The organism is Streptosporangium subroseum (genome assembly GCF_900188345.1).
GTDB lineage: Bacteria > Actinomycetota > Actinomycetes > Streptosporangiales > Streptosporangiaceae > Streptosporangium > Streptosporangium subroseum.
The window spans coordinates 41,270-98,940 of the sequence record NZ_FZOD01000004.1 but is presented as its reverse complement, the minus strand read 5'-3'; the positions used below and the strand labels follow the sequence as shown (position 1 = coordinate 98,940).

Annotated in this window: 46 protein-coding genes and 1 tRNA gene (1 of these 47 cut by a window edge); 28 read left to right on the top strand and 19 right to left on the bottom strand. The window is 68.5% G+C overall.

Annotated features, from left to right (window positions below; translation table 11 throughout):
* The 4 genes from CHC08_RS05655 to pyk all read left to right on the top strand — a co-directional run.
* Positions 1–1,004, top strand: the 3' portion of a protein-coding gene (locus CHC08_RS05655; protein ID WP_089206081.1) for a glutamate synthase subunit beta. Its footprint begins 475 nt before the window's first position; 1,004 of the gene's 1,479 nt are visible here — the last part of the coding sequence; the start codon falls outside the window, past its left edge; the stop codon is at positions 1,002–1,004.
* A 163-nt stretch (positions 1,005–1,167) separates the two neighbouring features.
* Complete coding sequence (locus CHC08_RS05650) at positions 1,168–2,835, top strand: S8 family peptidase (protein WP_089206080.1); 1,668 nt, start codon at positions 1,168–1,170, stop codon at positions 2,833–2,835.
* Between the two features lie 461 nt (positions 2,836–3,296).
* Positions 3,297–3,701, top strand: a complete 405-nt coding sequence (locus CHC08_RS05645) for a DUF2784 domain-containing protein (RefSeq protein ID WP_089206079.1) — start codon at positions 3,297–3,299, stop codon at positions 3,699–3,701.
* Positions 3,702–3,779: 78 nt separating this feature from the next.
* Positions 3,780–5,210, top strand: a complete 1,431-nt coding sequence (pyk, locus tag CHC08_RS05640; RefSeq protein WP_089206269.1) for a pyruvate kinase — start codon at positions 3,780–3,782, stop codon at positions 5,208–5,210.
* A 688-nt stretch (positions 5,211–5,898) separates the two neighbouring features.
* Here the strand turns inward: pyk and CHC08_RS05635 are convergent.
* The 3 genes from CHC08_RS05635 to CHC08_RS05620 form a co-directional block, all read right to left on the bottom strand.
* Positions 5,899–6,420 carry a GNAT family N-acetyltransferase gene (locus CHC08_RS05635; RefSeq protein ID WP_245878146.1) on the bottom strand — a complete coding sequence of 174 codons (522 nt, stop codon included), beginning with the start codon at positions 6,418–6,420 and terminating at the stop codon, positions 5,899–5,901.
* Positions 6,421–6,787: 367 nt separating this feature from the next.
* Positions 6,788–7,369 carry a helix-turn-helix domain-containing protein gene (locus tag CHC08_RS05625; RefSeq protein ID WP_245878145.1) on the bottom strand — a complete coding sequence of 194 codons (582 nt, stop codon included), beginning with the start codon at positions 7,367–7,369 and terminating at the stop codon, positions 6,788–6,790.
* Positions 7,370–7,677: 308 nt separating this feature from the next.
* A tRNA-Leu gene (locus CHC08_RS05620) sits at positions 7,678–7,760 on the bottom strand.
* A 114-nt stretch (positions 7,761–7,874) separates the two neighbouring features.
* Between CHC08_RS05620 and CHC08_RS05615 the strand changes: the two genes are divergently transcribed.
* The 6 genes from CHC08_RS05615 (at position 7,875) to CHC08_RS05590 (ending at position 13,888) form a co-directional block, all read left to right on the top strand.
* Entirely contained in the window at positions 7,875–8,486 is a 612-nt protein-coding gene (locus CHC08_RS05615; RefSeq protein ID WP_275937158.1) for an ANTAR domain-containing response regulator, read from the top strand.
* 278 nt (positions 8,487–8,764) lie between these two features.
* Positions 8,765–10,021: a branched-chain amino acid ABC transporter substrate-binding protein gene (locus tag CHC08_RS05610; protein ID WP_275937157.1), complete on the top strand. Its 1,257-nt coding sequence runs from the start codon at positions 8,765–8,767 to the stop codon at positions 10,019–10,021.
* 166 nt (positions 10,022–10,187) lie between these two features.
* The gene (locus CHC08_RS05605) at positions 10,188–11,156 is read left to right on the top strand and encodes a branched-chain amino acid ABC transporter permease (protein WP_089206077.1); all 969 of its coding nucleotides are present in this window, start codon (positions 10,188–10,190) and stop codon (positions 11,154–11,156) included.
* Positions 11,153–12,322: a branched-chain amino acid ABC transporter permease gene (locus CHC08_RS05600; protein WP_089206076.1), complete on the top strand. Its 1,170-nt coding sequence runs from the start codon at positions 11,153–11,155 to the stop codon at positions 12,320–12,322. Before CHC08_RS05605 ends, CHC08_RS05600 begins: the two co-directional genes overlap by 4 nt.
* The gene (locus tag CHC08_RS05595) at positions 12,319–13,164 is read left to right on the top strand and encodes an ABC transporter ATP-binding protein (protein WP_420823555.1); all 846 of its coding nucleotides are present in this window, start codon (positions 12,319–12,321) and stop codon (positions 13,162–13,164) included. Before CHC08_RS05600 ends, CHC08_RS05595 begins: the two co-directional genes overlap by 4 nt.
* On the top strand, positions 13,154–13,888 hold the full coding sequence (locus tag CHC08_RS05590) for an ABC transporter ATP-binding protein (RefSeq protein WP_089206075.1): 735 nt from the start codon (positions 13,154–13,156) through the stop codon (positions 13,886–13,888). The genes CHC08_RS05595 and CHC08_RS05590 overlap by 11 nt, the downstream gene beginning before the upstream one ends.
* Before the next feature lie 77 nt (positions 13,889–13,965).
* Here CHC08_RS05590 and CHC08_RS05585 read toward each other — a convergent pair whose 3' ends face one another.
* Positions 13,966–14,529, bottom strand: a complete 564-nt coding sequence (locus tag CHC08_RS05585) for a DUF4352 domain-containing protein (protein ID WP_245878143.1) — start codon at positions 14,527–14,529, stop codon at positions 13,966–13,968.
* 344 nt (positions 14,530–14,873) lie between these two features.
* On the opposite strand from CHC08_RS05585, the gene CHC08_RS05580 reads away from it, so the two are divergent.
* Genes CHC08_RS05580 through CHC08_RS05570 form a run of 3 tightly spaced genes read left to right on the top strand, consistent with a single transcriptional unit; the run spans position 14,874 to position 17,353 of the window.
* Positions 14,874–15,737 carry an ABC transporter substrate-binding protein gene (locus tag CHC08_RS05580; RefSeq protein ID WP_089206074.1) on the top strand — a complete coding sequence of 288 codons (864 nt, stop codon included), beginning with the start codon at positions 14,874–14,876 and terminating at the stop codon, positions 15,735–15,737.
* A 3-nt stretch (positions 15,738–15,740) separates the two neighbouring features.
* Entirely contained in the window at positions 15,741–16,592 is an 852-nt protein-coding gene (locus CHC08_RS05575; protein ID WP_089206073.1) for an amino acid ABC transporter permease, read from the top strand.
* Between the two features lie 5 nt (positions 16,593–16,597).
* Positions 16,598–17,353 carry an amino acid ABC transporter ATP-binding protein gene (locus CHC08_RS05570; RefSeq protein WP_089206263.1) on the top strand — a complete coding sequence of 252 codons (756 nt, stop codon included), beginning with the start codon at positions 16,598–16,600 and terminating at the stop codon, positions 17,351–17,353.
* A gap of 288 nt (positions 17,354–17,641) precedes the next feature.
* Here the strand turns inward: CHC08_RS05570 and CHC08_RS05565 are convergent, their stop codons facing one another.
* Positions 17,642–18,034: a PaaI family thioesterase gene (locus CHC08_RS05565; protein ID WP_089206262.1), complete on the bottom strand. Its 393-nt coding sequence runs from the start codon at positions 18,032–18,034 to the stop codon at positions 17,642–17,644.
* A 98-nt stretch (positions 18,035–18,132) separates the two neighbouring features.
* Here CHC08_RS05565 and polA point away from each other — a divergent pair, with 98 nt between their 5' ends.
* From polA to coaE, 5 genes are all read left to right on the top strand, one after another.
* Positions 18,133–20,853, top strand: coding sequence for a DNA polymerase I (polA, locus tag CHC08_RS05560; protein ID WP_089206072.1), 2,721 nt, complete (start codon positions 18,133–18,135; stop codon positions 20,851–20,853).
* Positions 20,854–20,960: 107 nt separating this feature from the next.
* Positions 20,961–22,079 (top strand): polysaccharide deacetylase family protein, encoded by a 1,119-nt coding sequence (locus CHC08_RS05555; RefSeq protein WP_245878142.1) that lies wholly within the window; start codon positions 20,961–20,963, stop codon positions 22,077–22,079.
* Positions 22,080–22,301: 222 nt separating this feature from the next.
* Positions 22,302–23,822, top strand: a complete 1,521-nt coding sequence (rpsA, locus tag CHC08_RS05550; RefSeq protein WP_089206071.1) for a 30S ribosomal protein S1 — start codon at positions 22,302–22,304, stop codon at positions 23,820–23,822.
* Between the two features lie 235 nt (positions 23,823–24,057).
* Complete coding sequence (locus tag CHC08_RS05545) at positions 24,058–24,510, top strand: GNAT family N-acetyltransferase (RefSeq protein WP_089206070.1); 453 nt, start codon at positions 24,058–24,060, stop codon at positions 24,508–24,510.
* 160 nt (positions 24,511–24,670) lie between these two features.
* Positions 24,671–25,270: a dephospho-CoA kinase gene (gene coaE, locus CHC08_RS05540; RefSeq protein WP_089206260.1), complete on the top strand. Its 600-nt coding sequence runs from the start codon at positions 24,671–24,673 to the stop codon at positions 25,268–25,270.
* A 30-nt stretch (positions 25,271–25,300) separates the two neighbouring features.
* Here the strand turns inward: coaE and CHC08_RS05535 are convergent, their stop codons facing one another.
* Positions 25,301–30,988 carry a WD40 domain-containing protein gene (locus tag CHC08_RS05535; RefSeq protein WP_089206069.1) on the bottom strand — a complete coding sequence of 1,896 codons (5,688 nt, stop codon included), beginning with the start codon at positions 30,986–30,988 and terminating at the stop codon, positions 25,301–25,303.
* Between the two features lie 134 nt (positions 30,989–31,122).
* Here CHC08_RS05535 and CHC08_RS05530 point away from each other — a divergent pair, with 134 nt between their 5' ends.
* Positions 31,123–32,292, top strand: a complete 1,170-nt coding sequence (locus tag CHC08_RS05530) for an ArsB/NhaD family transporter (RefSeq protein WP_245878141.1) — start codon at positions 31,123–31,125, stop codon at positions 32,290–32,292.
* Here the strand turns inward: CHC08_RS05530 and CHC08_RS05525 are convergent.
* The 6 genes from CHC08_RS05525 to CHC08_RS05500 form a co-directional block, all read right to left on the bottom strand.
* Positions 32,282–33,103 (bottom strand): inositol monophosphatase family protein, encoded by an 822-nt coding sequence (locus CHC08_RS05525; protein WP_089206068.1) that lies wholly within the window; start codon positions 33,101–33,103, stop codon positions 32,282–32,284. The two genes, CHC08_RS05530 and CHC08_RS05525, sit on opposite strands and share 11 nt — an antisense overlap.
* A gap of 11 nt (positions 33,104–33,114) precedes the next feature.
* On the bottom strand, positions 33,115–33,759 hold the full coding sequence (locus CHC08_RS05520) for a hypothetical protein (RefSeq protein WP_089206067.1): 645 nt from the start codon (positions 33,757–33,759) through the stop codon (positions 33,115–33,117).
* Positions 33,759–34,772, bottom strand: a complete 1,014-nt coding sequence (locus tag CHC08_RS05515) for a hypothetical protein (protein WP_089206066.1) — start codon at positions 34,770–34,772, stop codon at positions 33,759–33,761. The genes CHC08_RS05520 and CHC08_RS05515 overlap by 1 nt, the downstream gene beginning before the upstream one ends.
* 245 nt (positions 34,773–35,017) lie before the next feature.
* Positions 35,018–35,791, bottom strand: a complete 774-nt coding sequence (locus CHC08_RS05510) for a sporulation protein (RefSeq protein WP_089206065.1) — start codon at positions 35,789–35,791, stop codon at positions 35,018–35,020.
* A gap of 28 nt (positions 35,792–35,819) precedes the next feature.
* The gene (locus tag CHC08_RS05505) at positions 35,820–37,070 is read right to left on the bottom strand and encodes an SPFH domain-containing protein (protein WP_089206064.1); all 1,251 of its coding nucleotides are present in this window, start codon (positions 37,068–37,070) and stop codon (positions 35,820–35,822) included.
* A 174-nt stretch (positions 37,071–37,244) separates the two neighbouring features.
* Entirely contained in the window at positions 37,245–38,786 is a 1,542-nt protein-coding gene (locus tag CHC08_RS05500) for an SPFH domain-containing protein (protein WP_245878140.1), read from the bottom strand.
* Between the two features lie 393 nt (positions 38,787–39,179).
* On the opposite strand from CHC08_RS05500, the gene uvrB reads away from it, so the two are divergent.
* Positions 39,180–41,291 carry an excinuclease ABC subunit UvrB gene (uvrB, locus tag CHC08_RS05495; protein WP_089206258.1) on the top strand — a complete coding sequence of 704 codons (2,112 nt, stop codon included), beginning with the start codon at positions 39,180–39,182 and terminating at the stop codon, positions 41,289–41,291.
* A 67-nt stretch (positions 41,292–41,358) separates the two neighbouring features.
* Here uvrB and CHC08_RS05490 read toward each other — a convergent pair whose 3' ends face one another.
* A complete protein-coding gene (locus tag CHC08_RS05490; RefSeq protein ID WP_218825136.1) occupies positions 41,359–42,231 on the bottom strand; it encodes a serine protein kinase RIO in 873 nt (290 codons plus the stop codon).
* A gap of 271 nt (positions 42,232–42,502) precedes the next feature.
* Between CHC08_RS05490 and CHC08_RS05485 the strand changes: the two genes are divergently transcribed.
* Positions 42,503–43,066, top strand: coding sequence for a hypothetical protein (locus CHC08_RS05485; RefSeq protein ID WP_245878139.1), 564 nt, complete (start codon positions 42,503–42,505; stop codon positions 43,064–43,066).
* On the opposite strand, the gene CHC08_RS05480 is transcribed toward CHC08_RS05485, so the two are convergent.
* The 5 genes from CHC08_RS05480 to CHC08_RS05460 all read right to left on the bottom strand — a co-directional run bounded on the left by CHC08_RS05480 (position 43,063) and on the right by CHC08_RS05460 (position 46,810).
* Positions 43,063–43,641 (bottom strand): Uma2 family endonuclease, encoded by a 579-nt coding sequence (locus CHC08_RS05480; protein WP_089206061.1) that lies wholly within the window; start codon positions 43,639–43,641, stop codon positions 43,063–43,065. The genes CHC08_RS05485 and CHC08_RS05480 overlap by 4 nt on opposite strands.
* 303 nt (positions 43,642–43,944) lie before the next feature.
* Positions 43,945–44,517: a hypothetical protein gene (locus CHC08_RS05475; RefSeq protein WP_245878164.1), complete on the bottom strand. Its 573-nt coding sequence runs from the start codon at positions 44,515–44,517 to the stop codon at positions 43,945–43,947.
* A 108-nt stretch (positions 44,518–44,625) separates the two neighbouring features.
* Positions 44,626–45,216: a DUF4126 domain-containing protein gene (locus CHC08_RS05470; protein WP_089206059.1), complete on the bottom strand. Its 591-nt coding sequence runs from the start codon at positions 45,214–45,216 to the stop codon at positions 44,626–44,628.
* 231 nt (positions 45,217–45,447) lie between these two features.
* The gene (locus tag CHC08_RS05465; protein ID WP_089206058.1) at positions 45,448–45,921 is read right to left on the bottom strand and encodes a nuclear transport factor 2 family protein; all 474 of its coding nucleotides are present in this window, start codon (positions 45,919–45,921) and stop codon (positions 45,448–45,450) included.
* Positions 45,922–46,090: 169 nt separating this feature from the next.
* On the bottom strand, positions 46,091–46,810 hold the full coding sequence (locus CHC08_RS05460; RefSeq protein ID WP_143653120.1) for a hemerythrin domain-containing protein: 720 nt from the start codon (positions 46,808–46,810) through the stop codon (positions 46,091–46,093).
* 123 nt (positions 46,811–46,933) lie between these two features.
* On the opposite strand from CHC08_RS05460, the gene CHC08_RS05455 reads away from it, so the two are divergent.
* Positions 46,934–50,428 (top strand): ATP-binding protein, encoded by a 3,495-nt coding sequence (locus tag CHC08_RS05455; protein WP_089206056.1) that lies wholly within the window; start codon positions 46,934–46,936, stop codon positions 50,426–50,428.
* An 88-nt stretch (positions 50,429–50,516) separates the two neighbouring features.
* Here the strand turns inward: CHC08_RS05455 and CHC08_RS05450 are convergent, their stop codons facing one another.
* Positions 50,517–51,314 (bottom strand): acyltransferase, encoded by a 798-nt coding sequence (locus CHC08_RS05450; RefSeq protein WP_089206055.1) that lies wholly within the window; start codon positions 51,312–51,314, stop codon positions 50,517–50,519.
* A gap of 156 nt (positions 51,315–51,470) precedes the next feature.
* Between CHC08_RS05450 and CHC08_RS05445 the strand changes: the two genes are divergently transcribed.
* From CHC08_RS05445 to scpB, 6 genes are all read left to right on the top strand, one after another.
* Positions 51,471–53,141, top strand: a complete 1,671-nt coding sequence (locus CHC08_RS05445; protein WP_089206054.1) for a CTP synthase — start codon at positions 51,471–51,473, stop codon at positions 53,139–53,141.
* On the top strand, positions 53,138–53,806 hold the full coding sequence (locus CHC08_RS05440; RefSeq protein WP_089206053.1) for an NUDIX domain-containing protein: 669 nt from the start codon (positions 53,138–53,140) through the stop codon (positions 53,804–53,806). The genes CHC08_RS05445 and CHC08_RS05440 overlap by 4 nt, the downstream gene beginning before the upstream one ends.
* Before the next feature lie 12 nt (positions 53,807–53,818).
* Positions 53,819–54,745 (top strand): site-specific tyrosine recombinase XerD, encoded by a 927-nt coding sequence (locus tag CHC08_RS05435; protein ID WP_089206052.1) that lies wholly within the window; start codon positions 53,819–53,821, stop codon positions 54,743–54,745.
* A gap of 99 nt (positions 54,746–54,844) precedes the next feature.
* Positions 54,845–55,786, top strand: a complete 942-nt coding sequence (locus tag CHC08_RS05430) for a ParA family protein (protein ID WP_089206256.1) — start codon at positions 54,845–54,847, stop codon at positions 55,784–55,786.
* A 35-nt stretch (positions 55,787–55,821) separates the two neighbouring features.
* Entirely contained in the window at positions 55,822–56,646 is an 825-nt protein-coding gene (locus CHC08_RS05425) for a segregation and condensation protein A (RefSeq protein WP_089206051.1), read from the top strand.
* Positions 56,639–57,196: an SMC-Scp complex subunit ScpB gene (scpB, locus tag CHC08_RS05420; RefSeq protein WP_089206050.1), complete on the top strand. Its 558-nt coding sequence runs from the start codon at positions 56,639–56,641 to the stop codon at positions 57,194–57,196. Before CHC08_RS05425 ends, scpB begins: the two co-directional genes overlap by 8 nt.
* Positions 57,197–57,671: the final 475 nt, after the last annotated feature.

Here is a 57,671-nt window from a genome sequence, read left to right as displayed (position 1 = left end):
CCCAGCAGCTCACCAGAGCCGGACACGACGTGGTGGTGTTCGAACGCGCCGACCGGATCGGCGGCCTGCTCCGCTACGGCATCCCCGAGTTCAAGATGGAGAAGCGGCACATCGACCGGAGACTCGCGCAGATGCGGGCCGAGGGCACCGAGTTCCGCACCGGCGTCAACGTCGGCGTCGACATCACCGCCGCCCGGCTCCGCGAGGAGTACGACGCGATCGTCCTGGCGGGCGGCGCCACCCAGTGGCGCGACCTGTCCGTCACCGGACGCGACCTCGGGGGCATCTACCAGGCGATGGAATACCTCCCCCCGTCCAACAAGGTCCAGGAGGGCGACTACCCCGTCTCCCCGATCAGCGCCGAGGGCAAGCACGTCATCGTGATCGGCGGCGGCGACACCGGAGCCGACTGCATCGGCACCGCGGTCCGCCAGGGCGCCGCGTCGATCACCCAGCTGGAGATCATGCCCCGGCCCCCGGAGACGCGCCCCGGCAGCCAGCCGTGGCCCACGTTCCCCATGCTGTTCAAGATGGAGAGCGCCCACGAGGAACTGGCCGAGGGCGGCGGCGACCGGGTCTACGCGGTCTCCACCACCGAGTTCGTCGGCGACGCCGACGGCAACGTCCGGGCACTGCGCCTGGTCGAGGTGGAAGGCCCGGGAGCGGGATTCAAGCCGATCCCCGGAACCGAACGGGAGATCCCGGCCGAACTGGTCGCCCTGTCCATGGGCTTCGTCGGCCCGGAGAAGAACGGCCTGCTGCAGGAGCTCGCCCAGACCGCCGGAGACGAGTTCTTCGACGCCCGGGGCAACGTCGCCCGCGACAAGGGCTACATGTCCTCCGTGGACGGTGTGTTCGTCGCCGGAGACATCGGCCGCGGCCAGTCCCTGATCGTGTGGGCGATCGCCGAAGGCCGTTCCGCCGCCTCGGCCGCCGACCGCTACCTCACCGGCCAGACCGCCCTCCCGGTCGCGATCCCGCCGACCGCCCGGCCACTGGTCTGACGACATCGCCGGTGTTGCCGGTACGGCATGCACGCCGTACCGGCAACACCGGCATTGCTTTTCCTGCCGTACGGTGATGGGGATACTAACGGCGGACAGATTGCTTGACTGGTTGCATGCCTGAAGGGTGACCTCTTTTGATCAGGCCCGGTACGGAGGATCGATGAATCGCGGGACCAGACGCCTGACGGGCGCGGCGACGATGGCCGCCCTGGCGGCAACCCTCACGGCCGGCACCCTCACAGGCGGAGCCACCGGAGCCACAGCCGCCACCGGGCAGACCCGCGACTACCTCGTCTTCTACGCCGACGGCGCCAAGGACCGGGCGCTCGCCGCGATCAAGAAGGACGGCGGCACCACGCTGTCCACCGAGGGCAAACTGGGATACGTCGTGGCCAGAGGGCCGGGCACCCGCTTCATCGAAAGCCTGGCGGGCAGCGACGCCGTCGCGGGCGTCTCCTCCAACCGCGAGATCGGCTTCGCCGCGTCGGACGCCGCGACCGCCCCCACCAGGGGAAGCGCGTCGGACATCCCGGCGGTCAAACTGTCCGGCGGCGCGGAACCACTGGCCGGACAGCAGTGGGACATGAAAATGATCGGCGCCACCGCCACAGGCTCCTACGCCACCGCACCCGGCAGCAAAAAGGTGCTGGTCGGCATCATCGACACCGGCGTGGACGGCAAACACCCCGACATCGCCCCCAACTTCAACCTCGCGCTGAGCCGAAACTTCGTGACCGACCGCCCCAACGACTCCACCGGCAAAACCCTCGACGGCCCCTGCGAGTTTCCCGGCTGCAAGGACCCGGCCGACTGGGACGACGACGGCCACGGCACCCACGTGGCCAGCACGATCGGCTCACCGGTCAACGGCCTGGGCATCGCCGGCGTCGCCCCCGGAGTGTCCCTCGTGAACCTGCGCGCCGGCCAGGACTCCGGCCTGTTCTTCCTCAAGCCCAGCCTCGACGCGCTCACCTACGCCGCCGACGCCGGCATCGACGTGGTCAACATGAGCTACTACGTCGACCCGTGGCTGTTCAACTGCCCGTCCAACTCCGCCGACTCCAAAGCCGAGCAACTCGAGCAGCGCGGCGTCATCACCGGCATGCAGCGCGCCATCGACTACGCCCGCAAGCGGGGCGTCACCCTGATCAGCGCCCTCGGCAACGGCTCCACCGACCTCGGCAAGCCCAAGTCCGACGCGACCAGCCCCGACTACCCCGCCGACAGCGAGCGCGTCCGCAAGGTCGACAACTCCTGCATCAACGTCCCCGCCGAGTCCAAGGGCGTCATCTCGGTGTCGGCGGTCGGCCCGACCGAGCGCAAGGCCTACTACTCCGACTACGGCAGCGAGCAGGCCGACCTGTCGGCGCCGGGCGGCGACGAGTACGACGGCGGCAAGAAGGCCGATGTCACCAGGACCGTCCTGGCCGCGGCCCCCGAGCACGTACTCCGCAGCCAGGGGATGCTCTCCGCGAGCGGTGAGCCGCTGAGCCCCTCGGTCGTCCGCGACTGCCTGAACGGCGCCTGCGCCTACTACCAATATCTCGCCGGCACCTCCATGGCCTCCCCGCACGCCACCGGCGTCGCCGCCATCCTGATCAGCCGCTTCGGCAAGCCCGGCAAGGGCGGCGTCACCATGCCCCCCGAAGACGTCCAGCGCCTGCTCTACGCCACCGCCGAGAAGAAGTCCTGCCCCTCACCGCGCAAGTACGTCTACCGCATGGAGGGCCAGGAGATCACCCAGGTCTGCGAAGGCTCCAAGGCCGACAACGGCTTCTACGGCCACGGCATCGTCGACGCCGGCGAGGCGGCCAAGGTCGCGCCCTAGAGCCCCGCGGGAAGCGCCGTCGGGCCTGTCCCACCGGAAGCCCGTCGGCTGAATGCTCCGGACCGAGCGGAAACTCATCGGCCGGGCGCTCCGGAGCGCGTTGAGACCGCCTGCCGGGCGCTCCGGGCTGAGCGGGAAACCCATTGGCTGAGGGTTCCGGACTAAGCGGGAAGCTCGTTGGCTGAGCACTCCGGACCGAGCGGAGGCCCGTCGGCCGAGCGCTCCGGGCCGAGCCCGGCAGCCGACAATCCGGCAGCGGGACAACCGCGTCACAGGGGACTTTCACAGGTCACGCCCGAGTTCGGACATGCCAAAATTATCGTTACCCGGCCGCTCCGATCCGGCCCCGCGAAATTCGCCGAACGGGACGACCTGCGAGACCCGCCACAACAGGCTGATCCCGCGAAGGACCACCCCGAAGACGGGCGACAGAGGCCTCGGCCGGGATCTACGGTCGAGGTATGGCCTATCGCCTCATCGGGGAAGCCGCGATGGTGGTGCACTTCCTCATCCTGGTCTTCATGGCCGTCGGCGGGTTCCTCGCCTGGCGGTGGCCGCGACTGATCCGGGCCCACCTGGCCGTCGCGGCATGGGGCCTCATGTCCGTCATGACCGGCGTCGAGTGCCCGCTCACCGTCGTGGAAGACTGGGGCAGGCGCAACGCGGGGGAGCGAGGACTGCCCCCCGGCGGGTTCATCGACCACTACATCGAAGGGGTCGTCTACCCGCAGGAATACACCAACCTGGCACGCCTCGGAGTGCTGATCCTCGTGCTCGTCTCCTGGCTCGGATACCTGTGGAGACGCCGCCGGCACCCCCGCGGGCACACCGAGGCCGACTGTCCACCTCCCGTTCACCAGCGGTAGCGTTATGTAACCCAGTTTTTCGTTGGCGGAATGACTAACGTCACAACCCAGTGGTCTGTACCAATTAGGGTGGGATCCGTGACTCGTCGCGCGAAAATCGTCTGCACTCTCGGCCCCGCCACCTCCTCTCCCGAACGCCTCCGCGAACTCATCGTCGCGGGCATGGACGTGGCCCGTTTCAACCTCAGCCATGGCAGCCATGAGCTGCACAAGGAGGTTTACGACAGGGTGAGGGAGGCTGCCGCCGAGCTCGGTCGTGGCGTAGGCGTGCTCGCCGACCTCCAAGGCCCCAAGATCCGAGTCGGCAGGTTCGAAGAGGGCCCCGTCCGCCTCGGCTTCGGCGACGTCTTCGTCATCACCACCGAAGACGTCCCCGGCAACCGTGACCAGGTGTCCACCACCTACCTCGGACTTCCCAAGGACGTCAACCCCGGCGACAGCATCCTCGTCGACGACGGCCGCGTCCACCTCGAGGTGACCGGGGTCGACGGCCAGCGCGTCACCACCCGCGTGCTCATCGGCGGCATGATCTCCGACAACAAGGGCATCAACCTCCCCGGCGTCAACGTCAGCGCCCCGGTCCTCACCGACAAGGACGAGACCGACCTGCGCTGGGCCCTGCGCACCGGCTGCGACATGATCGCACTTTCCTTCGTCCGCCGCCCCTCCGACGCCGACGTGGTACGCAACATCATGGAGCAGGAGGGCATCCGCCTCCCCCTGATCGCCAAGATCGAGAAGCCGCAGGCCGTGGACCGGCTCCCGGCCATCGTCGAGGCCTTCGACGGCATCATGGTCGCCCGCGGCGACCTCGGCGTCGAGCTGCCCCTCGAAGAGGTGCCCATCGTGCAGAGGCGCGCCATCGAGCTGTGCCGCGAGAAGGCCCGCCCGGTCATCGTCGCCACCCAGATGCTCGAATCAATGATCACCGCCCCGCGCCCCACCCGCGCGGAGGCCTCCGACGTCGCCTACGCCGTCATGGACGGCGCCGACGCGGTCATGCTCTCCGGTGAGACCTCGGTCGGCAACTACCCCGTCGGGGCCGTCGAGACGATGAGCCGCATCGCCACGACCGCGGAGAAGACCTCGCTGCAGGCCACCCACAGCCTGGACCGGCTGCCGGAGACCACCGGCGGCGCCATCGCCCGTGCCGCCGCCGAGGTCGGCGCCATCGTCGGCGCCAAGGCCCTGGTGGCCTTCACCATGTCCGGTGAGACCGCCCGCCGCCTGGCCCGCTACCGCTCGCCGATCCCGCTCCTCGCCTTCACCTCCGCCCCCGAGATCCGCAACCAGCTCGCGCTGATCTGGGGCGTGGAGACCTTCGAGGTGCCTTTCGTCCACCACACCGACGACATGGTCCGCCAGGTCGAGGCCTCGCTGCTGGCCAACGCCCGCTTCGAGAAGGGCGACAAGGTCGTCATCGTCGCCGGCTCCCCTCCCGGAACGGCCGGCTCCACCAACGCGCTGCGCGTCCACACCATCGGCTCGGCGGTCTCGAACCCCGCCTGACCCGGCTCGGCCCCACCTGATCGACCCGCTCGTCTGGATACGGCCACCGCCCTGGCGGTGGCCGACCGGGCGGCACGCATCGCTCCCCGCCCGGTGCTCAGCCCACGTCCCGGCGCCCCCGCTCGCACCCCGGCCGTCCCGGCGTTCCCGCTCGTGGCCCGGCACCCTGCCCGTCTCGGCGTCCCGCTCGCGGCCCGGCACCCTGCCCATCTCGGCGTCCCGCTCGCAGCGCGGCACCCTGCCCCGTCCCGGCGTCCCGCGCGTGCTCCGGCATCCTGGCCGTCCCGGCATGGTGCAGACCTACAGTCGCAACATCGCCTGGGGCTGCCCCATGCTCAGGAGCCCCGCTTCGGGCATTCGCCTCAGCCCGCAGCAGGGGCTTCACCCTGCGGGTTTTTGGTAATCAATAAGCCGGGAAATTCCTGCTGCCGGCATCTGGTAAAGCCGGTGATTAAAACTTAAACCCATGCCGCGCGCGCTCTGCAATATTTACAATAATTTGCGGGTGAACCATCTCCTTGAAGTCCTCGAAGGCCGACGAGAGGCGCCGAACGGGCTTCAGTTGATCTTTTTGTATCCCCGTCTCAACGGGAAGATGCGGTTCTTCCGCCCTTCCCTTGCTTTCCATGAAACAACGAAACTTCAGACACCGTCCGGCTGGGCCGGAGCCGATGACAGGGCCGACCACTTATGCGTGGTCATACTCCCAGGTCTGCAAGGAAATCGGGCGGCCTTTCTCCTCCGAATGAATCGGCGGAGCCTCCGTCAGGCGATACCCGGCCGCACGGGCCACCGCCGCGCTCGCGGCATTTCCGGCCTCGATCTCCAGCAGCAGCCGGGAGACGCCCACGGTGTCATGGGCGAAGCCCGTCATCACCCGCACCGCCCGCGCCGCCAGCCCCCGACCCCGATACGCCGCCCCCATGGCATAACCGATCTCCGCGACATCCAGATCCAGCTCGCTCAGCATCAGCAACACCTCACCCATCGGCTCGCCCCCGTCAACGGTGACGGCGAGCTGAACCCGCTTCCCCGCCGCCCGCCTCTCCTGAGCCCGCTTCAAATAGACCCGCGCGGCCTCCAGATCGAACGGCGAGGCCAACGGCGTCCAGTAGGCCACATCCGGGTCGTCGAACAACCCGACCATCGCCACCAGGTCGTCGTCCTCCCACTCCCGCAGCACCACCCCGTGCCCGCTCAGCCTCACCACCCCCGGAAGAATCGCCGGAGCACCCCCCGAAGCCGCCAAGGCACCCTCCGAAAGAGCCGCCGAGACACCGCTCCGGCCTCCCCGGCCGTTCCCCGTCGCTTCCACGCCGCCACCTTCCGATCAACAGTCTTCCGAGCAACCTACTCGCCCGCCCGCAGTCCACTCACCACCCACCCGCCGCACGAGGGACGGCCGAAGCCGGCCCCGGCAACCCGTCGGCCCGCTCGGGAAAACCCGTTGCCGCCCGCACCGGCGAAAGACCATCCTGAAGGCGTCTCCACGGGGCGGCGCCGGAGTGGGAGAGCCGGGTCTGACTGTAAATCAGGTGTTTCGACTGAGGGGGTTCGAATCTCTCTCGCCCACCACGTCAGTACTTCGGCCCCACGAACTCATCCAACCGCTCAACCGCCTCCCGCTTGGCCACCGAGATGGTGTTGTAGCGCGAATAGCGCCAGTTCACGTTGAGCAGGTCCAGCGCTTCACCGCACAGCTCAAGGATGTCCCTGGACTCGTTTTTGAAGAGATAGCGCGGATACTCGTACCAGTGATCACTACCGTTGAAGTGATGGCGGATCCGGTTCATACCTCTGTAGCCGTCAGAGTGCATCAGGCCCCTGGCAAACAGGCCGGGGTGCTCTGTGACAATCTTCAGCTGCCAATCCTCCAGGGCGATCTTCCGCTCGTGCTTTCGACCAGGGCCATGCTGAGGAAACAGGCATGCCCAGTGTTTGGAGTGGCTTCTGACCTCCGTGCAGCCGTTCTTCTGGCGACGGCCGACGGAAGAGGTCGGCATCACTATTGCCAGGGTGTCCGCCGCTTCCTGCATAAGCCCTGGCCAGTCGTCACAGCAGGCGAGAGTGAGCTGATAGACGCCCTTGCGGCAGAGGAGGATGTGGCCGTCACCCAGGTACAGCCCGAGGAGATAGGCGTAGGCCGTCTCGTCGAGCACGCGACTGTGGCAGCGAGGGCAAGAATGGAAACGTCTGGTGTCATCCTCTTCGTATGCTCGCCGTACGCCGGTTCTCCACTTTTGTACGGCGCCGAGGGATACACCGCATAGATCGGCTACCTGACGATCGATAAGGCCGAGCGCGGACAGTTGCAGGGCGCGGTCGACAGTTTCGCGGGGGTGCATGGAATAAACCATGCCAGCGGCCACCGACAGTTTCAGGTTCGCTACAGAGAGTGGTGCAAGGAATTGATTTGAGGAGTTCAGCGGGGCGACTTGTCCAGGATTGAAGGACTCTGTCGGATGGGTGCCGGAAGCGGGATTCGAACCCGCACGCCCTTTCGAGCAGACGCTTTTGAGGCGTCCGTGTATGCCATTCCACCATTCCGGCTGATATTTCCGGACTTGTCCGGATTTTTACATCGGTGACGAGCATACCTAGAACTGGATCAGCCGTGGACACCGACGTAGTCCTAATCTAGCGGACGTCGGTACTCTCTTGCTCGTGAGTACGCAGCGGCGAGTGGTGATCGCGGAAGACGAGGCACTGATCCGCCTCGACCTGAAGGAGATGCTGGAGGAGGACGGGTATGCCGTCGTCGGGGAGGCCGGGGACGGGGAGACCGCGGTCAAAATGGCGTTGGAGCACCGGCCTGATCTGGTGATCCTGGATGTGAAGATGCCCATCCTGGACGGGATCTCGGCCGCCGAGCAGATCGTGTCGCAGCGGATCGCGCCGTGTCTCATCCTCACGGCCTTCTCGCAGCGGGATCTGGTCGAGCGGGCCAGGGACGCCGGGGCGATGGCGTATCTGGTGAAGCCGTTCACCAAGTCCGATCTTGTGCCCGCGATCGAGATGGCGGTCAGCAGGCATGAGGAGATGGCGGCGCTGGAGCGGGAGGTCGGCACGCTCTCGGAGCGGTTGGAGACGCGCAAGCTGGTCGAGCGGGCCAAGGGGTTGCTCATGGAGCAGCACGGGTGGAGTGAGCCGCAGGCGTTTCGGTGGATTCAGAAGGCGTCGATGGATCGCAGGCTGAGTATGCGCCAGGTGGCTCAGATCGTGGTCACGGAGATGTCGGGTCCCGCGGCCGGGGGTGCGGAGGCTCCGGAGGCCTGATTTCGGGGTGGGTTGTCGCGTCTGGCCGTGCCGTGTGGTGGGAAGTCTTTATCCGGGCCGATGTGTGTGTCCACTGGTCGAGACGTCGGGTGTGCCTTCGCGTACTCGGAGTGATCTACCTGTATTGCATTAGATTGCCAGTGACCATGGCTTTTGTATCTGATAGCCGAAAAGGATCGGTGTTATAACGAAACAGCAACGGTGGGCCGTCCTGTATCGACCCGTGACATCCGCTAGCTGTACTAACCGACACAACCCCCTGGCATACCTCGCCAGGGGTGGGCATCTGTGAACTCGGTCCTGACGAGGGACTGGGCGAAAGGAAGGCAACCTTGCGGCCTAAGTCTGCACGCCTCGGTGGAGTGCTTGCCGTCGGTCTGGCGCTCACCCTCGGTCTCGCTGCCTGCTCAGACGGAGGAGGCACGGACGCCAGCCCGGAAGCCGGTAGCTCCAGCGCCGCCGCCGGTAGCACCATCAAGCTTGGGTTCATGGGTGACCTGACCGGCGCGAACGCCGGCATCGTCATTCCTCCCAGGAACGGTGCGAAGCTCGTTATCGACGAGTACAACAAGACCAATCCGGCCGTGAAGGTCGAGATGGTCGAATATGACAGCCAGGCCGACCCTTCGAAGGCCGTCGCGCTGGCTCAGCAGGCCATCAAGACCGACAAGATCGTCGGTCTGATCGGCCCGGCGTTCTCGGGTGAGTCCGCCCAGGTGGCGCCGGTGATGGAAGAGGCGATGATTCCGAGCATCTCGGCGTCCGCCACGAACGCCGCGCTGTCGGCGAACGGCTGGAAGTACTGGCACCGGGTTCTCCCGAGCGACAGCGTCCAGGGCCCCGGTATCGCCAACTTCATCGCGGACGGCGTCGGTTCGAAGAACGCTTTTGTCATCGACGACAAGTCCGAGTACGGCAAGCCGCTGGCCGATGTCGTCAGGACCACGCTTGAGGGCAAGGGCGTGAAGCTGACGAACGACTCGCTTGACCCGGCCGAGAGCGACTTCTCCTCTGTCGTGAACAAGGTTGTGGCGGCGAAGCCTGACGCGATCTTCTTCGGTGGTTACTACGCCGCGGGCGGTGTCCTGCTCAAGCAGCTCCGTGACAAGGGTGTGAAGGCGAAGTTCCTGTCCGGTGACGGTTCGCTGGACAAGGGCCTCATCGACGGCGCGGGTGCCGCGAACGCCGAGGGCGCTCTCGTGGGTTGCCCGTGCTACATCGCGACCCCGGATGTGACCGACGCCAAGGTGAAGGCTTTCGCCGACGCCTACAAGGCTGCTTACAGCGCCGACCCGGCGATCTACGCGGCCGAGGGTTATGACGCGGCCACCGTCTTCATCGACGCGATCAAGGCGGGCAACACCACCGCTGACAAGATCAACGCCTTCATCGGCACGGTTGACTTCGCGGGTGTCTCGAAGCAGGTCAAGTTCGAGGCCAACGGTGAGGTCGCGGCGAAGGACATTTACATCTATCAGGTCAAGGATGGCGCGATCGGCCTGCTTGGCAAGGCCGCCGAGGCCAAGCTGGGCTGAGCCGGGAGCTTGAAGAAAGAGTTAGGTAGTTGATGCGCGAGGAGCGGGAACGCCGCGATGCGTTCCCGCTCTCCGCGTACTTCCGGTCAGAGTCCACGAGGCTTCGCCGGAAGTGGTGTACTACCGGCACAGTGCAGGCGACCCCCGCTAGAAGTGGTAAACCCTAGTGCTCAATGACTTCGTCAATCAGTTCTGGCCGGCGACGATCGACGGCCTCGCCTTCGGCTCGATCTACGCCCTGATCGCGCTCGGCTACACCATGGTGTACGGCGTGCTGCGGCTCATTAACTTTGCGCACTCCGAAGTGTTCATGATCGGAACTTTCGGTGCGATGTTCGTGCCGTTCGTGCTGGGCATCTCCTCGCCGCTGACCGGCATCGCGTTGGTCGGGATCATCGTGGCGATGATCCTGGCGGGCATGGTGGCCTCGGCGGGTACGGCGATGGCGCTGGAGCGGATCGCCTACCGGCCGCTGCGTAGTCGCGGCGCGTCCCGGCTGGCGGCTCTCATCTCGGCGATCGGCGCCTCGATCTTCCTGCAGGAGCTGTTCGCGCTCCTGATCATTCCGAAGGTCTTCAACCGTCCGCAGCAGGGCCGGATTCCGATGGCTCTGCCCCGGCTGATGGAGCGGACCGAGCTTTTCTCGATCTTCGGTCATTCGGTCCGCGTCGACCAGGTTCTGGTCATCGTGGCGGCCATCGGCATGATGGTCGCGCTTGATGCCCTGGTGAACCGTACGAAGGTCGGCCGAGGGATTCGCGCCACGGCGCAGAACCCCGAGGCCGCGGTTCTGATGGGCGTCGACATCAACAAGATCGTCCGGATGACGTTCCTCATCGGCGGTGGAATGGCCGGTGTGGCGGGCGCCCTCTATCTGATCTCGTACGAGAACACGAACTATTTCATCGGGTTCCTGTTCGGGATCAAGGCGTTCACCGCGGCGGTCCTGGGTGGTATCGGCAACCTGCGTGGAGCCCTGGTCGGCGGTATCACGCTGGGTCTGGTGGAGAACTACGGAGCCATCTTCTTCGGCTCCGACTGGAAGCATGTGATCTCCTTCTCCATCCTTGTTCTCGTCCTGATGTTCCGTCCCACCGGAATCCTCGGTGAATCACTTCAGCAGGCGCGCGCATGAACCAGAATCCCCTGGCACGTTTCCGTACCGGACTTGGCAACTTCGGCGACGTCATGCACGATCGCTGGCTGAGCACCCCGGGTTGGCAGCGGTGGATCGTCTATCTGTTGCTGATCGTGGTGGCTCTGTTGCTGCCGTCGGACAGCATCGGCAGCTTCATGTCGCCCGACACCGACTGGGCGAGCATCCTGTTCTTCCCGATCGGGACCTATGTGGTCCTGGCGATCGGCCTGAACGTGGTGGTCGGTCAGGCGGGTCTGCTCGACCTGGGGTTTGTCGCGTTCTACGCGGTGGGCGGTTACGCGATGGCGTTGATCGGCACCAGGCTCGGCTGGAACTTCTGGGTCATCATGCTGGTCGGCATCACGTTGTGTGCGCTGTCGGGCATCACGCTGGGCGCTCCGACGCTGCGGTTGCGCGGTGACTATCTGGCGATCGTCACGCTGGGCTTCGGTGAGATCATCCGTATCACCGCCCGTAACACCGACGAGATCGGTGGCCCGAACGGCATCCGCGGGATCCCGCACCCGCCGAGCATCAACGATCTCCATATCTTCGGAGTGGATGTCTCCAACCTGCTGGGCGGCATCGAGCCTCTCAAGTACGGCGTGCTGGACCCCAAGCCCTACTACTACCTGCTGGTGGGCTTGGCCGTCATTGTGATCATCCTGGTGAAGCGCTGGGAGAAGAGCCGTGTCGGGCGGGCCTGGGCGGCGATCCGTGAGGACGAGGACGCGGCCGAGGTCATGGGCGTGCCGACGTTCCGGTTCAAGATGCTGGCGTTCGCGATCGGTGCCTCCATCGGTGGTTCGATGGGTGTGCTGTGGGCGGCGAAGTCCATCTCGATCAACCCGAACGACTTCCAGTTCCTGCTGTCGGCGACGATCCTGGCCGCGGTGGTCATGGGCGGCGCGGGCAACCTTCCGGGTGTCATGCTGGGCGCGTTTGTGGTGGCGTGGCTGCCTGAGCGTTTCCGCGGTCTGGAGGAGTACCGCATGTTGATCTTCGGTGCGGTGCTCGTCGCGCTGATGATCTTCCGTCCCGAGGGTCTGCTTCCATCGCGTCAACGCAGGGCGGAGCTGAAAGAGGGATCAGGTGGGATGGGTACGCTCGGCGCAGAGGTGCCCGGGCCCGAGGCGCATGGCGAGGAGGTGGCTTCCAAGTGAGCGCTGATGTGAACGCGGAGGCGGTTCAGGAGCCGGAGCCGGAGCCCGTGCAGGTCCAGGAGCGGAGCGGTCGCGCGATGCTGGAGCTGAAGAGCCTCGTCATGCGCTTCGGCGGTGTCACGGCGCTGCGCGAGGTCGATCTGACCATCAACGAGGGTGAGATCTTCGCTCTCATCGGCCCGAACGGCGCCGGCAAGACAACGGTCTTCAACGTGGTGACCGGTGTCTACCAGCCGACCGAGGGAGAGATCCGCTTCCTGGGTGAGAAGATCAGCGGCGTCAAGCGTTTCAAGATCACGAAGCGTGGCATCGCCCGGACGTTCCAGAACATCCGGCTGTTCCACAACATGACGGCGATCGAGAACGTCATGGTGGGCGCCGACGCGCATCACAGGTCGGGTGTGGTCAGTGTGGCGCTGGGGCTTCCCTGGCACCGTACGGCCGAGCGCGGCGGTCGTGAGCTGGCGATGGAGCTGCTTGACTTCGTCGGTATCGCGCACCGCGCGAACGACCACGCCAAGAACCTGCCCTACGGTGACCAGCGCCGGCTGGAGATCGCCCGTGCGCTGGCGACCCAGCCGAAGCTGCTCCTGCTGGACGAGCCCGCCGCCGGTATGAACCCGGCGGAGAAGATCGCGCTGCAGCAGCTGATCCGGGATATCCGGGACGCCGGCCGTACGATTCTGATCATCGAGCACGACATGAGCCTCATCATGGGCATCAGCGACCGTATCGCGGTGCTGGACTTCGGTCAGAAGATCGCCGACGGCCTGCCGGACGAGGTGCGGAACGACCCTCGGGTCGTCGAGGCGTATTTGGGGGCTCCCGCAGATGCTTCTTGAGGTCAAGGACATCCATGTCCACTACGGCAAGATCGAGGCGCTCAAGGGCATCTCGGTCGAGGTGAACGAGGGCGAGATCGTCACGCTCATCGGAGCGAACGGGGCGGGCAAGACCACGACCCTGAAGACGATCTCGGGTCTGCGTGGCCTGTCGTCGGGGAGCATCTCCTTCGACGGCAAGGACATCAGCAAGCTGCCCGGCCACCGGCGTGTTGTCGCGGGTCTGGGTCAGGCGCCCGAGGGCCGGGGCATCTTCCCCGGTATGACGGTGCACGACAACCTGCTGATGGGCGCCTACACGCGTTCGGGTGACTTCTCCGCCGATCTGGCGGAGGTGTACGAGCTGTTCCCGCGGCTGGCCGAGCGCAGGGTCCAGATGGGCGGGACGATGTCCGGCGGCGAGCAGCAGATGCTCGCCATCGGCCGTGCCCTGATGGCCAAGCCGAAGGTGCTGTTGCTGGACGAGCCGTCGATGGGTCTGGCGCCGCTGCTGGTGCAGCAGATCTTCTCCATCATCGCGGAGATCAACCGCCGTGGCACCACGGTGCTGCTGGTGGAGCAGAACGCCCAGCAGGCGCTGAAGCTGGCCCATCGGGCCTACGTTCTGGAGACCGGGAAGGTGGTCAAGAGCGCGCCCGCCGCGGATCTGCTCAACGACCCCGCCGTGCAGGCCGCCTATCTGGGCGGTGCCGTCGCACCAGAGGTTCCGGAGGGGCAGGCGTAAGCCGTACCACGTGACACCCCGGGCCCGTCGCGCGCAGATGCGGCGGGCCCGTCTGTTTCAGGACGTTCTACGACCTTCTACGGCAGGGGTACCTCGGCGCCGTCGGTGGCGGCGCTCGAGCCCAGCGGCGGGTCGCCGAACAGCCGGATCGCGGTGACCTTCGCCTCCTTGGGAATGTCGAACCAGAGGTCCATCTCGATTCTGACCCCGGCGCCGAGCGGGAGCGTGTCGGGCTGGCGTTTGATGGCCTGGGCGAATTTGTCGACGGCGTAGGTCGCGCCGTCGGCCGCGACGAGTTTCTGCCGCCCCGCCACGAAGCGGGAGTTGGCGCGGCCGGGGTTCTCCACGACGATCCGTACGACCACGTACTGGCCCTTGGCCTGCCATTCGGCGTGGGTGCCGAAGAAGCCGCTCAGGCCGGTCTGCAGGCCGATCACCTGGAAGCGGGTGTCGCCGTCGTTGACGGGCCCGGCGGTGACGGGGCGCTCGCTCGGGCGTACCGGGCGGGGCGGCAGTTCGTAGGTCGGCGTGGGGGTGGCCGTGGGGGAGGCGGATCTCACCGGATCCGTTCCGGTGCAGCCGGTCAGGACGGCGGCGGCGGCCATGGCGGCACCGGTGAACAGGATTAGGGGGTTTCGCACATCGGGCAAAGTAATCGAGGCGGCTTTCGAATTCAATGTGCGGGCGGTGCCCGGATCCGGTGGAGGTGGCGCCGGGGCTCGATGTCCGGGTGGCCGGGCGGGTGTGTGACCTCCCGGAATCCGGTTCCCGGTCGCCGCGCCGGGGCGGGATGGCGGCCATTCGATTCGGTGAATGGACCCCTCCGGTTCCATGATGGGAAGACGTTACTGATAAGGGAATCTCGAACGCGGTTGTTGTCCGAATTGTGTCGTACTGGTGATCTGCATGGTCGTGCAGGTGAGGAAGCATCACCTGCACTGAGGTATTCATACAAGATGCGACATTTCACCGTAAGGAGGCCGTTGTGGGCCTGAGTTTTGTTTCCCGTCGTGCGCTCTCGGTGGGCGCGGTGGCCGTGGCCGGTGTGCTCGGCCTGTCGGCCTGCGGCGGTGGCTCCACCACCAGCGCGAGCCCGAGCGACGGTGCCTCGTCGGGCGCCCCCGCGGCCGCTGCCGGTCCCAAGCTTGTCACTCCCGGCAAGCTGACCACCTGCACGAACCTTCCGTATGAGCCCTTCGAGTTCAAGGAGGGCGACAAGACCGTCGGCTTCGACGTGGACATCGTCGACCTGGCGGCCAAGAAGCTCGGCCTGACGCAGGAGATCGTCGACATCGACTTCGCCATCATCAAGAGCGGCGCGGCGATGGCCGCCGGCAAGTGCGACGTCGCGGCCGCCGGCATGACCATCAACCCCGAGCGTCAGGCGAACATCGACTTCTCGGTTCCCTACTTCGACGCCACCCAGGCACTGCTGGTCAAGAAGGGCGTGACGGCCAAGACGCTGGAGGAGGTCAAGGCCCAGAACCTCAAGCTCGGCGCCCAGGCCTCGACCACGGGCCTTGACGAAGCCAAGAAGGCGGGTCTGGACCCGAAGGCGTTCGCCGACTCTCCCAAGGAGCTGCTCGGCCTGCAGTCCGGCCAGGTCGACGTGATCGTCCAGGACCTGCCCGTCGTCCTGACCTGGCTGAAGAAGCCGGACATCGCCGCCGGCTTCGAGCTGGGTGGCAGCCTGGACACCGGTGAGCAGTACGGCATCGGCCTGAAGAAGGGCGCCGACCCGATCCTGCTCAAGGCCATCAACGACGCGATCACGACGGCCAAGTCGGACGGCACCTACGACGCGATCTTCATGAAGTGGTTCGGCAAGAAGCCCGGCGAGCTCGGCTAACCCATGACAGATCAGTCGACGACGGCTGAGTCGCCAGGTCCTGCCGGGGCGCCCCCCGGCAGGACCAAGCTCAGCCCGCGTAAGAAGCAGCAGATCAGCCGGGCCGTCCAGTACGTCGTGCTGGTGGTCGTGGCCGTCTTCCTCGTCACCCGCATCGAGTGGGGCTCCCTCGCCCAGAACTTCGCCAAGTCTGAAGTCGCGTCACAGATGCTGCCGGATCTGTTCACGGTCGCGCTGCTGAACACGATCATCTATTCGGTGGGCGGTTTCGTTTTCGCCTTCCTGCTCGGCCTGCTGTTCGCGCTGATGCGGTTGTCGTCGGTGCGGCCGTACCGGTGGATCGCGGTCGTCTACATCGAGATCTTCCGGGGGCTGCCCGCCGTACTGATCTTCCTGTTCATCCTCTTCCTGCCGCTGGCCCTGCCCGGCTTCGAGGTGCCCGGCGGCACCTACGGCCAGGGCATCCTGGGACTGACCGTCGTGGGATCCGCCTACATGGCCGAGACGCTCCGGGCGGGCCTGCAGGCGGTGCCCAAGGGGCAGCTGGAGGCGGCCCGTTCGCTGGGCATGTCCTACAGCCGGGGGATGATCTCCATCGTCATCCCGCAGGCCGTCCGGATCGTCATCCCGCCGACGACCAACCAGTTCGTGTCCCTGCTCAAGGACTCCTCGCTGGTGCTGTTCCTCGGTGTCTCCGGCGAGTACGTCGAGCTCACGAAGTTCGGCAACGACACGGCCTCGACCTTCGCCAACGCCACGCCTCTCCTGGTCGTCGGCGTGACATACCTCCTGGTCACCATTCCGCTGGGCTATCTCGCGTCCCGGCTGGAGAAGCGTCAGATGAAGGGACGGTGACTCCGATGACCCATGCGATCGAGATCCGCGACCTTCACAAGTCCTTCGGCAGGCTGGAGGTGCTCAAGGGGATCGACTTCTCGGTCGACCCCGGCCAGGTGGTCTGCGTCATCGGCCCGTCGGGGTCGGGCAAGTCCACGCTGCTGCGTTGCGTGAACCTGCTGGAGCAGCCCACGTCGGGCAAGGTGATCCTGGAGGGTGTCGAGCTGACCGACCGCGACGTCGACATCGACGCCGCCCGTCGCCGGGTCGGCATGGTCTTCCAGCAGTTCAACCTGTTCCCGCACATGACCGCGCTGCAGAACGTGATGATCTCTCAGCGGCGGGTGCTGAAGCGGGGCAGGGCGGAGGCCGAGAAGATCGCCAGGGATAACCTGGAGAAGGTCGGGGTCGCCGACAAGTGCGACTCCTATCCGATCCAGCTCTCCGGCGGCCAGCAGCAGCGCGTGGCCATCGCCAGGGCACTGGCGATGAGCCCGGATCTGATGCTGTTCGACGAGCCCACCTCGGCGCTGGACCCCGAGCTGGTCGGCGACGTGCTCACGGTCATGCGCAAGCTGGCCGAGGAGGGGATGACCATGCTCGTGGTCACCCATGAGATGGCGTTCGCCAGGGACGTGGCCGACCGGGTGGTCTTCATGGACGGCGGGGTGATCGTGGAGGACGGCCCGGCCGCCCAGGTGATCGGGGACCCGCAGCACGAGCGCACGAAGGTCTTCCTGCGCCGCGTGCTCGACCCGACGCACACCGACAACATCTGAGTCGTCTCGTTCCTGTACGGCCCGCGTCTGCGCGGTGCGGGCCGTACAGGTGTCGATGGGCGTGAACAGGACCCCTGGCGGGAGAGGGCGGCCGGGTGGATTCCGGCCCGGGCTCACCCGTGGAGTCCGACGAGCCCGGGGAAGGCCTTTGGCGCCGTACAGAGCTTCCCCGACCCTGTACGTTTTCTACTCGGCCTCCCCGCGGGCGTCGATGTCACCCAGCGTATCCGATCAGTTGCGCCAGAAAGGCAAAAACGTGGTCGGGTTATGATCGAATACGCGATGTGATCAGATGTCGCGGAGCATGCAGGTGAGGCGTGCGGTGCACACCCGGCGGTCCTGCTCGTCGGTGATCTCGATCTCGTAGGTGGTGAGGGTCCGGCCCCCGTGCACCTGGGTGGCCACGCCGGTGACGTACCCGGAGGTGGCCGAGCGGTGGTGGGTGGCGTTGATCTCGACGCCCATGGCGATGCGCCCGGGTCCCGCGTGGGTCGCCGCGCCGATCGAGCCCAGGGTCTCGGCGAGCACGCATGAGGCGCCGCCGTGCAGCAGGCCGTACGGCTGGGTGTTGCCCTCGACCGGCATCCGGCCGACCACCCGCTGGGGGGTCGCCTCGGTGATCTCGATGCCCATCCGCTCGACGAGCGTGTTCGTGTGGGCGGCGCGGATCTGCTCTTCCATGCCTGAGTTGACGTCGCCGGGGTCTGTCATGGTCAAGGGGATGTCTCCTGTCACGCGAGGCCAGGTTTTCTGTCGCACCAGGAGACTAGGCTTTCTGTGTGCCGAAGAAAGAAGCGACCCCCACTCGTCCGTGTCTCCTGTTGCTGGACGGGCATTCCCTGGCGTACAGGGCCTTCTATGCCCTTCCCGAGGAAAACTTCTCCACGACGACGGGCCAGACGACCAACGCGGTTTACGGGTTCACCTCGATGCTGGTCAACGTGCTCCGCGACGAGCAGCCCACACACGTGGCGGTCTGCTTCGACCGGTCGGAGCCGACGTTCCGGCACGAGGAGTACGCCGAGTACAAGGCGAACCGGAGCGCGAGCCCCGACAGCTTCCGCAGCCAGATGAGCCTGATCCACGAGGTGCTCGACGCGGTGCGCGTCCCGCACCTGTCGCTGGCGGGTTACGAGGCCGACGACCTGATCGCCACCCTCGCCACGCAGGCCGCCGAGCAGGACATGAACGTGCTGATCGTCACCGGCGACCGTGACGCGCTGCAGCTCGTCGACGATCGCGTCACGGTGCTGATGACCCGGATCGGGATCAGCAACATGACCAGGTTCACCCCCGAGGCGGTGGTGGAGAAATACGAGCTCACCCCGGCCCAATATCCGGACTTCGCGGCCATTCGCGGCGATTCCAGTGACAACCTCAAGAACATCCCCGGGGTCGGGGAGAAGACCGCCGCCAAGTGGATCCGCGAGTTCGGCTCGCTGGAGGAGCTGGTCAACCGGGTCGACGAGGTCAAGGGCAAGGTCGGCGACAAGCTTCGCGACCATCTCGACCAGGTGCTGATGAACCGCCGCCTGACCCAGCTGATCCGTGACGTGCCGCTGGAGATCGAGGTCTCGGGCCTGACGGTCGGCGCGTCCGACCGCGACGAGATCAACAAGATCCTCGACGCGCTGGAGTTCCGGGGCGAGATCCGCGACCGGCTGTTCAAGACGCTCGGTTCGGCGGAGGTCGCGGCGGGGGAGGGCTTCGAGGTCGAGGTCGCCGCGCTGGGACCCGACGAGGTGGCCGCGTGGCTGAGTGCGCTGCCCGAGGGCCGGGTGGGTCTGGCCTTCAAGGGCGCGTACGGCAGTGGCACGGGCCGGATCGACAGCATCGCGATCGCCGCGCCGGACGACGGCGCCGGGGGCGCGCACGGCATGCGCCGGGCCGCGTTCATCGACCCCACCACGCTGACCGAGTCCGACGAGGGGGCCCTGCGCGCCTGGCTGGGCGACGCGTCGAAGGCCAAGGCCGTGCATGACGCCAAGGGCCCGATGCTGGCGCTGTGGGCGCAGGGCATGGAGCTACGCGGCCTCTCCTGTGACACCGCGCTGGCGGCCTATCTGGCGATGCCGGGGCAGAAGTCGTTCCCGCTGGAGGATCTGGCCAGGGCATATCTCCAGCGTGAGCTGCGCGGAGAGGCGGAGGCCGGAGGCCAGGCGAGCCTCTTCGACGACGACCAGGACGACGACGCGGCCCGCGACCTTGCGCTGAGGGCATTGGCCGTCCGGGAGCTGGCCGACGCCCTGGAAGCCTTCCTGGAGCCGCGTGGGGGCACCTACCTGATGAGCGACGTGGAGTTGCCACTGGTCACCGTGCTGGCGGAGCTGGAGCGGGCCGGGATCGCCGCGGACCGCGATTACTTCGGCGGCCTGGAGTCGGAGTTCCGCGCGGCGGTGAAGCAGGCCGTCGAGGCGGCGCACGCGGCCGTGGGCGAGCAGTTCAGCCTGAACTCGCCCAAGCAGCTCCAGGAGATCCTGTTCGTCAAGCTCGCGCTGCCCAAGACCAAGAAGATCAAGACCGGTTACAGCACCGACGCCGCCCAGCTGGCCTGGCTGGTCACGCAGACCGACCACGAGCTCCCGACGATCATGTTGCGCCACCGTGACCAGGACAAGCTGCGCACCACGGTCGAGGGCCTGATCAAGGAGATCTCCGACGACGGGCGGATCCACACCACGTTCGAGCAGACGATGGCGGCCACCGGGCGGCTCAGCTCGAAGGAGCCCAACCTGCAGAACATCCCGATCCGCACCTCCGAGGGCCGCCGGATCCGGCAGGGCTTTGTCGTCGGTTCCGGTTACGAGACGCTGCTGACCGCCGACTACAGCCAGATCGAGCTGCGCATCATGGCCCACCTGTCCGGCGACGAGGCGCTGATCGCGTCCTTCGAGTCCGGGCACGACTTCCACAAGGCCACCGCGGCCCGGGTCTTCGACATCGCGCCCGAGCAGGTCAACGGGGAGATGCGGGCCAAGATCAAGGCGATGAACTACGGCCTGGCCTACGGACTGTCCGACTTCGGGCTGTCGGCGCAGCTCAGCATCCCGGTGTCGGAGGCCAAGGCGCTCAAGGAGGAATACTTCGAGGAGTTCGGGGGTGTCCGCGACTTCCTCAACGCGATCGTCGCCCAGGCCAGGAACGACGGCTACACCGAGACGATCCTGGGCCGCCGCCGCTACCTGCCCGACCTGAACAGCGACAACCGCCAGCGCCGGGAGATGGCCGAGCGGATGGCGCTCAACGCGCCGATCCAGGGTTCGGCGGCCGACATCATCAAGGTCGCGATGCTCAACGTGCAGAGCGCGCTGAAGGAGGCGACGCTGGGCTCCCGGATGCTGCTCCAGGTCCACGACGAACTCGTGTTCGAGGTGGCCCCGGGGGAGCTGGAGACCCTGCGCGAGCTGGTCACCGACCGGATGAACGCCGCCTACTCCCTGCGTGTCCCGCTGGTGGTCTCCCTGGGCGTCGGCCGCACCTGGGAGGACGCCGGGCACTGACGGCCGGCCGCACCTGAAAGGCGCTGGACATCGACGAATGCCCGGCCTGTCCGAGTCTGTTCTAGGCTGGTGATCCAGCCGGATACCTCGACGGGCACGGGAGTTTTGTGCGGAGCTCACCCCACCTCACGAAGATCGTCGTTCTGGCCAACCTGGCGGTCATGGTCGCGGCGGTGGTGGTGCTCCTGGTGCTCCGCACCGCGACGGTGACGCCGGCCACCCCGCTGTCCGGCAAGGTGACGAGCGCTCCGTCCGGGTCCGCCGCACCTGCGCCCTCGCCGGAGCCCGACCTGCCCTCGGCCGACCTGCCGCCGCCCATTCCCGCCACCGTGGAGTTCGCCCGGCAGGTGAAGGCCAACGAGGCGGGGCTGGTCCCGGTGCTGATGTACCACCGGATCGTGAAAAAGCGGCTGGCCTCCATCGACCGCACACCCTCCCAGGTGCGTCAGGAGCTGGAGAAGCTGGCCAAGAACGACTATGTGCCGATCACCGCGCGGGAGTTCGTCACCGGGAAGATCGACATTCCGGCGGGCAAGCACCCCGTCGTGCTGACCTTCGACGACGGGCACAGCGGCCATTTCGCGCTCGAAGCGGACGGCATGCCGGCGAAGGACACCGCGGTCGGGATCATCTACCAGGTCGCCAGGAAATATCCGGGATTCCGGCCCGTCGCCACCTTCTGGGTGAACCGCCGGCCGTTCGGCCTGGAGGGCCTGGGCGACCAGAAGCGCGCCGTGCGGTGGCTGACCTCGCACGGTTTCGAGGTGGCCAACCACACCTGGACGCATCCCTCCCTGCCCAGCCTGTCGAAAAAGAAGATCGCCGAGCAGATCGTCAAGATGGAACGGCTGCTGAAGAAGCTCGGCAACGGCCCCTCCGAAACGCTGGCGCTGCCCTTCGGGGCGATGCCGCGCAAGAAGTCCACCGTGCAGTCCGGCAAGTGGGACGGGAGCCGGTTCGCGTTCAAGGGCGTCTTCCTGGCCGGCGCGGAGCCGTCGCTCTCGCCCTTCGTCAAGGGGTTCGACTGGCGGGCCATCCAGCGGATCCAGAGCAACGGTAAAAAGGGCGAGTGCCGCAAGTGGTGCTCGCAATACTGGCTGGAGTGGCTGAACAAGCACCCCGGCGATCGCTACACGGCCGACGGCGATCCCGAACACATCTCCATCCCCCAGGGGCTTCGGGGTAATATCAGATCGCAACGGAGGCAGCAGATCAACGCCTATTGAGCGTGTCCGTAACCGGTCTGGTCTGCCTGCGTGTCGTGCCCCTGGATTGACCATACCCGTCTGGTCTCATATGCTGATCGCTGCGCTGTGGGCTCGCGCGTGTCTCGGACGGAGTGGGCTCGCGCTCGATCACGCCGATGCCAATTCCTTCGGCTGAACGATAAGAAGCCCGCCGCGCGTTCGCCACATCGACATCTGTCCGCGTTCGGAGCAACTCCACACATGACGAGCAGCACTGAGGCCACCTCGAGCACCCCGCAGGTAGCGGTCAACGACATCGGCTCTGAGGAAGACTTCCTCGCAGCGATCGACCTGACCATCAAGTACTTCAACGACGGCGACATCGTCGAGGGCACCGTCGTCAAGGTCGATCGAGACGAAGTTTTGCTCGACATCGGCTACAAGACCGAGGGTGTCATCCCCTCGCGCGAGCTCTCGATCAAGCACGATGTCGACCCGGCGGACGTCGTCGAGGTTGGCGAGCACGTCGAGGCCCTCGTTCTCCAGAAGGAGGACAAGGAAGGCCGTCTGATCCTGTCCAAGAAGCGCGCTCAGTACGAGCGGGCCTGGGGCACGATCGAGAAGATCAAGGACGAGGACGGTATCGTCACCGGCACCGTCATCGAGGTGGTCAAGGGTGGACTCATCCTCGACATCGGCCTCCGTGGCTTCCTCCCGGCCTCCCTGGTCGAGATGCGCCGCGTCCGCGACCTTCAGCCGTACGTGGGCCGTGAGCTCGAGGCGAAGATCATAGAGCTGGACAAGAACCGCAACAACGTGGTTCTCTCCCGCCGCGCCTGGCTTGAGCAGACCCAGTCCGAGGTTCGCCAGACGTTCCTCAACACCCTGCAGAAGGGTCAGGTCCGCAAGGGCGTCGTCTCCTCGATCGTCAACTTCGGTGCGTTCGTGGATCTGGGCGGCGTCGACGGTCTGGTTCACGTCTCCGAGCTCTCCTGGAAGCACATCGACCACCCTTCCGAGGTTGTCGAGGTCGGCCAGGAGGTCACCGTCGAGGTTCTCGACGTCGACATGGAGCGCGAGCGTGTCTCCCTGTCGCTCAAGGCGACGCAGGAAGACCCCTGGCAGCAGTTCGCCCGCACCCACCAGATCGGTCAGGTCGTTCCCGGCCGCGTCACCAAGCTGGTGCCGTTCGGTGCGTTCGTCCGCGTCGAGGAGGGAATCGAGGGCCTGGTTCACATCTCCGAGCTCGCCGAGCGCCACGTCGAGATCCCCGAGCAGGTCGTCCAGGTTGGTGACGAGATCTTCGTGAAGATCATCGACATCGACCTTGAGCGTCGCCGGATCTCGCTGTCGCTCAAGCAGGCGAACGAGGGTGCCATCGGAGCCGACGTCGAGTTCGACCCCACGCTGTACGGCATGGCGGCGACCTACGACGACTCGGGCAACTACATCTACCCCGAGGGCTTCGACTCGGAGACCGGTGAGTGGCTCGACGGCTTCGACAAGCAGCGCGAGGAGTGGGAGCGGCAGTACGCCGAGGCTCAGACCCGCTTCGAGGCTCACAAGAAGCAGGTCGAGGAGGCTCGCAAGGCCGAGGCAGAGGCCGGCGAAGCAGCCCCCACGTCCTACTCCGGTGAGACCCCGGCCCCCGGCGCAGGCGCCGGCTCGGGTTCCACCACCAGCTCCAGCAGCAGCAGCTCCTCCGCTCCGGCGGCGGGCGCTCTTGCCTCTGACGAGGCTCTCGCCGCTCTGCGCGAGAAGCTCGCGGGCGGCCAGAGCTGACGCTCTGGTGAAGCGGTAACGGTTTCAAGAAAGGGCCTCGCTCCGGCGGGGCCCTTTTCCGTGCGTATCCACGGCACGATCACCACCGGCGTCCCGACCCACGCCTACGCCGGCCCGGAGGGGGCCGTGGCCCGTGCCCGCGCGCCCGGCGTGTCACTCCGGTGGCCTTGGCGGCGAGGGCGCGGACGTGCCCGCCGGTCGGCACCGTGCGCGGGCCCGTTAGGGTGGCGCCGTGATGGCGATCGAACGGGCGGAGCCCGAGGACGCGGGCGAGATCCTGACCGTGCAGCGTGCCGCCTACGTGAGCGAGGCTCAGCTCTACGGAGATCCGTTCATTCCGCCGCTGGTGGAGTCGGCCGACCAGATCCGCAGGGCCGTCGAGACCGCGACCGTGCTCGTCGCCCGTGACGCCGGGCGGATCGTGGGCGCGATCCGGGGGCGGCTGTCCGGCACGACCTGCATGGTCGGCCGCCTGGTGGTCGCGCCGGACGTCCAGAGGCGGGGCCTCGGCGGCACCCTGCTGGCAGCCCTTCACGACGAGATCGTCTCGGCCCAGGCGTTCGACCTGTTCACCGGCCACCTGTCGGAGGGCAACCTGCGGCTCTACCGCGGCCACGGCTACCGTGAGACCCGCAGGGAGCGGATGAGCGACCACCTGACCCTGGTCCACATGCGCCGGCAGCTGTAGGCGCCCGGCGTGACGTGACGGGGCCGCCGCCGTACGCCGGTTGGTCATCTGGCACGCGCCGGCAGCCGCAAGGCGCCCGGTGTGGCGGACGGCGGGTCGCCGGAGGGGTAATCCGCCTCCGGGGGCTCCGCGCCGCGCCGTACGGCGTATGCTGCGGATCATGTTGAAGGTGGGGCTTACCGGCGGTATCGGATCGGGCAAGAGTGAGGTTTCCCGGCTGCTGGCAGCCCGAGGCGCCGTGGTGATCGACGCCGACAAGATCGCCCGTGAGGTGGTCGAACCGGGCACCGCCGGGCTGGCGCACGTGGTCGGGGTCTTCGGCGCCGGAGTGCTGCACGAGGACGGGTCGCTCAACCGGGAGAGGCTGGGCTCGATCGTCTTCGCCGACTCGGAGAGGCTGGCCTCCCTCAACGCCATCGTGCACCCGCTGGTCGGGGCGAGGGTCGCCGAGCTGCAGGAGCAGACGGACGATGACGCGATCATGGTTTACGATGTGCCGCTGCTGGCGGAGAACAACCTGGCCCCGATGTACGACGTGGTGGTCGTCGTGGACGCCTCCGACGAGGTGCGCCTCGCCCGGCTGGTCGGGCTGCGCGGCATGAACGAGGGGGATGCCAGGGCCCGGTTCGCCGCCCAGGCGACCCGGGAGAACCGCTTGAAGATCGCGGACATCGTGGTGCCGAACGAGGGGTCGCTGAAGGATCTCCAGGTCCAGGTGGACGAGGTCTGGGCCGAGCTGACCGCCCGCGCCACCCCCTGAGCCGGGCGGCGGCAGGATCCCGGGCGGTGGTCAGAATTCCGCGTCCAGGGGGATCTGCCCGATCGCGGGCAGGTAGGCGTCCAGCTCTCCGGGCTCGAACCTCCGCGTGCCGACGACGTACCAGAACTGGCCGGTCACCTCACCCACGAGCTTGTAGCGGCCGTCCGGAGCGATCGCCGCCCATCCCTCGGGCAGGCCGAGGAGAACGACCCGCTGGGTGGGAGCGGCGCCGGAGGGGAGGTTCCACAGGATCACCACGCCGTCGTCGCCCGCGCTGGCCAGCAGGTCCCCGGAGGGGGCGAAGGCCAGTGACCAGATGCGGCGGGTGTGCCCGGCCAGCGCGTGCAGGTGCCGGCCGGTGACGACGTCCCAGATCCGCACGGTCAGGTCGTCGCCCGCGGTGGCCAGCAGCGAGCCGTCCGGGCTGAGGGCGGAGGCCCACAGCCCTCCCGAGTGGCGGGTGAGCGTGTGCAGGAGCCTGACCTGCCAGGGACGGCCGGGCCGTAGCTCCCACACGCGGGCGTCGCCGTCGTTGCTCGCGCTGACCAGCTTGGTGCCGTCGGGGCCGAAGGCCACCGAGTAGATCCGGCCGGCGTGGCCCTCCAGGGTCGCGACGCACTCGCCGGTCTCGACGTCCCAGATCCGCACCAGCCGGTCGTCGCAGCCGGTGGCCACGGAGAGGCCGTCGGGGCTGAACGCGATGGAGCGGACCCGCCCGTGGTGGTCGGCGAACTTGGCGGCCCGGCGGCCCGTCGCCCGGTACCAGACGCAGACGCTGTCGTCGTCGTTGGCGGTGGCGATGTGATCCCCGTCGGGGCTGAACGCCTCCGCCCAGACATGGTCGGTTTCGACGTGCAGCTCGCGTTCGTAGTCGCCGGTGGCGGCATTCCAGAAGTGCACTCCGCCGTCGTTGCTCGCGGTGGCGAGCGTGGGATCCGTCGGGCTGAAGGCGGCGGAGATGAGCCGGTCCGCCTGCCCGGTGAACTCCCGCAGGCGGCGGCCCGTGAGCGGTTCCCAGACCCTGACGACCCCGTCGTTGCCGCTGGTGGCCAGCATGCTTCCGTCAGAGCTGAACCGGACCGAGGTGATCTTGCGGCCATGGCCGCGCAGGACGCGCTGGCACTGTCCTGTCGCCGGGTCCCAGAGCCGGACGGTGCCGTCGTTGCTGCTGGTGGCCAGCTGCTCGCCGTCGGGCCGGAACGCGAACGGCCAGACGGAGCCCCGGTGCCCCGCCAGCTCCACCCGCTCGTGACCCCCGGCGACGTCCTGCAGGTGGACCGTGCCGTCGGAGTCGGCGCTGGCCAGCATCGAGCCGTCCGGGCTGAACCCGACCTGGTAGACGGCCGTCCTGTGGCCGGTGCGCGCGCCGCGTGAGGCGCCCGTGGCGGGGTCCCACAGCAGGATCGCGCCCTCGGTGTCCCCGGTCGCCATCAGCCGCCCGGAGGGGGAGAAGGCCAACGCGTAGACGCTGCCGGTGTGCCCGATCAGCTCGTGCAGGATCCGCCCGTCCTCGGGGTCCCAGATCCGGACCACGCCCTCCCGGTCGCCCGCGGCCAGCACGGTGCCGGTGGGGTCGTAGGCGATCCGGTAGATGGCGCCGCGGTGCCCGATCAGGGTCCGGCGGATCTTGCCGGTCCGCACGTCCCACATCCGGATGATCCCGGCCGCGTCGCCGATGACGAGCGTGTCGCCGCCCGGGTCGAAGGCCGCGGTGTAGATCGGCGTGTCGTGACCGGACAGCTCCCGGTGCGGCAGCCCGGTGGCGGTGTCCCAGACCCGCATGACGCCGTCCGCGCCGCCCGCGGTGATCAGCCGCCCCGAGGGGCTGAACACCACCGGCCACACCCCGTCGGGATGGCCGGTGAGCACGTGGGAGGGGGCCGCGGTGACGGGGTCCCAGAGCCGGACCGTGCCGTCGCTCGCCCCGGTGGCGAGCAGGTCGCCCGAACCGCTGAAGGTGACGGCGTAGACCCGCCCCCGGTGGCCCGGCAGGCTTTTGACCGGCAGGCCGGTGCCGCTGTCGCAGAGCAGCACCCCGCCGTCGTCGCTGCCGATCACCACGGTCTCCCCGTCGGGGCTGTAGGCGACGGGGTCGGGCAGCCTGCTGAACTGGAAGTGGTAGCCGTACGGCACGCCGATCGCGGCCGGGGCCAGCTGGGTCTCCACGGGCTGACCCGGTGCGATCGCGGCCCCGCGCAGTTCGGGGATGCCGGGCACCGTACCGATGACGTCGATCAGCGCCGCCCGCTGCCAGCGGCTGCCCGCCAGCGACGCGTCCCGCAGGTCCGCCCTGGCCAGCCTGGCCCGGGTCAGGTCGGCGCCGCGCAGGTCGGCACCGGTGAGCTTCGCCTCGTCCAGCCGGGCCCCGGTCAGCCGGGCGCCGCGGAGCACGGCGCGTGACAGGTCCGTGCCGACCAGGGTGGCGTCGGTCAGGTCGGCGCCGGTGAGGTCCACCTCTCGCAGGTCACGCGAGGACAGGTCCTCGCCCCGCAGGTTGGCCCCGCGCAGGTCGGCCATCGCCGGGGTGCGCAACCTGGTGGTGATCTTGATGGCGTTGGCCCGGGAGACGTCGTCCGCGCCGGGGGTGGCGAGCACCCTCGCGGCCCAGGCCTGGCAGGCGCGCACGTCGGCCAGGTCGCACAGGAACTCCACCGTGAGCTGTGACAGCGGCCTGAGCGTCAGGGTCACCGGTTCTTCGAGGGTCGCGGCGATGTGCCGGGCGACCAGCCATTCCATGACCGAGGAGTGGATGAACCCGAACAGGCCCTCCTCGGTGCGGACCATGAGGCTGCCGGTCCCCACCGCGTGCGCGGTCTGCTGGCCGGAAAGCTGCCCGTCGGCCAGGCCGGTCAGCGTCTCGGCGACCTCCGCCAGCTCCGCGGGCCGCAGATATGCCTCGCCGCTCTCCCACAGCCGCAGCGCCAGCGTGGTCACCGCCTGCCACAGCTCCTCGGTGCGCAGCCCGGTGGGCGTGCCGCGCACCCCGCTCACCCGGTGCTCCTCGAAGGCGAGCCAGGAGCCCAGGATCTCCTGGTACAGCATCGCCGCGCTGATGGTGTGCCTGGCCTGGGCCACGGTGGCGAGGCGCTGGTCGTCGAGCTCGGCGATGAAGCTGAGCATGCGCGGGTTCCTGGCCAGCCCGAGCAGGTCCTCGATGTCGCTCATCAGCGAGAAGCGGTCCTGCGCCGCGACCTCGTCGCCGTCGTAGCGGTTGACGAGGTAGGCGCGGATCTGCGGGCGGGTGAAGTCCTCGACGCTGAGGACGCGCCGCTGCGGCAGGAGCCCCACCTTCTCGCCGAGCTTGGTGAGCACCTGGGCGCTGGACTTGAAGTGCTGGGTGCGGCTGGCCACGACGATCTTCGCCTTGTCCTCGGCGGCCTGCAGCAGCGTGTCCAGGTGGTCGGCGGCCCGCTCGTAGGTCATCCGGGTCACCAGCTCGTCGAACCCGTCGAACAGCAGCACGATGCGCCCCTGGCGGAGCATGTAGTGGAAGGCCTTCAGGTCGATGACGTCCTCGCCGTGGTTGGCCAGGTGCGCGGCGACCAGGCCGTCCACCGAGTGCGCCTTGTCCAGCGCGCGCAGCTCGATCAGGATGGGCGCCAGGTGGGGCAACTCCACCGGGATCCGCCTGGCCAGCTCGCGCAGGGCGAAGGTCTTGCCGTGCCCGAAGTCGCCCAGCACCAGCAGGAACCGGCCGTGGTCGGTGGCCAGCAGCCGCATCAGCTCGTCGGTGAGCCCGTCCTTGACCGGCTGGTCGGGCCGGTCCAGCTCCCTGAAACGCTGCGTGACGTACAGCTCCTGCGGGTAGCGCCGGTCCGCGCGCAGCCGCGCCGTCTGGTCGGCCACGTATCCCGTCAGGTCGAGCAGTCCCTGGAACTCGGTGAAGCTGCGCAGCCGCAGCCCGCGCCGGGTCATCTCCTCGCGGAGCGCCTGAGCGGGCGGCGGCCCCTGGTAGACCAGTTCGGCGCCGTGCTCCAGCCCCGAGGCGTGCACCTGCCCGGCGAAGACCTCCACGTCGCCTGAGGTCAGCTCGCCGGCGTGCGCGCCGATCCTGAGCTGCCTGATGAAGCCGTCCTCGGGGTAGGTGACCAGCAGCTGCGGGATGTCGCCGGCCACCCTCCTGATCTTGGCCCGTTCGTGCCTGGCCTCGCAGACCTCCGCGATCCGCTCCAGCAGCAGCGCGGCCGGGCTCGCGGCCCGTTCGGGTTCGACGGCGGGGAGGGCCTGCGGGGGCAGGGCGGGCGCGAGCTCTCCCGCGGAGAAGGTCAGCCCCGTCGCGTGCCAGCGGTGCGAGGCCTCCTCGGCGGGGGTGAGATCTCCCCCGTTCCGGTCCCAGCGGCGCAGACCGCCGGAGGTCACCTCGATGAGCTGATGGCGGCCGGGACCGAGCGCGGGCAGGCAGGTGAGGCTCTTCAGGCGCCCCTCGCCCGCCCCGTGCAGCAGAAGGTTGAGCCGGCCGCCCAGCAGGTGTTCGAGCGTGGCGGTGTCGCGCAGGCGGGACGGCGACGGCGGGTGGCCGACCGCGCCGATCCGCAGCCAGCCCGACTCCTCGAACGGCCGTAGCCGCTCGGCGAACCACGCGGCCTGCGCCTCCCCCACGAAGCCGTACAGGTCCTCCTCGCGGTGGCTCATCGCCATGGTGGAGTTCAGGCCGGCGATCACGACCTTGAGCTCCGGTATGGAGAAGAGCGTCCACGGCTGGGCGCTGTCGAACTCCGGGCCGTCGAGCCCCAGGTAGAGCTCCTCGAACAGGCCGGTGAAGTGCCGCCATTTGGGCCAGTAGGGAGGTTGCGGGCGGACGTCGTCGGCCTCGCAGTTGCTGAAGTAGGCCCGGGAGGCCGCCTTCGTGATGTCCCTCGGCCCGGGAACGACGATCAACCGCTGCGGCTCCAGGCCGAGCAGCACCCGCAGCCCGGTCAGGAAGGTCGCGGCCTCGCCGAACTCCCTGCGGCTGCCTGACTCGGTCAGGTCGCCGGTCACCACCATCAGGTCGGGACGGGGCAGGCCGGAGTCCCGCAGCCGGGTCAGATCCGCCCAGATCCTCGGCTGCAGCTCCTCGGCCGTCAGCGGCTCGCCCTCCTCGGCCAGCCCCCTGCCGAACCGGGAGCCCGCGATGTGCAGCAGCGTGATCGACTCGCGCGGGGCGTACGTCGACGGCCCGGCAGGATAGGCGGGCGGCGCCACCGGCGTACGGCGCGTCCGCGAGGACTCGCGCCGGGCGGGCGTGGAGAGCACCTGGCCGGGGATGGTCAGGGGGCCGTTGGGGAACGACGGCCGCTCCAGCGGCTTGGCCCGGCCCGCCAGCGCCTGGGCGATGCGGTTGAGCAGCAGCGCCCGCGCCTGCTCGGGGTCGGCCACCCCCACCAGGTCCACCCAGGTGATCGTGGACAGCAGCCCCTCCAGCGGGCAGTCCTCCAGCCGGATCGTCACCAGCTTGTTGGAGGGGTTCTCCGGGTCGGCGCGGAGCGCGGCCTGCCACTCCATCCGCCCCCAGCGCGACCTGAGGTAGTTTCGCGACAGCACCGCCACCACCAGGGCGGCCTCGCTGACGCCCCGGTCCATGAACTCGATGAACTGCGTTCCCGGCACGAAGTCCCACGCCTGGATCATCGTCCGGTATCCGGCGGCCTCCAGCTCCCACGCGATCCAGGAGGCCCACCGTTCGTCGGCGGGGGAGTAACTGACGAAGATGTCGATCGGCCTGTCGTCCCGAGCCATCGCGTCCCCATCCCTCGCCGCCGTGCCCGAAATTCAGTATCGCCCGCCGCGGCGGGGTTTTGGAGTACTTCGATCAAGGGAGCAGGTGCAATCTCGTCCGGTTTGGTGGATCATGGCGGATTGTGTTGCGGCGATTGAGCGTTCTGGACCGGATCCGGATCGGCCTGCTCGGGCTGGGCCTGTTGTTCGTCGTCACCGGGTTGCTCCCGGTGCGGGAGGCCGGGGACCAGCTGGCGCGGATCGCGCCCATCCTGCTGTTCCTCGGCGCCGTGATCGTTCTGGCGGAGTTGACCAAGGAAGCCCAGGTCTTCGACGTGATCGCGACCCGGATGGCGACGGCCGGGCGGGGAAACTACCTGGCGCTGTTCCTGCTGTGCACGGCCTTCGCGTCGCTGGTCACCATGTTCCTGAACCTGGACACGACGGCGGTGCTGCTGACACCCGTCATGCTCGCGCTGGCGGCCAGGACCGGGATCGCCGCCCTGCCGCTGGCCATGACCACCGTCTGGCTGGCCAACACCGCCAGCCTGCTCCTGCCGATCTCGAACCTGACCAACCTGCTGGCCATGGAGCGGCTGGACATGTCGGTCCAGGAGTTCGCCGGGCGGCTCTGGTTCCCACAGCTCGTCTCCATCATGGTCACGATGGTCTTCCTGTGGGTGTTCTTCTGGCGGCGTGGCCGGCGCGGCGCCGACCGCTACGACCCGCCGGTCCCCGAGCCGGTCGCCGACCCGGTGCTGTTCCGTACGGCGGCCGTGGTGTGCCTGCTGTTCATCGCCGCCATCCTGCTGGAGCTGCCGATCGAGGTGGCCGCCCTGGCCGCCGCGGTGCTGATGATCGCGGCCTTCGCCTGGCGCGACCGCTCCAAACTCACCTTCGCGTTGTTTCCGTGGCAGCTGCTGGTCTTCGTCACCGGCCTGTTCCTGGTGGTTCCCACCCTGAGCCGGTACGGCCTGGCGGACGTGCTGGGCGCCCTGGCCGGGACCGGCGGCGGCGGTGACGGGGCCTACCGGGCATCGGCCATAGGCACCGGACTGGCCAACCTGATCAACAACCTGCCCGCCTACACCGCGGTGGAGAAGGTCATCCCGGTGGGCAACCAGGACCAGCTGCTGGCGCTGCTCATCGGCACCAACGTCGGCTCGGTGATCACCCCGTGGGCCTCGCTCGCCATCCTGCTGTGGTTCGAGTGGTGCCGCCGCAGCGGGGTGCGGGTGCCGATCCCGACGTTCGTTCTGGCCGGGGCCGGGCTGGCCGTGGTCGGCGTGGGCGCGACCGTGGGCGCGCTGCTGCTCACCGCCTGATCCTGTCCCCGACGAGCTCCAGCAGGTCGTCCAGGAGTCCGGGCCGGCTCGCGACGAAGTCGTGCCCGTCCCCCGACAGCGGAGCGTCGAAGGGCGTGCCGTCGAAGGCCGTGACCAGCGCTCCGGCCTCCCGTGCGATCAGCAGGCCGCCCGGCAGATCGACGATCCCGGTCCGGTAGCCGATGATCCCGTCGATGTCCCCCCGGGCGAGCATCACCCAGGCGAGCAGCGGAGCCCAGAGTCTCAGGACCCGGCGGGCGTGCTCGTCCAGCCCGGCCTTCAGCGCCCCCGCCACGGCGTCGCCGCGCCGCACGCCGTACCCCTGGATCCAGGCCAGCACGGGACCGTGAGCGGCGGGGCGGTAGGGCGGAGTGGTCAGCGGGCCTCCAGGCCCGAGGGCGCCCCGGCCCCGTATCGCCGACCAGGTCCTGCCGGTCACCGGCTCGTGCACGACCCCCAGTTCGGGCCGGCCGTCCCTGCACAGGGCCAGGCCCACGGCGTACAGCGGCAGGCCGATCGCGACGTTGTTGGTGCCGTCCAGAGGGTCGATGACCCAGGTCCACTCGGATCCCGGCTCTCCGAGCCTTCCCGACTCCTCGGCGATCACCGCGTGGCCGGGAAAGGCGGTCAGCACCCGTTCGAGCAGCAGCTTCTCCGCGGCCAGGTCCAGGTTGGTGACCACGTCACCGTGATCGCCCTTGGAGTTGATCTCGACGATCCCGCCGGTCCCCGCGGAGAGCAGCAGCCCGGCCGCCTCCGCGGCGTCGACGGCGATCCGGCGGGCGTGTTCCAGGTCCGTTTCACTGGTCATACGAGGTCCTCCTAGACCAGATGCCCGGCGGCGTGCAGCGCGATGCGGGAGGTCTCCCGCGCGTCGCAACGGTATCGGGAGATGAGGTGGGCGGGGAGGTCCGGCGCACCCAGTGACAGATCGCTGTGGCCCGGACGACCCCGGCCGAGCGCGATCGTCGCGGTCTCCCCGTCGCCGGGGATCAGGCTGGAGTGAAAAACCCCGGCCGGCAGGGTGTAGGTCTGGCCTGGACCGAACACCTCGCTCGTTCCCCAGTCGCACCTGACGGTACGCGGAGTCGGCCGGATGTGGTCGCCGTCGGTCTCGCTGACCACCTCGAAGATCCGGTGGGTGACGGCCGAGGTCGTGTCGCTGACGTCGGCGCGAACGTTCTCGACCCGGCCGTACAGCACGTGACTGACCAGGTCCCAGCTGTGACAGTGGATCTGCGAGGTGGTGGAGGCGGCGTGCGGAAGCGCGCCGGACCAGACGTGCACGCACACGCCGTGCTCCTCGGTCCGTTCCAGCGGCAGGCAGAGGAAGCCCAGCGGATGGCGGACGGCGGTGACCGGAGAGTCGCCGGAACCGATGGCCTTGAGGACCCCCCGTGCCCAGCCGGGCAGGGAGTCGCGCGCCGTACCGTTGATCATCTCATCGTACAGATCCTGATATCTCATCACAGGTACGGGTTCTTCGCCCGAAGCGCCTTTCGCGTGAGATCGCCGATGTCCCTGTCGGTGTAGGAGCGGGGGAGCGGCAGGCCGAGGGTCTCGAACAGCCTGCGCACCTCCTCGATCGTGGGCTCCTCGCTGAGCGGGACCGACCTGCCCAGCTCGATCGGCACCCGCTTGGCCTGCTCCAGGCTGGTCATCAGTTCGGTGATGCAGCTGTCGTAGTAGAAGGACCCCCGGCGAGCCAGGAGCGCCCGCCGGGGGTCCTCTCCCGTGATGATCAGCGATGCCGACGAGAGGTCCCAGCGGAACGTGGTCATCGTGGCCGACAGCCCGATGTGGATCTCCAGCAGGCCGAACCGCTGGTGGTACCAGCAGCCCGCCAGGATGGTGGCGTAGGACTCCTTGCGGGTGCGCTCGGGTGTCCAGACCTCTCCCGTGCCGTCCGGCTCCTGCGACATCGACCGCCGGAAGCGGGCGTAGGCCTCGCAGACCCGCTCGTTGCCCGGGTCGAGGATCTCCAGGCGCATCAGCAGCGCGCGCCGCTCCTTTCTGGCCGCGGTGACGCACTCGGGCAGCGTCACCGCGCGGAAGTAGGTGCCCGTGCCGCCTTTGAAGATCCAGCGGTCGGTCTCCCCGCGGCCCTCGGCGTGCGCCTTGGCGATCTCCTCGGCGCCGTTGAGCACGTGCACGACCGACAGATCCTGCAGCGCCCTCCCGGCCTCGTCGACCACCCCCTCCAGCCGCTCCAGCCGGCCGGGAAGCGCCGCGGTGCTGGTGAAGCTCTCCCTGATCGCCGCCTCGACCGGCTCCTGCCGCCAGCGGTCGCGCAGGATGGTGGTGGCCAGCAGGGCCAGCACGAGGAGGGTCCCGGACGCGATCACCTGTTGGACAGCGTCTTTATCTTTGAAGACGTCCTGGAACAGCCCCACCACGCCGACGCCCACGGCGAGGAGCAGCGCGATGAAACCGTCGACGTTCTTACCGAGCCATGCCCCGAACCGTGCAATCCGCCCCATGTAAGCCCCGCTCGTCCCGTCGGCAGTCAGCCCCCGCTGTCATGGTCACGTCGTCATCGTAGGTCTGGACCCGGGCATACTCCATGCTCCGCCTTGGTAATCATTTTACGTACCCAAAGATCTTCGGCTCGGATCGTCTCGGCGGCGAGGGAACGGCTCCTCTCCGGGAAACGAGCGGCGCCCCGGTCGCCGGGTGACGGCGACCGGGGCGCGGCCGTACGGAAGGCCCTACGAGAGGGAGAGGGCTAGAACCAGCCGCGCTTCTGGGCCATGGCCTGGAGACCGGCGCGGAGCGACTGCTCAACCTGGCCCGGGTGGTCGTTGTAGCGGACCGTGAACCGGTTGTAGGTGTCGTGACTGGAGCTCATGAAGCCGCCACGCTTGTCGGCCTCCAGGATGACGTCCAGCGCGTGCGGACCGGCGATGAAGGTCAACTCCAGCTCGTTGAAGTGGCGGGTGTACTCGCGGCCCGCGTAGTACTCGATCTCCTGGAAGAACGGCATCTGCGAGCCGTGCAGCGTGCCACGCTCCAGGTCGGCCTTCTTGAAGCGGAAACCCATGTTGTCCAGCGCGCCGAGCACGTGGTCCTGGGCGGGCAGAGGGTTGACGAACAGCGGATCGCGGTCGCCCTTGTCGAGCGCGCCGGCCAGGGCGAGCTCGGTGGAGACGCCGAGCTGCATGCCGCGCAGCGGGTGGCCGCCGATGGCGCTGATCGGGGTCTCCCAGGGGACGGGGATCTCGAAGGGGGCCGACTGGGGGGCGCCCGAGGCGAGCTGGAAGGGCCCGGTGACCTGCTGACGCAGGAAGCTGTAGGTCGACTTGTACTCGTTGTCGCCGCTCTCGACCTCGACGACCGCGGTGAAGTCGATGAAGATGCCCTCGACCTTGTAGTCGGAGCCGCCGCCGCGGAAGTTGACCTGCCCGCGCAGGACCTCGCCGGGACGGACGTTGGAGTTTTGCAGCACGGTGTCGACCTCGACACCTGCGCCGAACGCGGCCATCAGCTTACGGAACACCATCGGGGAACTCCCAGGGGATAGAAGGTTTTCAGTTGGGTTCAACGGCTGGCCTGACCTGGCCGTTCCCGCTGCTGAGCTGAGGCAGGATCTGGGCCAGAAGCATGGTGGACAGCGCGGAGGACTCGCCGGACGCACCGCTGGTGCGGACGACGACGGGACGCGGGGCGCTCTCGGCGAGCTTGGCGCCCACATCCAGCCGGCGGCGGGCCAGCTCGTATTCGAGCACGGCCCGGTTGTCGCGGTAGGAGTCGGCCAGGTGGCGCAGCCCCTTCGCCTCGTTCTCCGCGGAGGTGAGCTCCGCCCGGCCCTTGGCCTCGATCTCCCAGCGCACCCGCTGGGCCTCGGTCTCGTGCTCCTCCAGCATGCGGGCGACGTCCTTACGCGCGGTGTTGGCGGCGGCTCTCACCTCGACGATACGGGCGTCACGCGTCTTCTTGGAGCGTTCGATCTCCATCAGGAGGGTGTCGATCCGACGCTTGCGGGTGAGCTCCCACTCGCGCTCGAAGGCCGACAACTCCTTGGCGACCTTCTCGCGGGTGGCCAGGTGCTGCTGGTACTGGTCGGGCAACTGCACGTCGGGAATGTTGGCGCCGGTGATCCGCACGCCGTACCGGCCGAGCTGGCGGGTCAGGAGCTCCTGCATGTCGCCCACGTCGGATCCGCGCAGGTCGTAGGCCCGCTCGGTGTTGACCTGGCGGCTGCGCTGGCGGATGGCGTCCTGTACGGCACTGCTGAGCACGAGGTCGAAGTTACCGGCGCCGATCGTCCGGACGAAGGCCACCGGGTCGACGATGCGGAACTTCAGGAAGAACTCGATCGACTTCAGCGGCACGTTCTCCGCGGTGGGGCAGGCCACGATCGGAGCGGAGTAGGGGATCTCGGTGGAGGTGTCCACCACCGCGTCCACCCGGTCCCACGGCAGCCACAGGTAGTGGCGTCCCGGGGGCAGGACGCCGATGATCGCACCCCACCGGCTGCGCACGCCGGTAGTGCCCTCCTCGATCTCGATGATCGCCCGGCGCCACATCCAGACCAGCGCCGCGGCCAGGGAGACCACCGCGCCGATCGCGGCGAGGCCTGCGAACGCCCCGTCGGCCAGCACCGCGGTACCCATCAGGTAGAGGGCGAGGAACAGCAGGGCCACCCAGGCGAAACCGCGGCGGTCCTTGGGGATCACCACGGGGACGAGCTGGCCGGACTCGCCGCCGCGCAGCAGCTGGCGGATCTCCGACCACGAGGCCAGGGATTCCTTGATCTTGGAGAACTCTCTGTTGCTCACTGGCCGTTCACCATTCCTCGCTCGTTACGTAGGTCATTCGCGCCTCGCGGACCGCTCCACTTGCTGCGTCGGGTTCTCTCGCGGCTCATTGGTCGTTCACCGCTTCTCGCTCGTTGAGCGGGCCGCTCGTGCCTCGCGGACCGCTCCACTTGCTGCGTCGGGTTCTCTCGCGGCTCATTGGTCGACTCCCGCCTTCTCCTGTACGGCGGGCACCACGGTCTCGGAGGCGGGGTGGAGGAGGGCGGTGATCTCCGCCTCCCGGCCCTCGACGCGCCTGCCGATCTGGGTGATCCGGTCTCTGATCGCGGCCATGTCCGTGTCGGAGAACAGCTGCTTCTCGTGGCTGCCGACCATCTGCTTGGCCAGGGCGAGCAGGTCGATGTCGGTGGTCTCACCGATCTGCACCAGGCGGGGCATGTGGGAGGCCACGGATTCGAGCTTGTCGAGCAGGTCCTGCTCGAAGCGGTAGTCCAGGATCTCCGGCGCCTCGGCGGCGCTCAGGGCCCGGATGTCCAGGGCCTGCGCCTCCAGGAGGGCCGCGTTGGCCTTGGCGGTGGACTCGGCCTCCACCAGCCGCTGGCCTCCCTGGGCCTTCGCCTGGTGGGACGCGCGCTCCAGCGCGGTGTCCATCCGGGCCTGGTGTCCGGCGATCTCGGCGTGGATGGCCGACAGCTGCTCCTGCAGACCGGCGAGCTCCTTGATCAGGTCGCCCTCGTTCTGCTCCTTGCGCAGCTGGAGCTCGTACTCGTAGGTGTAGGCCTCCTTGGCCACCCTGATCATCTCGGGGGCGGCCAGGTCCATCCGATACTCCTGGCTCGTTGGCTCGGCGTGCGTGATGTTCACGTCGGTGAGCCGTACGGCGGGCAGGAACTGCTGGTTGAGGTTGTCCAGCATGCCCATGGTGCTTTCGCCGACCAGGTCGTAGATCTCCTCGGCGCGCTGGGCGTAGATGAGGGAGCGGGTGACCTCGCTGATCGCGTTCTGCAGTTTGGCCTGGAAGCCGCCGACCGAGCCGAGCACGAAGATGAACTCGGCAGGGTCCTCGATCCGGAACTGCAGGAACAGGTCGACGCTGGCCTTGACGCCCTGCTGGGTCGGGGCCTCGCGGATGGGCGCGTTGAAGGGGTATTCGCGGGTGGTGTTGACGATGTAGCTGACCCGCTTCCACGGGTTGAACAGCGTCACCCGGCCGGGCTCGGCGATCTGCACGAGCTTGCCGAACTTGGTGATCAGAGCCCTGCAGCCCTCGGGCACCATGACCACACTCCGCCGCCACCACAGGAAGGCGGCGGCCAGCAGCAGCACGACCCAGTAGTGGGGGCCGAACAGCACCCGTGCGCCGTCGGGCAGCCCGGTGGCGACCAGACCGACCAGTCCGAGCACCGCCAGCCCGACCAGGGGGAGGACGATCCGGGCCGTGGTGTCCTTGGGGATCACCACCGGCGAGATCACGTGAACCGGCTCGCCGTTCGGGCCCTTCCCGGTGAAGCTGCGGTTGATGATCTCACCGGCCTCGTTCAGCGACGCGCTGCGGGCCTCGATGGCGGTGGCCAGGGACACGCCCTGGTCGCGGGCGGCCATGAAGTCCGAGGTGTTGAGCGAGAACCCCTTCTCGCCGGCGACCTGGCCGGCGATCTGTCCCACGGCCTGCCCGATGACCTGGCGTACATCACCGCCCTGCCCTATCGCCTGGGCCGCGACCATCGCGGACTGCATGGCTTCTCTTGGCCGGGACATCAAACCTCCGGATAGTCATATGTCAAAAGGCGGATATATCACGCTTGGTGAGCGTAGGTGCGCAGAACAGTCAAGGGGATCCCGCTTGCGGTTCGCTTGCCACGTGATTGAGGGCCGTACGGTCCATTTGCCATGTGGCCGAGGGCCGGGCGGGTGAGGACCGGCCGGGCGAGAAGCGTGCGGGTGAGAGCGGTGCGGATGAGAGCTGTGCGGAGGGAGCCCCGGCGGGTGCAGATCGCACGGTTGAGGGCCGGGCGGGTGGAGGTCACGTGGTTGGAAGCCGGGCGATCGAAGGCGTGGTGATCGGGGCCGTGCGGTTGGGCTCAGGCGACCGGAGAAGGATTGTCGGTGGCTCCGCCTACAGTGGAGCAGGTGAGGCCGGTAACAGATTTGCAGCGCAAGGTGGCCCCCTTCGAGGTCATCACCGACATGACGCCCTCAGGCGACCAGCCAACGGCGATCGCCGAGCTCGAGCGGCGCGTCAAGGCGGGTGACAAGGACAACGTCCTGCTGGGCGCCACGGGCACGGGCAAGACCGCCTCGATCGCCTGGCTGATCGAGCGGCTCCAGCGGCCGACCCTGGTCATGCAGCCCAACAAGACGCTCGCCGCGCAGTTCGCTAACGAGTTGCGCGAGATGATGCCTAACAACGCGGTCGAATATTTCGTCTCGTACTACGACTATTACCAGCCCGAGGCATACGTTCCGCAGAGCGACACCTACATCGAGAAGGACTCGTCGGTCAACGACGAGGTCGAGCGGCTCCGCCACTCGACAACCAACTCGCTGCTGACCCGCCGCGACACGATCGTGGTGGCGTCCGTCTCGTGCATCTACGGCCTGGGCACGCCCCAGGAATACGTCGACCGCATGCTCCGGCTCAAGGTGGGCGAGGAGCTCGAGCGCGACAAGTTGCTGCGACGCCTGGTCGACATGCAGTACACCCGTAACGATCTGGCCTTCACCCGGGGCACCTTCCGGGTGCGCGGCGACACGATCGAGATCATCCCCAAGTACGAAGAGCTCGCCGTGCGGATCGAGATGTTCGGCGACGAAGTCGAGAAGCTCTCCACCATGCACCCCCTGACCGGCGAGGTGATCACGGAGGACGAGGAGCTCTACATCTTCCCCGCCTCCCACTACGTCGCGGGTCCAGAGCGGATGGAGAGAGCGGTCCGGAGCATCGAGGAAGAGCTGGCCGTCAGCCTGGAGACGATGGAGCGGCAGGGCAAGCTCCTGGAGGCCCAGCGGCTGCGGATGCGCACCACCTACGACCTGGAGATGATGCGCCAGATCGGCACCTGCTCCGGCATCGAGAACTACTCGCGTCACATGGACGGCCGTGAGCCCGGCAGCGCGCCCAACACGCTGCTCGACTACTTCCCCGAAGACTTCCTGCTGGTCCTGGACGAGTCGCACCAGACCGTCCCGCAGATCGGCGCGATGTACGAGGGAGACGCCTCCCGTAAGCGCACGCTTGTGGAGCACGGCTTCCGCCTGCCGTCCGCGATGGACAACCGCCCGTTGAAGTGGGAGGAGTTCCTGGAGCGGATCGGCCAGACCGTCTATCTGTCGGCCACCCCGGGCTCCTACGAGCTGGGTCGCTCCAAGGGCGACGTGGTCGAGCAGGTCATCCGGCCGACCGGCCTGATCGACCCCGAGGTGATCGTCAAGCCCACGAAGTCCCAGATCGACGACCTGGTCCACGAGATCCGGACCCGAGCGGAGAAGAACGAGCGGGTCCTGGTCACCACGCTGACCAAGAAGATGTCCGAGGACCTCACCGACTACCTGCTGGAGCTCGGCATCCGGGTCCGTTACCTGCACAGCGAGGTCGACACCCTGCGCCGCATCGAGCTCCTCCGCGAGCTGCGGATGGGTGAGTTCGACGTGCTGGTGGGCATCAACCTGCTCCGTGAGGGCCTCGACCTGCCCGAGGTGTCGCTGGTCGCCATCCTCGACGCCGACAAGGAGGGCTTCCTCCGCTCGGAGACCTCACTGATCCAGACCATCGGCCGCGCGGCCAGAAACGTCTCCGGCCAGGTGCACATGTACGCCGACCGGATCACCCCCTCCATGGAGCGGGCGATCGACGAGACCAACCGGCGCCGGGCGAAGCAGGTCGCCTACAACGAGGCCAACGGGGTCGACCCGCAGCCGCTGCGTAAGAAGATCGCCGACATTCTCGACTCGCTCAACCGGGAAGACGCCGACACCGCCCAGCTCCTCGGCGGCAGCGGCCGCCAGCAGTCGCGCGGCAAGGCTCCGGTCCCCGGTTTCGCGGTCAGGCAGGTGGGTCAGCACGCCAAGGCGATCGCGGGGGAGATGCCCCGGGCCCAGCTGGAGGCGCTGGTCGAGTCACTCACCGACCAGATGCACCAGGCCGCCGCCGACCTCCAGTTCGAGGTCGCCGCCCGGCTCCGCGACGAGATCAAGGAGCTCAAGCGCGAGGTTCGCGACATGCGCGAGGCCGGCGTCTCCTGAGAGGGAGTGCTGGTCCCCGCTGCCCGCACGGGCAGCGGGGACACAGCTCGGCACAGGTGGGCGCCGGTCAGCCCAGCCGGGCCTCGGCACGCAGCAGTGAGGCCAGTGAGTCGGCGTCGGCCGAGGCCACGCCGCGTGCGGCGAACCAGGTGGCGACGTTGCGGGCGTCGCGGTCGAGAAACTCCGCGCCGACGGGGTGGGCCACCACGTCCACGATCTGCGGCAGGTCGATGATGACCAGCCGTTCCTCGTGGACGAGGATGTTGTAGGGCGACAGGTCGCCGTGGGCCAGGCCCTCGCGGGCCAGAGCCGCCATCGCCTCGACGAGCTGCTCCCACAGGTCGGCGAGGCCCTCGGAGACGGCGGCCAGCCGGGGCGCGGCGAAGCCGTCGGGGGTGCCGATGAACTCTTCGAGGATCTCCGTACCGATGATCTGCACCGGGTACGGCACGGGCACACCCAGTGACCACAACCGGCACAGTGCCTGGAACTCGGCGTTGGCCCACTGCCCGGCGATCATCTCCTTGCCGAACCGGGATCGGCTGGCCATCGCCCTGCTGACCCGGCTGTCCCGCTCGCCGCGGCCCTCCAGATAACCGGCGTCTCGGTGGAAGAGCCGGTGCTCGGCTGAGCGGTAGCGCTTGGCGGCGAGCAGGCAGACCCGATCGGTGTCCGGAACACCCCGTGAGAGCAGATGGACGTCGGCCTCCTTGCCGGTCTTCAGGATGCCGAGCTCGGTGTCGACGGCCGCCAGTTCGGTGACGAGCCACCCGGGATGCGGCCGGGGGCCGCGCTCGGTGGGGCTACTCAGATCCCAGGTGGACCAGCGGTCGCCGGATGGCGGCCCGTCGAGATCCTCGGGGGTGTTGTCGAGCCATTCGACGTCATCGTCATCGAGTGCGTGCTTGCCGCGGCGACGGTGTTCGGAAGGCTTTGGCACTGCGGGTTCTCCGATTCGAGAGGCCCACCGGTGCGGCGATCAGGTCAGCGAGAACCGGTGGGAAAGGACCTATGGGCATGGGAGAAGAAAGCAGCCACGGTCACCCTCCCTTCGTCTGAGGCGCGCAACGGGCGCCAGCTGATCGACTCCGATGATTGTGCTGGGCCGCCTCGCCCTGTCGCAAGCCATTTATTCGCTCGCCCCGAGGAGAGCGGGCGGATACGGTCACGGTTCGTCGAGAACGAAGAACTGAAAGCTGAGAGGAAGCGGAATGCGCAGATGTGCCGGTTGTGGCTGCTGGGAGTACGGCGGAGCCCCCGACTGCGCCCGCTGCGCCGATCTGGTCTACCTCATCGTCCAGGACGGCTGGCGCGACTTCCTCCGGGTCTGGTCCGGGACGGCGGAGCCGTCCGCCGAGGAGGAGCGGGCGATCGCCGAGATGGTCGTCGAGGAGCCGGACCGGCACGACTGGCGGATCGTGGACGGCGCGCTGGACCGGCTGAGCTGTGCTGGCTGCGGCTCCACGCTGGGCCGGGGCCCTCGCGGCTGCCCGCCCTGCGATCTCGCCGACGGGTTCCGCTACTCGGCCATCGAGACCGACCGTCCGAACGTGCATCCCCGCAATGAGCACGCGGTCCGGGTCGGCGTCTCCGTGGTCCGATCCGGCCACCGATACTCCGCGAGAGCGCTGCTGGGCTGGCGCCTCGGCCTGCCCTTCGTCCTCGACGGCTTTCTGCCGTCCACGGCCCAGGCCCAGGCCCTGCGCGCCCGCATCAACGACGGAGCGACCTACGACGACTTGGCGGACCTCTGGTCCCTACCGGGATCCAGCTAGCCGATGAACCTGCTCAGGTCCAGGTCGATGTCCACGTCGAAACCGATATTCGTCCGCAGCCGCCCCCGGTGGATACCGGTGGGGACGTAGGTCTTGACGGCGGGCTCCAGCTCAAAGGTATAGGCGACCGGCTGGTCGCTCTCTTGCTCGATGCGCCAGAAATGCTTAATCCCGGCATCGGAGTATTTGATCGGTTTGGTAGTCCGATCGCGGTCCATCGATTCGGGTGACACCACCTCGACGGCAAGGCGTACGTTTTCGGCTTTGAAGGATGTTGTTTTCATGGTCATCAACGCCGCCTTGTCCACCACCATGATGTCGGGCTTGGGCCGCTGCCGGATTCCGAGGGTCGCCGTCATCTCCCGGACGACGGCGAGATCGTCAGGGGGTATGAGCTCCTGCTCGAAACGCCTCAGTACGAACATGTGGAATGCGGTCTGCGGAGACATCATGATGAGTGACCCGTCGATCAGTTCGACGTGCCTGGGCGCGTCGGGGGGAAGACGATCGAGCATGTCGGCGGTCCAGCCACCCTCCGGCCCCGGGTAGAACCACTCGGGAAGCGCCATGGTCATCAGGAAACCTTCTGCGGGTGACGTTCTGGAAACTCACGCGACATGATCATCCTGCCACTTTCCGTAGTCGTCCCGCGTTCCAAGAAAGACTTGCCTGATTAATTACACCGGTCGGTAATGGGTGTTGAATCACCTTGATGAAGTGACGGAGGCTCCGTTTCGAGGGCGTCAGGTATGGAAAGCCCTGCGTATGGATGCCAAGGGATGTGGACAGCATCGCCGCCGCGCGTTCTGGGCGGCCCAGCGGTGACCGTGACTCAGTGGCGATGGTGACTCAACGGTGATCGCAATGGCGATCACGGCTCAGCGGTGGTCGTCGGGGCGGGATCGGTTGACCATCGTGCGGTTGTAGAGCTCGTCGATCTGGTCCAGGGGGTCGGGAGCCCGGCGGCGGGCCTCGATCTCCAGGTCCGTGCGGCTCTGGATGTCGTCGATGCCGCCGGCCGAGTGCGCCATCTGGTCGTTGAGCAGGTCGGCGCGGATCCGGGCGCAGGACGTGGTCAGCTTGGCGTGGTGCTCGCGCAGGCGCCCCAGGGAAGCGTGGTCGACATAGGAGGACACGCGGCTGTGCTGGGCGTACAGGCCGAGCTGGGCGTCCAGTTGATCGGCGTGCGTGCCGATCTCGGCGACGAGTTGGGGCAGGTCGCCGAGCCCCCATCCGTCGCGCAGCGCGTGGTCCACCGCCTGGCGGGTCAGGGAGACCTCCCGGCGCAGGTCCAGGCGCATCCGCTCGGTCGCGGCGGCATCGCCGGGGCCCATCGCCGCCACCTGGGAGGCCACGCGGGTGCTCACCTTGCGCGCCTTCTTGGTGGCCTTTTTCCCGACCTTTACCAGCAGGTAGATCCCGGCTATCCCCGCGACGAGAAAGAACAGCATGATCACCAGCAAGATGGTGAGGAAAGTGCCGATCGGTGCCACCTCCCGTTGGGGTGAAACAAGGTGCTTCGAGCATATCCCGTGCACCCACGTGTGCGCGGTCGTCGATCAGACCGGACTTCGCCGGAGCGCGCGGCGGCGTCGTACCTTGCGGAACACCCACCAGGCGAACAGCGCCAGCACGGCCACCGCGACGATGACCAGGACCGGTAGGAAGATCGCGATCAGGCTCATGCCGAGCGATCCGGCGTCCTCCACGGTGCTGATCACGGGTGCGCCCACCCCGGCCGTCGAGGCGTTGACCACCGGCCTGGCGGCCGATTTCATCAGGTGCACGGCCAGCGCGATTCCGATGCCCAGCACCCAGCTGATCCAGGGGTTGTGGCTCATCCAGGTCGAGCCGTCGAGCCGGGCCGCCGCGTCGGTGGCGCTGAACACCACTCCGCCGGCGGCCGGGCGGACGAAGGTCTGGATCATGTCGTTGACGCTGTCCACCACCGGGACCTTGTCGAGCACGACCTCGGCGAGCAACAGCACACCGATGATCCCGAGCACCCAGCCGTTGGACAGCCAGGCGAACTCCTGCGGCAGCCGTATCTGATCGGTGAAATTGGCGATCAGGCCGACCACGAGCAGCGGGATGTAGGCGTTCAGGCCGGCCGCGGTGGAGAGCCCCAGGCCCGTCAGTGCCGCGAGCATCGCACCTCCATTTTCGTTTGTCGGCCTTCCAACGATCGCCGGGCCGCGATGGATCCCATCCGTCCGCGACGGTTTCGCGGCAAAGCCGAATCTAACGTGTTCTTCCCGGCTTTTCCGGCCGATACCGTCCGCGTAGCAGGCCGTTCTGCTCTCGACGAGGAGCTCTGTCGCAGGTCGGCGATCATGCCACGCGGTTTCGCGGACGGGGCTTGTCGTGGGCGGAATCCGGGCTCAGGACCCGAAACCGAGCCGGCGCAGCAGGTCCTGGTGCGCGAACTGCCCGTAGTACTCCAGCATGTCGGCGATCCGGCCATCCCGGAAGGTCACCCTGATGATGAACCGATTCTCGTAACCGCTGCCGTCGGCCAGTTCGGCGACCATGCGCTCCTCGATGATCGCGACGTCGGGGTCATCCGTCTGGTGGAACCGGACGTCGTGCACCGCGATGCTTCGCGCGCCGGCGACCAGGCCGCTGAACGCCGCGTGCAGCGCCTCATGCCCGGTGATGACGGCGGGCAGGCCGGGGACCGGCAGGGCGGCCTCGTAACTGGCGTCCTCACACCAGTGGCCGACGAACTCGTCGATCTGCCCGGTGTACAGCAGCCTGCTGGAACGGTGCCACACGTCTTCGTTCCGAGCTCGGGCGGCGGTGAGGTCGGCGGTGGGGTCGGCGAGGCCGGCGGTGGTGATGGTGTTCGACGTCATGGTGATCTCCTCGGGTAATGGGGACGGGGTTGAACTGTGGGGACGGGGACGGACCGTGAGGCGAAGACGGGGTTGAACCGTGGGGACGAAGGGGGACCGTGGGACGGGGTGAACTGTGGGGACGGGGTTGAACCGTGGGACGGGGTCGGACCGTGGGGATGGGTCTGTGCTAGACGGTGGTGCCGATGCCGCGAGGCGGCGTGGGAGTGCCGTGGACCCGGCGGGCGTAGCGCCGGAACGCGCGGCGTCCCAGTGGCGGCAGCAGGCGGCGCAGCGGTGCGGGAAGCTTCCGCACCTCGATCCCGATCACCTCGGGATCTCCCTCGTAGAGCATCATTCCGAAGCCCAGAAGCAGCCGCCGCTTCGGAATCGACGACATTCCCTGCGCGGTGAACTCCTCCCACTCCTCGGCGGTGATGTTCCTCGCCATGATCGGCAGAAGGTGGGTCTCCTCCGCGCGCAGGTGCTCGAACAGCGCCGTGCACAGGTCGGACAGGATCGCGGCCAGCGCCTCGCCGTCAGAGGCGGACGCGGTACGCCGCCAGGCGCCGATTCCCGCCTGCGCCTGATCCATCAGCGCCGCCACCTGTTCGTGCTGGCTCTGCATCACGTGCACCAGCGGAGCGAGCTCGGCGGGAACCCGCTCGAGCAGCGCCTCCCACAGCAGGTCGTCCTCGATGCCGTGGTGGTGGTGCAGCAGCGACAGGAACAGGGTGGCGTGGTCTGCGACGATCGACATCCGGCGGCGGTCTCCGCCGGCGACCGCGCGCACCGCCGTCGGCGACAGGCCCAGTTCGCGGCGGAAGTTGGAGTGCGCGACCTGCATCATCCGTACGTCGGTGAGCCCCGGCCCGTGTAACCGTTGCCCGTCGGTGGTCTGGTTCGTCATGGTCTCTCCTCTCTCGTATCGCTCGTTGGAGAAGAGCCTGCATTCACCCACTTGGAAACCATCCGGGCCTGACTTGGACGCACCCCGCTGACAAGCACGGCCGCGCCGGTTAGCGTTGCCGCCGTGCGGTATCAGGTGTTGGGTCCGGTCGAGGTCCTCGACGCCGACGGTGGACCGATCCAACTCGGCGGCCAGAAGCAGCGCGCGTTGCTCGGCCTGCTGCTGGCCGCCGATGGCAGGGTCGTCTCGATCGCCCGTCTCGTCGACGAACTGTGGGGCGACGATCCGCCGCCCAAGGTGCTGGCCTCGGTGCAGTCCTACGTCGCGAACCTCAGGCGCGTCCTCGAACCGGACCGTCCGGCGCGGGCGCCCGCCCGGATTCTGATCACGCGGCCGCCCGGTTACGCCCTCGCGACCGGCTCGATCGGTTCGGTCGACTCCGCCGAGTTCGAGCGGTTGGCGAGTGCCGCACACGAGGCCCTCGCGACCGATCCCGCGCACGCCCGAGATCTGTTGCGGACCGCCGCCGGGCTCTGGCGCGGGGAGCCGTACGCGGACCTCGCCGCTGCGGCTCCCGGGCTGGCCGCCGAGGCGGCCAGGCTCGGCGAGCTCGGGTTGCTGGCGACGGAGGACCGCTTCCGCGCCGAGCTCGCCCTCGGCGTACACGCCCGGCTCGTGGGGGAGATCGAGCAGCTGGTCGCCGCGCACCCGCTGCGGGAGGCGGCCTGGGGGCTGCTCGCGGTCGCCCTCTACCGGTCCCAGCGCCAGGGCGAGGCGCTCGACGCGCTGCGCCGTGCCAGACGGGTCCTCGCGGCCGAGCTCGGCGTCGATCCGGGTCCGGAGCTGAGGCGGCTCGAGACGGCGGTGCTGAACCACGAGCCGTCGCTGGACCTCAGGCCTCCTCCCGGCAGGACGTCGGCGCGCGGCGCCGCGGTGGTTCCCGGGCCGTCCGCCGGGGCCGGACTGGTCGGCCGGGACGAGTGGCTGACCCGCCTGACCGGGCATCTCGTCGACGCCTCCGCCGGCCGCGGGACCGCGGTGCTGGTGACCGGCGAGCCCGGCATCGGGAAGACCGGTCTGGCACGCGCTCTGTGCGCGACCGCCGGTGCGATGGGCATTCGCACCGGATGGGGGCGGTGTGAGGAGGCCGCGGGCGCTCCGGCGCTGTGGCCGTGGTCGCAGGCGCTGGGGCCGCTGGTGAGCGCCGCGGGCACGGTGACCCGGCTACCCGCCCTGGCCGCCCTGCTCCCCGCCCCGGACGGCACGGTCGCGGCGGCGACGGCGGACATCGACACGGCGGCCTTCCGGCTGGCCGAGGCCACCGCCGTCCTGCTGCGTGACGCCGGTCCGCTCCTGCTCGTGCTCGACGACCTGCACTGGGCGGACGGGGACACGCTCCACCTGGTCCGCCGGCTCGGCGCGATGCTGGCCGGCCTGCCGGTCGTGCTCCTCCTGACCAGTCGCGACGCCGAGGCCGATCGGACGCCGGAGCTGGCCGAGACGCTGGCGGACCTCGCCCGTGCCGGCCTTGTCCGGGTCGGTCTTCGCGGGCTGGACCAGGCGGGCGTGCGCGCCTACGTCCGGCTCCGGCACGGCGTCGAGATTCCCGACGAGGTCGCGGCGGCGTTGCGGGAACGCACCAACGGCAACCCGTTTTTCGTCGGCGAGCTGGTCCAGTTGCTGGCGGACGAACGGCGTCTCACCGAGCCGGGCGCCGCGGCCTCACCGCCGGTTCCGGACGGGGTCCCGGACGGGGTACGGGACGTCGTGCGCCGGCGGATCTCCCAGCTGCCCGGCGACGTCGAACCGCTGCTGTCGACGGCGGCGGCCTGCGGACCGACGTTCGATCTCGATCTCGTCGAGGCGGCGTCGGGGCTGAGCGCGGACTCCGCGATGACCGCCGCCGAGGCAGCCCTGCTGGCGGGATTGATCGTGGAGGAGGGACCCGGGTACAGGTTCACCCATGCTCTGGTCCGGGAGGCGCTCTACGTACGGCTGCCGCCGGGTCGGCGCCGCCGGCTGCACGCGGCGCTCGCCGGGGTGATCGAGGAGCGCTCCGGCGGGGTGTACGGAGCCCGCTTCGCCGAACTCGCCCATCACCACGGGCGGGCGGGAGCCGACCATGCCCGCGCCGCCTGGACCTACGGGGTGCGGGCGTCGGAGCTCGCGGCCCGGCAGCCCGCTCCCGCCGAGGCCGCCCGCCTGCGGGAGGTCGCTCTGACGGATCTGTCGCGTGACCGCACCGCCACGGCCGCCGACCGCTGCGAGGTTCTCGTCGGTCTCGCGCTCGCCCGCAAACGCGCGGGCTACGAGCGACAGGCGTGGGAGGCCGTCCGCGAGGCGGCCGAGGTCGCCCTCGCGGGCGGGGACGTCCTGGCGGCGGCGCGGGCGGCGGTCACGACCACCGCGGACGCGATCTGGAGCTGGCGCGAGTACCAGGTGGTGGACTTCGCCGGGGTCGCGCTGTTCGAGCGATTACTCCGGGATCTTTCACCGGGGCACGAGGCGATGCGGGCGCGGTTGCTCGCCGCTCTCGCGGCGGAGATCTACTACGGCACGGGCACCGTCGACCGTACCGTGGCACTGTCGACCGAGGCCGAGGCTCTCGCCCGAACCCACGGCAGCCGGGCGGACCTGGCCCGTGTGCTCGAACTCCGCCATGTCGCGTACGAGCGACCGCAACTGCTGGCCGAACGGCTGTCCGTGGCGCGTGAACTCGTCGATCTGGCCGAATCCGCGGACGACCCCGCCACCGTGGCCCGCGCCCTGGTGTTCCGCGGGCGGGACCAGATCGAGCGGGGCCGCGTCGCCGCGGGACTGCGGGACTACCGGCACGCACGGGAGCTGGCCGAGACGCACGCGCTCGCTCCGGCGCTGGTCGCGCTCACCTGGGCCGACGCGGTCATGGCGGTTGCCCGCGGCCGGTTCGCCGAGGCGGAGCAGGCGATCGCCAGGGCACACGCGTTCCACTCGGGCACGACCGTCGCCGGCGCCGCCGAGGTGCCGGTCGCGCTGGCGGCGACGCTCAATACGGTACGGGGCACGCTGCCGGGGATCGAACCGCTGCTGGCCGAGGCCGCCACCGCCACCGGTCTCGCCCTGCTGCGCGAGTGGCACGCGCTCGCCCTGCTGCGTTCGGGCCTCGCCGAGCAGGCGCGGGCCGCGCTCGGCCCGTGGCGGCAGCAGCCGGAGGTGCCGATGGACTACATGTGGCTCACCCACCTCGCGGTCCGGGCGGAACTGTGGTCCGCGCTCGCGTCGCCGGACGCCGCAGGCGAGCTCTTCACCCACCTGGAGCCGTACGCGGACCGGATCGTGATCGGCGGCACGGGGATCACTTTCGCGGGCTTCGCCGGACATCACGTCGGCCTGCTGGCGAGGGCCCGCGGTGACCTGGACGGCGCCGCGGATCACCTGGAGGCGGCGCTGCGGCGCAACGAGGAGGCCGGGCTCCGGCCCTTCGCCGCGGCGAGCGCGCGTGAGCTGGCCGCCACCCTCCGGCAGCGCGACCGGCCGGGCGACCGGGAGAGGGCGGCCGCGCTGGCCGTACGCGCGACCGTGCCGACCGGACTCGATCCGGCGCCGGGCCCGCTCCGGCCCCAGGACCTCGGAGACTGAGCCGGATCCGCTCCGGCACCGAGGCCGCAGAGGCCGAGGAGCCCACCGCCGGGAATGTCACGACCGCGCTGCCCTCCGGCTCCGTCGTCTAGATCAGCGGAGTCCGGTGTCCCGGGCCGTCGACGGCGGCGGATTCGACAAGGGCACCGTCGATGGCGGCGGCCTCGGCAAGGACGCCGTTGACGGCGGCGGATTCGACGAGGGCGCCGCCGGTGTCGAGGGAGCCGGCGAGTTCGACGTGGGCGCCGTCGAGGTGCGGGGGCACCCACCCCTCTCCGGGGACGTGGTGGCGGACGACCCTCGCGGGTACGCCGGCGATCACGCTGTGATCGGGGAACTCCCCGCGCACCACGGCCCCGCCCGCCACCACGCACTGCCTGCCGATCCGGGTGCCCGGGAGGATGATCGCGCCGGTGCCCAGCCAGGATCCCGAGCCGATGGCCACGGGGTTGTTGCGCGGCCACTGGCGGCCGATCGGCATCTCCGGGTCGTCGTAGACGTGGTTCTGGTCGGTGATGTAGACGTACGGGCCGGTGAACACGTGGTCGCCGATGTCGATCGACTGGTGGCCGACGATGTGGCTGCCCCTACCGATCGAGCAGCTTCCGCCGATCCTCACGATCGAGTCCGGGCCCAGGTCGACTCCCGGGCCCATGCCCGCGGAGATGGAGACCCGCTCGCCGATCAGGGTGTGCTCGCCGATCTCGATCCAGGCCTCGCCGAAGATGGCCCCGATGGGGAACGACAGGAGGGCGCCTTCCCCGAGGCGGCGGAACCGGTATCCGGCGGGGCTGAGGGGGGTGACCGCGCCGGCCGCGCGGATGGCGGCCCAACCGCGATGAATGAGGCTGCCCACAGCACGCCGTACCGCACCACTAAGTGACATAACGGCTCAAGTTACCGCTTGGTTGGGTTTGATTGGAACACAGGTTGGGGACGGCCGGGCACTTCGCCGGTACTGTTTGATATTCTGAGAGCCCGTGGACCTGTAGGCCATTCATCAGGGTGTGCCGACTGATCTATAACGACCACGGGAGCCTTCTTGCGCAGCGCCGCACACACCAAACATCTGTTCGTCACCGGCGGCGTCGCCTCCAGTCTTGGTAAGGGACTGACGGCGTCGAGCCTCGGACGCCTTCTCAAGCTGCGTGGCCTGCGGGTAACCATGCAGAAGCTCGACCCCTACCTCAACGTCGACCCCGGAACGATGAATCCGTTCCAGCACGGTGAGGTCTTCGTCACAGACGACGGGGCCGAGACCGACCTCGACGTCGGCCACTACGAGCGCTTCCTCGACACCGAGCTGCACGGCTCGGCGAACGTGACCACCGGCCAGGTTTACTCCAACGTCATCGCCAAGGAGCGCCGCGGCGAGTATCTCGGTGACACCGTGCAGGTCATCCCGCACATCACCAACGAAATCAAGGACCGCATCCGGTCGATGGCGGGTCCCGACGTGGACGTGGTCATCACCGAGGTCGGCGGCACCGTCGGAGACATCGAGTCGCTGCCCTTTCTGGAGGCCGTCCGCCAGGTCCGCCACGAGGTCGGCCGCGACAACGTGTTCTTCCTCCACGTCTCGCTGCTGCCGTACATCGGGCCGAGCGGCGAGCTGAAGACCAAGCCGACCCAGCACTCGGTCGCCGCGCTGCGCAGCATCGGCATCCAGCCCGACGCGATCGTCCTGCGCTCCGACCGCCCGGTCACGAACGCGATCAAGCGCAAGATCAGCCTCATGTGCGACGTCGACGAGGACGCGGTCGTCTCGGCCATCGACGCGGCGAGCATCTACGACATCCCCAAGGTGCTCCACGCGGAGGGGCTGGACGCCTACGTGGTCCGCCGCCTCGGCCTGCCCTTTCGCGACGTGGACTGGAAGGAGTGGGAGCAGCTCCTGCGCCGGGTGCACCGCCCGGCCAACGAGGTCACGATCGCGCTCGTCGGCAAATACATCGACCTGCCCGACGCCTACCTGTCGGTCACCGAGGCGCTGCGCGCGGGCGGCTTCGCCAACGACGCCCGCGTCAACATCCGCTGGGTGAAGAGCGACGACTGCGAGACCGTCGAGGGCGCCGCCCGCGAGCTCGACGGCGTGGACGGAGTGCTCGTCCCCGGAGGGTTCGGCGTGCGGGGCATCGAGGGAAAGCTCGGCGCGGTCCGGCACGTGAGGGAGAACAAGATCCCGTTGCTCGGCATCTGCCTGGGCATGCAGTGCATGGTCATCGAGGCCGCCCGCAACCTGGCCGACATCGAGGACGCGGGCAGCACCGAGTTCGACGCCGAGACCACCCACCCGGTCATCTCCACCATGGCGGACCAGGAGGACGTCGTCTCCGGCGAGCGCGACATGGGCGGCACCATGCGGCTGGGCCTCTACCCGGCCAAGCTCGCCGAGGGCTCCCTCGCGCGCCAGCTGTACGGCCAGCCGAAGGTGGACGAGCGCCACCGCCACCGCTACGAGGTCAACAACTCCTACCGGGAGCAGCTGGAGAAGATCGGCATGGTCTTCTCGGGCCTGTCACCCGACGGCCGCCTGGTGGAGTACGCCGAGCTGCCCGCCGACATCCACCCCTTCTTCATCGGCACCCAGGCCCACCCCGAGTTCCGCTCGCGGCCGACCCGGGCGCACCCGCTGTTCAAGGGCCTGATCGGCGCCGCCCTGACCTACGCCGACATCCGGGGAAACGTCGCCAAGGCCGGGCGGGGCAAGTGAGCGCCGCAGGGGCCGCAGACGCCCCCGAGTCCGGCGTCCACGCCGTACGGGCCCCGGAGGTCCGCGACGTCCCGGAGGGGTGGAAGGTCGACTCCTCCGCCGAGCACTTCCGCGGGCGGGTCATCACCGCGGTGACCGACGCGGTCGTGATGCCGGAGGGGGAGGTCGTCAACCGCGACTACGTGATCCATCCCGGCTCCGTGGCCGTGGTCGCGCTCGACGACCAGGACCGGGTGCTGCTGATCCGCCAGTACCGTCACCCCGTCCGGAGGCTGCTCTGGGAGCTGCCCGCCGGCCTGCGTGACGTCGACGACGAGCCGCTCCACGTCGGGGCGGCCCGTGAGCTCTCCGAGGAGGCGGGCTACCGGGCGGCCACCTGGCACACCCTGGTCGACGCCTTCACCTCGCCGGGGATGACCGACGAGCGGACCCGGATCTTCCTCGCCAGGGACGTCAGCCTCATCCCCGAGGCGGAGCTCGACTTCATCCGGCGACATGAGGAAGCCGACATGCCGGTGGTCTGGATTCCCCTGTCCGACGCGGTTCGGCGTGCCCTGGAGGGAATGATCCACAATTCCCAAGCCGTGGCCGGTATTCTCGCCGCATACGCCGCTTCGGCGGATGGTTTCGCCTCACTGCGGCCCGCCGACGCACCGGAGGCATGACAGGAGGACACCCTGAGCGAGACGGAGGCCGTCCTCTCCCGCTACCTCGCCCATCTGGCGGTGGAGCGGGGCTTGGCAGCCAACACACTGGCCTCCTATCGCCGTGACCTCCTGCGGTACGTGGAGCATCTGAAGAATCGCGGCCGCGTCACCTTCGGCGAGGTCGCCGAGGCCGACGTCACGGCCTTCCTGTCCGCGCTCAGGGAAGGCGACGAGGAGCACCAGGCCCTCGTCGCCAGCTCGGCGGCGCGGGCCGTCTCCGCGGTCCGCGGCCTGCACCGTTTCGCGTTACGCGAAGGGGTCTGCCGTCATGACCCGGCCCACGAGGTGCACCCGCCGCGCCAGCTCAAACGATTGCCCAAGGCGATCAGCGTTGACGACGTGGAACGTCTGATCGCCGCCTCGGGGCCCGACGACGCCCCGCTCACGCTGCGTAACCGGGCGTTGCTGGAGCTCCTGTACGGCACGGGCGCCCGCATCTCCGAGGCGGTGGGGCTCGCCGTGGACGACGTCGATCTGGGGACGGAGGCCCAGCGGGTGCGCCTGCGCGGCAAGGGGGGACGCGCACGCCTGGTGCCCCTGGGCCGCTTCGCCAGGGAGGCTCTGGGCGCCTACCTCACCCGGGCCCGCCCTCGGATCGCCTCTCGCGGCCGCGGCACCTCCGGGCTGTTCCTCAACGCCAGGGGCGGAAGACTCACTCGTCAGGGCGCCTGGGAGGTCCTCCAGGCCGCCGCCGAGCGCGGGGGCCTGAACGGTGTCTCGCCACACATGTTGCGACATTCATTCGCAACACACCTCCTGGATGGGGGTGCGGACGTTAGGGTGGTTCAGGAACTACTCGGCCACGCTTCGGTGACTACCACACAGGTGTACACCTTGGTCACGGTCGACAAGCTTCGCGAGGTCTATGCCGCCGCGCATCCGCGCACACGGCATTGAGCTTGCTTATGTCCGGGCGTGCCGCCTTGCCGCATACGTGTTGACGCCATAGTGTCCGTCCGGACGGTCCGGTTCGAGGCCGTCAGGGAGGTTCGACTGGTGACTGTGACCACCGACGGTTCTGTCCGGGGAACGACCCCTGGAAACCCCGAGAATCCCTGGGGGGACACAAAGACCGCCGGGACCCCTCGCAGTGGGGGAGTTCTCGGCCCTACAGGGCGTCCTCGCCCGGTGTTTCCCGACCCACCCCCCCGTACGGTGCACGGGCCGGCGCGGGTCGTCGCCATGGTCAACCAGAAGGGTGGCGTCGGCAAGACGACCACCACCATCAACCTGGGCGCGGCGCTGGCCGAGGCCGGGCTGAGGGTGCTGCTGGTCGACTTCGATCCGCAGGGCGCGCTCTCCGTGGGCCTGGGGATCAACCCGCTCCAGCTCGACCTGACGGTCTACAACCTCCTCATGGAGCGCCAGATCACCGCCAGGGACGTGCTGCTGGAGACCGGCGTCGAGCGGATGGACCTGCTGCCCAGCAACATCGACCTGTCGGCCGCGGAGGTCCAGCTCGTCACGGAGGTGGCCCGCGAGCAGGTGCTCGGCCGGGTGATCAAACCCCTCCTGCCCGAGTACGACGTGTGCCTGATCGACTGCCAGCCCTCTCTCGGCCTGCTCACGATCAATGCGCTGGCCTGCGCGCACGGCGTGATGGTGCCGCTGGAGTGCGAGTTCTTCGCGCTGCGCGGAGTCGCGCTGCTCATGGACACGATCATCAAGGTCCAGGAGCGCATCAACGACGAGCTGGTGATCGAGGGCCTGCTCGCCACCATGTACGACGCGCGCACCCTGCACGGCCGCGAGGTGCTGGCCCGGGTGGTCGAGGCGTTCGACGAGAAGGTCTACCACACGGTGATCAACCGGACGGTTCGCTTCCCGGACGCCACCGTGGCCGGTGAGCCCATCACCAGCTTCGACTCCTCCTCCCTCGGTGCGAGCGCCTATCGCGAGCTCGCTCGCGAAGTTCTCGCCAGATGGGACGCGCTGTAGCGGTGACTGTGTCCCGCCTGCGGGACAATGGAGGGATGACCGAGCAGACGCAGGCCGACAGCGGCACCTTCAGGGTGCACCTGGAGGTCTTCGAGGGGCCTTTCGACCTCCTGCTCGGTCTGATCTCCAAGCACAAGCTGGATATCACCGAGGTCTCGCTCAGCCAGGTCACCGACGAGTTCATCTCCTACATCCGGGCCAGGGGCCCGGAATGGGATCTGGACCAGACGAGCCACTTCCTGCTCGTCGCGGCGACCCTGCTCGACCTCAAGGCGGCCAGGCTGCTGCCGTCGGGCGAGGTCGACGACGAGGAGGACCTGGCCCTGCTGGAGGCCCGCGACCTGCTGTTCGCCCGTCTCCTGCAGTACCGGGCCTACAAGGAGGTCGTGAAGGTCTTCGGCGGCCGGCTGGCCGACGAGGCCCTGCGCTTTCCCAGGACCGTGCCGATGGAGGCCCAGTTCGCCAACCTCCTGCCCGCGCTGATCCTGGGCATCGGCCCCGACCGTCTCGCCGAGATCGCCCGGCGGGCCTTCGCACCCAAGGCTCCTCCGTCGGTTTCGGTGGCTCACATCTACCAACCACTCGCCAACGTCCGCGATCAGGCGGTTATCCTGGTCGAGCGGCTGCGGCGGGTGCGCCGGGCGACCTTCCGGGCTCTCACCTCCGACTGCACCGGCACATTCGAGATCGTCGCGCGTTTTCTGGCCGTCCTCGAGCTCTACCGGGAAGCGGCCGTCTCCTTCGAGCAGGTGGAGCCTCTCGGAGAACTGCACGTGACCTGGACCGGCAGCGACGACGGGGACATCGCCGTTGCCGACGACTACGACGAGAGCATGAAGAGAGAACCCGCTGATGACTGACGTGGCGCCCGAGCCGGACCTGCGTGCCGGGTTGGAGGCCATCCTGCTGGTGGTCGACGAACCGGTCGCCGAGGTGACCCTCGCCCAGGTGCTGGAACGGCCCACGCACGAGATCGGCAAGGCACTCCGTGACCTCTCGGCGGAATACACCGCGTCCGGCCGGGGTTTTGATCTCAGAGAGGTCGCGGGCGGCTGGCGGTTCTACACGCGGGCCGAGTATGCGACTCTCGTAGAGCGGTTCGTCCGCGACGGCCAGCAGACGCGGCTCACCCAGGCCGCGCTGGAGACCCTGGCCGTGGTCGCCTACCGGCAACCGGTCAGCCGGGCCCGGGTGGCGGCCATCCGAGGCGTCAACAGCGACGGTGTCATGCGCACGCTGGTGACCAGGGGGCTGGTCGAAGAGGCCGGCACCGAACCGGAGAGCCAAGCCGTGCTCTACCGGACAAGTTCGTATTTTCTCGAGCGGATGGGCCTGCGGGATCTCGAAGAGCTCCCCGAACTGGCACCGTTCCTGCCCGACGACATGGAATCCCTAGAGGAGCAGAAGTAGTGAACAACAGGCGCAGTACCCCGTCCGGTGATGGACGCGGTCAAGGCCGTGGCGGAGCCCCGCGCGGTGGCAATCCCCGTGGGGGCTCGCAGTCCGGTGGATTCCGGGGCGGCTCCTCATCCGGTGGATCCAGAGGTGGTTCGCAGTCCGGCGGTTTCCGGGGCGGCTCCTCATCCGGTGGATCCCGTGGCGGTTCGCAGTCCGGTGGTTCGCAGGGCGGATTCCGCGCGGACCGCGATGGTTCACGCAGCTCGTACGGCAGGCCCCAGGGCGGTTCGCAGGGCGGCTTCCGCTCCGACGCCCCGCGCCGTGACGACCGTGGCGGGTCCTCCTCGTACGGCAGGCCCTCCGGCGGTTCTCAGGGTGGCTCCCGCTCCGACGCTCCGCGTCGTGACGACCGTGGCGGATCTTCGTTCGGTGGTTCTCGCGGTGGTTCGCAGGGCGGTTACCGCTCTGACGCTCCGCGTCGTGACGA

Coding starts and splice junctions, on each gene's coding strand:
- CHC08_RS05650 (WP_089206080.1), top strand. CDS start 1,168: ATGAATCGCGGGACCAGACGCCTGACGGGCGCGGCGACGATGGCCGCC.
- CHC08_RS05645 (WP_089206079.1), top strand. CDS start 3,297: ATGGCCTATCGCCTCATCGGGGAAGCCGCGATGGTGGTGCACTTCCTC.
- CHC08_RS05600 (WP_089206076.1), top strand. CDS start 11,153: ATGAACCAGAATCCCCTGGCACGTTTCCGTACCGGACTTGGCAACTTC.
- CHC08_RS05590 (WP_089206075.1), top strand. CDS start 13,154: ATGCTTCTTGAGGTCAAGGACATCCATGTCCACTACGGCAAGATCGAG.
- CHC08_RS05575 (WP_089206073.1), top strand. CDS start 15,741: ATGACAGATCAGTCGACGACGGCTGAGTCGCCAGGTCCTGCCGGGGCG.
- CHC08_RS05570 (WP_089206263.1), top strand. CDS start 16,598: ATGACCCATGCGATCGAGATCCGCGACCTTCACAAGTCCTTCGGCAGG.
- CHC08_RS05565 (WP_089206262.1), bottom strand. CDS start 18,034: ATGGAAGAGCAGATCCGCGCCGCCCACACGAACACGCTCGTCGAGCGG.
- rpsA (WP_089206071.1), top strand. CDS start 22,302: ATGACGAGCAGCACTGAGGCCACCTCGAGCACCCCGCAGGTAGCGGTC.
- CHC08_RS05545 (WP_089206070.1), top strand. CDS start 24,058: ATGGCGATCGAACGGGCGGAGCCCGAGGACGCGGGCGAGATCCTGACC.
- coaE (WP_089206260.1), top strand. CDS start 24,671: ATGTTGAAGGTGGGGCTTACCGGCGGTATCGGATCGGGCAAGAGTGAG.
- CHC08_RS05535 (WP_089206069.1), bottom strand. CDS start 30,988: ATGGCTCGGGACGACAGGCCGATCGACATCTTCGTCAGTTACTCCCCC.
- CHC08_RS05525 (WP_089206068.1), bottom strand. CDS start 33,103: ATGACCAGTGAAACGGACCTGGAACACGCCCGCCGGATCGCCGTCGAC.
- CHC08_RS05520 (WP_089206067.1), bottom strand. CDS start 33,759: ATGAGATATCAGGATCTGTACGATGAGATGATCAACGGTACGGCGCGC.
- CHC08_RS05515 (WP_089206066.1), bottom strand. CDS start 34,772: ATGGGGCGGATTGCACGGTTCGGGGCATGGCTCGGTAAGAACGTCGAC.
- CHC08_RS05510 (WP_089206065.1), bottom strand. CDS start 35,791: ATGGTGTTCCGTAAGCTGATGGCCGCGTTCGGCGCAGGTGTCGAGGTC.
- CHC08_RS05500 (WP_245878140.1), bottom strand. CDS start 38,786: ATGCAGTCCGCGATGGTCGCGGCCCAGGCGATAGGGCAGGGCGGTGAT.
- CHC08_RS05485 (WP_245878139.1), top strand. CDS start 42,503: ATGCGCAGATGTGCCGGTTGTGGCTGCTGGGAGTACGGCGGAGCCCCC.
- CHC08_RS05480 (WP_089206061.1), bottom strand. CDS start 43,641: ATGACCATGGCGCTTCCCGAGTGGTTCTACCCGGGGCCGGAGGGTGGC.
- CHC08_RS05475 (WP_245878164.1), bottom strand. CDS start 44,517: ATGCTGTTCTTTCTCGTCGCGGGGATAGCCGGGATCTACCTGCTGGTA.
- CHC08_RS05470 (WP_089206059.1), bottom strand. CDS start 45,216: ATGCTCGCGGCACTGACGGGCCTGGGGCTCTCCACCGCGGCCGGCCTG.
- CHC08_RS05465 (WP_089206058.1), bottom strand. CDS start 45,921: ATGACGTCGAACACCATCACCACCGCCGGCCTCGCCGACCCCACCGCC.
- CHC08_RS05460 (WP_143653120.1), bottom strand. CDS start 46,810: ATGACGAACCAGACCACCGACGGGCAACGGTTACACGGGCCGGGGCTC.
- CHC08_RS05450 (WP_089206055.1), bottom strand. CDS start 51,314: ATGTCACTTAGTGGTGCGGTACGGCGTGCTGTGGGCAGCCTCATTCAT.
- CHC08_RS05425 (WP_089206051.1), top strand. CDS start 55,822: ATGACCGAGCAGACGCAGGCCGACAGCGGCACCTTCAGGGTGCACCTG.
- scpB (WP_089206050.1), top strand. CDS start 56,639: ATGACTGACGTGGCGCCCGAGCCGGACCTGCGTGCCGGGTTGGAGGCC.